At 61.5% G+C, this 56,676-nt stretch carries 51 protein-coding genes and 2 pseudogenes (2 of these 53 only partly in view); 23 read left to right on the plus strand and 30 right to left on the minus strand.

Annotation, left to right across the window (positions count from 1 at the left end; genetic code table 11):
* Positions 1-73 carry the 5' end (the start) of an ATP-dependent DNA helicase RecG gene (recG, locus tag HJB84_RS11420; protein WP_221115964.1) on the minus strand. Its footprint begins 2,045 nt before the window's first position, so 73 of the gene's 2,118 nt are visible here — the first part of the coding sequence; the start codon lies at positions 71-73; its stop codon lies beyond the left edge, outside the window.
* Positions 74-165: 92 nt separating this feature from the next.
* On the opposite strand from recG, the gene HJB84_RS11425 reads away from it, so the two are divergent.
* Genes HJB84_RS11425 through HJB84_RS11435 form a run of 3 tightly spaced genes read left to right on the plus strand, consistent with a single transcriptional unit; the run spans position 166 to position 4,455 of the window.
* Positions 166-471, plus strand: coding sequence for a succinate dehydrogenase assembly factor 2 (locus HJB84_RS11425; protein WP_221115965.1), 306 nt, complete (start codon positions 166-168; stop codon positions 469-471).
* Positions 468-3,971 carry a transcription-repair coupling factor gene (mfd, locus tag HJB84_RS11430; RefSeq protein ID WP_207584219.1) on the plus strand — a complete coding sequence of 1,168 codons (3,504 nt, stop codon included), beginning with the start codon at positions 468-470 and terminating at the stop codon, positions 3,969-3,971. The genes HJB84_RS11425 and mfd overlap by 4 nt, the downstream gene beginning before the upstream one ends.
* Before the next feature lie 16 nt (positions 3,972-3,987).
* Positions 3,988-4,455, plus strand: coding sequence for an OsmC family protein (locus HJB84_RS11435; RefSeq protein ID WP_221115966.1), 468 nt, complete (start codon positions 3,988-3,990; stop codon positions 4,453-4,455).
* Between the two features lie 32 nt (positions 4,456-4,487).
* On the opposite strand, the gene HJB84_RS11440 is transcribed toward HJB84_RS11435, so the two are convergent.
* Entirely contained in the window at positions 4,488-5,159 is a 672-nt protein-coding gene (locus HJB84_RS11440; protein ID WP_221115967.1) for a DsbA family oxidoreductase, read from the minus strand.
* A gap of 66 nt (positions 5,160-5,225) precedes the next feature.
* A complete protein-coding gene (locus tag HJB84_RS11445; protein ID WP_221115968.1) occupies positions 5,226-7,028 on the minus strand; it encodes an extracellular solute-binding protein in 1,803 nt (600 codons plus the stop codon).
* Between the two features lie 283 nt (positions 7,029-7,311).
* Here HJB84_RS11445 and HJB84_RS11450 point away from each other — a divergent pair, with 283 nt between their 5' ends.
* Positions 7,312-7,971, plus strand: coding sequence for an invasion associated locus B family protein (locus HJB84_RS11450; RefSeq protein ID WP_207584223.1), 660 nt, complete (start codon positions 7,312-7,314; stop codon positions 7,969-7,971).
* 109 nt (positions 7,972-8,080) lie between these two features.
* Here HJB84_RS11450 and hspQ read toward each other — a convergent pair whose 3' ends face one another.
* The 3 genes from hspQ to HJB84_RS11465 all read right to left on the minus strand — a co-directional run bounded on the left by hspQ (position 8,081) and on the right by HJB84_RS11465 (position 10,498).
* On the minus strand, positions 8,081-8,410 hold the full coding sequence (gene hspQ, locus HJB84_RS11455; RefSeq protein WP_207584224.1) for a heat shock protein HspQ: 330 nt from the start codon (positions 8,408-8,410) through the stop codon (positions 8,081-8,083).
* Between the two features lie 260 nt (positions 8,411-8,670).
* The gene (gene glnA / locus HJB84_RS11460) at positions 8,671-10,080 is read right to left on the minus strand and encodes a type I glutamate--ammonia ligase (RefSeq protein ID WP_003559365.1); all 1,410 of its coding nucleotides are present in this window, start codon (positions 10,078-10,080) and stop codon (positions 8,671-8,673) included.
* A gap of 79 nt (positions 10,081-10,159) precedes the next feature.
* Positions 10,160-10,498, minus strand: coding sequence for a P-II family nitrogen regulator (locus HJB84_RS11465; RefSeq protein WP_003579240.1), 339 nt, complete (start codon positions 10,496-10,498; stop codon positions 10,160-10,162).
* 342 nt (positions 10,499-10,840) lie between these two features.
* On the opposite strand from HJB84_RS11465, the gene HJB84_RS11470 reads away from it, so the two are divergent.
* Positions 10,841-12,313, plus strand: coding sequence for an NAD(P)H-hydrate dehydratase (locus tag HJB84_RS11470; RefSeq protein ID WP_221115969.1), 1,473 nt, complete (start codon positions 10,841-10,843; stop codon positions 12,311-12,313).
* A gap of 86 nt (positions 12,314-12,399) precedes the next feature.
* Here the strand turns inward: HJB84_RS11470 and HJB84_RS11475 are convergent, their stop codons facing one another.
* The 3 genes from HJB84_RS11475 to uvrA are packed head-to-tail and all read right to left on the minus strand — an operon-like array spanning position 12,400 to position 16,610.
* Positions 12,400-13,206, minus strand: coding sequence for a DUF72 domain-containing protein (locus tag HJB84_RS11475; protein WP_221115970.1), 807 nt, complete (start codon positions 13,204-13,206; stop codon positions 12,400-12,402).
* Between the two features lie 24 nt (positions 13,207-13,230).
* Positions 13,231-13,692, minus strand: a complete 462-nt coding sequence (locus HJB84_RS11480; protein ID WP_221115971.1) for a GNAT family N-acetyltransferase — start codon at positions 13,690-13,692, stop codon at positions 13,231-13,233.
* Positions 13,689-16,610, minus strand: coding sequence for an excinuclease ABC subunit UvrA (gene uvrA, locus HJB84_RS11485; RefSeq protein ID WP_221115972.1), 2,922 nt, complete (start codon positions 16,608-16,610; stop codon positions 13,689-13,691). The genes HJB84_RS11480 and uvrA overlap by 4 nt, the downstream gene beginning before the upstream one ends.
* A 282-nt stretch (positions 16,611-16,892) precedes the next feature.
* Here uvrA and HJB84_RS11490 point away from each other — a divergent pair, with 282 nt between their 5' ends.
* Positions 16,893-17,405 carry a single-stranded DNA-binding protein gene (locus HJB84_RS11490; protein WP_207584229.1) on the plus strand — a complete coding sequence of 171 codons (513 nt, stop codon included), beginning with the start codon at positions 16,893-16,895 and terminating at the stop codon, positions 17,403-17,405.
* Between the two features lie 91 nt (positions 17,406-17,496).
* Here HJB84_RS11490 and HJB84_RS11495 read toward each other — a convergent pair whose 3' ends face one another.
* On the minus strand, positions 17,497-18,144 hold the full coding sequence (locus HJB84_RS11495) for a MarC family protein (protein WP_207584230.1): 648 nt from the start codon (positions 18,142-18,144) through the stop codon (positions 17,497-17,499).
* 248 nt (positions 18,145-18,392) lie between these two features.
* Between HJB84_RS11495 and gyrA the strand changes: the two genes are divergently transcribed.
* Entirely contained in the window at positions 18,393-21,212 is a 2,820-nt protein-coding gene (gene gyrA / locus HJB84_RS11500) for a DNA gyrase subunit A (protein ID WP_207584231.1), read from the plus strand.
* A gap of 339 nt (positions 21,213-21,551) precedes the next feature.
* Here the strand turns inward: gyrA and HJB84_RS11505 are convergent, their stop codons facing one another.
* Both HJB84_RS11505 and HJB84_RS11510 read right to left on the minus strand, forming a co-directional pair.
* Positions 21,552-21,707: a hypothetical protein gene (locus HJB84_RS11505; protein ID WP_003586478.1), complete on the minus strand. Its 156-nt coding sequence runs from the start codon at positions 21,705-21,707 to the stop codon at positions 21,552-21,554.
* 130 nt (positions 21,708-21,837) lie between these two features.
* A pseudogene (locus tag HJB84_RS11510) lies at positions 21,838-22,126 on the minus strand (hypothetical protein).
* Between the two features lie 90 nt (positions 22,127-22,216).
* On the opposite strand from HJB84_RS11510, the gene coaD reads away from it, so the two are divergent.
* The 5 genes from coaD to tgt all read left to right on the plus strand — a co-directional run bounded on the left by coaD (position 22,217) and on the right by tgt (position 26,198).
* Positions 22,217-22,711 carry a pantetheine-phosphate adenylyltransferase gene (coaD, locus tag HJB84_RS11515; RefSeq protein ID WP_221115973.1) on the plus strand — a complete coding sequence of 165 codons (495 nt, stop codon included), beginning with the start codon at positions 22,217-22,219 and terminating at the stop codon, positions 22,709-22,711.
* Positions 22,712-22,785: 74 nt separating this feature from the next.
* Positions 22,786-23,358 (plus strand): peptidylprolyl isomerase, encoded by a 573-nt coding sequence (locus HJB84_RS11520; RefSeq protein WP_207580474.1) that lies wholly within the window; start codon positions 22,786-22,788, stop codon positions 23,356-23,358.
* A gap of 28 nt (positions 23,359-23,386) precedes the next feature.
* Positions 23,387-23,896, plus strand: coding sequence for a peptidylprolyl isomerase (locus tag HJB84_RS11525; protein ID WP_007628975.1), 510 nt, complete (start codon positions 23,387-23,389; stop codon positions 23,894-23,896).
* Positions 23,897-23,967: 71 nt separating this feature from the next.
* Positions 23,968-25,071: a tRNA preQ1(34) S-adenosylmethionine ribosyltransferase-isomerase QueA gene (gene queA, locus HJB84_RS11530; RefSeq protein ID WP_207580475.1), complete on the plus strand. Its 1,104-nt coding sequence runs from the start codon at positions 23,968-23,970 to the stop codon at positions 25,069-25,071.
* Positions 25,068-26,198 (plus strand): tRNA guanosine(34) transglycosylase Tgt, encoded by a 1,131-nt coding sequence (gene tgt, locus HJB84_RS11535; protein ID WP_221115974.1) that lies wholly within the window; start codon positions 25,068-25,070, stop codon positions 26,196-26,198. Before queA ends, tgt begins: the two co-directional genes overlap by 4 nt.
* 31 nt (positions 26,199-26,229) lie before the next feature.
* Here tgt and HJB84_RS11540 read toward each other — a convergent pair whose 3' ends face one another.
* The 6 genes from HJB84_RS11540 to HJB84_RS11565 form a co-directional block, all read right to left on the minus strand.
* The gene (locus tag HJB84_RS11540) at positions 26,230-26,613 is read right to left on the minus strand and encodes a hypothetical protein (protein ID WP_221115975.1); all 384 of its coding nucleotides are present in this window, start codon (positions 26,611-26,613) and stop codon (positions 26,230-26,232) included.
* A 194-nt stretch (positions 26,614-26,807) separates the two neighbouring features.
* Positions 26,808-27,236, minus strand: a complete 429-nt coding sequence (locus tag HJB84_RS11545) for a DUF4864 domain-containing protein (protein ID WP_207580478.1) — start codon at positions 27,234-27,236, stop codon at positions 26,808-26,810.
* Positions 27,237-27,315: 79 nt separating this feature from the next.
* A complete protein-coding gene (fabF, locus tag HJB84_RS11550) occupies positions 27,316-28,581 on the minus strand; it encodes a beta-ketoacyl-ACP synthase II (RefSeq protein ID WP_221115976.1) in 1,266 nt (421 codons plus the stop codon).
* Between the two features lie 13 nt (positions 28,582-28,594).
* Positions 28,595-29,101 (minus strand): helix-turn-helix domain-containing protein, encoded by a 507-nt coding sequence (locus tag HJB84_RS11555; RefSeq protein ID WP_207580480.1) that lies wholly within the window; start codon positions 29,099-29,101, stop codon positions 28,595-28,597.
* A 46-nt stretch (positions 29,102-29,147) separates the two neighbouring features.
* The gene (locus HJB84_RS11560) at positions 29,148-29,447 is read right to left on the minus strand and encodes a hypothetical protein (RefSeq protein WP_207580481.1); all 300 of its coding nucleotides are present in this window, start codon (positions 29,445-29,447) and stop codon (positions 29,148-29,150) included.
* A 125-nt stretch (positions 29,448-29,572) separates the two neighbouring features.
* A complete protein-coding gene (locus tag HJB84_RS11565) occupies positions 29,573-31,699 on the minus strand; it encodes a calcium-binding protein (protein WP_221115977.1) in 2,127 nt (708 codons plus the stop codon).
* Between the two features lie 259 nt (positions 31,700-31,958).
* Between HJB84_RS11565 and HJB84_RS11570 the strand changes: the two genes are divergently transcribed.
* Complete coding sequence (locus HJB84_RS11570; RefSeq protein ID WP_221115978.1) at positions 31,959-34,331, plus strand: alpha-amylase family glycosyl hydrolase; 2,373 nt, start codon at positions 31,959-31,961, stop codon at positions 34,329-34,331.
* A gap of 43 nt (positions 34,332-34,374) precedes the next feature.
* Here HJB84_RS11570 and HJB84_RS11575 read toward each other — a convergent pair whose 3' ends face one another.
* Together HJB84_RS11575 and HJB84_RS11580 are read right to left on the minus strand one after the other, a co-directional pair.
* Positions 34,375-34,563 carry a hypothetical protein gene (locus HJB84_RS11575; RefSeq protein ID WP_221115979.1) on the minus strand — a complete coding sequence of 63 codons (189 nt, stop codon included), beginning with the start codon at positions 34,561-34,563 and terminating at the stop codon, positions 34,375-34,377.
* Between the two features lie 138 nt (positions 34,564-34,701).
* Complete coding sequence (locus HJB84_RS11580; protein ID WP_207584312.1) at positions 34,702-35,004, minus strand: hypothetical protein; 303 nt, start codon at positions 35,002-35,004, stop codon at positions 34,702-34,704.
* Positions 35,005-35,159: 155 nt separating this feature from the next.
* On the opposite strand from HJB84_RS11580, the gene HJB84_RS11585 reads away from it, so the two are divergent.
* The 6 genes from HJB84_RS11585 (at position 35,160) to HJB84_RS11610 (ending at position 40,826) form a co-directional block, all read left to right on the plus strand.
* Positions 35,160-35,555 carry a hypothetical protein gene (locus HJB84_RS11585; protein ID WP_221115980.1) on the plus strand — a complete coding sequence of 132 codons (396 nt, stop codon included), beginning with the start codon at positions 35,160-35,162 and terminating at the stop codon, positions 35,553-35,555.
* 196 nt (positions 35,556-35,751) lie between these two features.
* On the plus strand, positions 35,752-36,582 hold the full coding sequence (locus HJB84_RS11590) for a metallophosphoesterase (protein WP_221115981.1): 831 nt from the start codon (positions 35,752-35,754) through the stop codon (positions 36,580-36,582).
* Positions 36,579-37,784 carry an ABC transporter ATP-binding protein gene (locus HJB84_RS11595; RefSeq protein WP_221115982.1) on the plus strand — a complete coding sequence of 402 codons (1,206 nt, stop codon included), beginning with the start codon at positions 36,579-36,581 and terminating at the stop codon, positions 37,782-37,784. The genes HJB84_RS11590 and HJB84_RS11595 overlap by 4 nt, the downstream gene beginning before the upstream one ends.
* Positions 37,777-38,700, plus strand: coding sequence for a carbohydrate ABC transporter permease (locus HJB84_RS11600; protein ID WP_221115983.1), 924 nt, complete (start codon positions 37,777-37,779; stop codon positions 38,698-38,700). The genes HJB84_RS11595 and HJB84_RS11600 overlap by 8 nt, the downstream gene beginning before the upstream one ends.
* Positions 38,697-39,533, plus strand: a complete 837-nt coding sequence (locus HJB84_RS11605; RefSeq protein ID WP_221115984.1) for a carbohydrate ABC transporter permease — start codon at positions 38,697-38,699, stop codon at positions 39,531-39,533. Before HJB84_RS11600 ends, HJB84_RS11605 begins: the two co-directional genes overlap by 4 nt.
* Before the next feature lie 27 nt (positions 39,534-39,560).
* A complete protein-coding gene (locus HJB84_RS11610) occupies positions 39,561-40,826 on the plus strand; it encodes an ABC transporter substrate-binding protein (protein ID WP_221115985.1) in 1,266 nt (421 codons plus the stop codon).
* 69 nt (positions 40,827-40,895) lie between these two features.
* Here the strand turns inward: HJB84_RS11610 and HJB84_RS11615 are convergent, their stop codons facing one another.
* Entirely contained in the window at positions 40,896-41,876 is a 981-nt protein-coding gene (locus tag HJB84_RS11615) for a substrate-binding domain-containing protein (RefSeq protein ID WP_221115986.1), read from the minus strand.
* A 191-nt stretch (positions 41,877-42,067) separates the two neighbouring features.
* Between HJB84_RS11615 and HJB84_RS11620 the strand changes: the two genes are divergently transcribed.
* The gene (locus tag HJB84_RS11620) at positions 42,068-44,911 is read left to right on the plus strand and encodes a pitrilysin family protein (RefSeq protein ID WP_207580488.1); all 2,844 of its coding nucleotides are present in this window, start codon (positions 42,068-42,070) and stop codon (positions 44,909-44,911) included.
* 106 nt (positions 44,912-45,017) lie between these two features.
* Here the strand turns inward: HJB84_RS11620 and HJB84_RS11625 are convergent, their stop codons facing one another.
* The 3 genes from HJB84_RS11625 to HJB84_RS11635 all read right to left on the minus strand — a co-directional run bounded on the left by HJB84_RS11625 (position 45,018) and on the right by HJB84_RS11635 (position 47,570).
* Positions 45,018-45,698 (minus strand): GNAT family N-acetyltransferase, encoded by a 681-nt coding sequence (locus HJB84_RS11625; protein ID WP_221115987.1) that lies wholly within the window; start codon positions 45,696-45,698, stop codon positions 45,018-45,020.
* Positions 45,695-46,186 (minus strand): MarR family winged helix-turn-helix transcriptional regulator, encoded by a 492-nt coding sequence (locus HJB84_RS11630; RefSeq protein ID WP_221115988.1) that lies wholly within the window; start codon positions 46,184-46,186, stop codon positions 45,695-45,697. Before HJB84_RS11630 ends, HJB84_RS11625 begins: the two co-directional genes overlap by 4 nt.
* Before the next feature lie 175 nt (positions 46,187-46,361).
* A complete protein-coding gene (locus HJB84_RS11635) occupies positions 46,362-47,570 on the minus strand; it encodes an MFS transporter (protein WP_221115989.1) in 1,209 nt (402 codons plus the stop codon).
* Positions 47,571-47,753: 183 nt separating this feature from the next.
* Between HJB84_RS11635 and HJB84_RS11640 the strand changes: the two genes are divergently transcribed.
* A complete protein-coding gene (locus HJB84_RS11640; protein WP_259671076.1) occupies positions 47,754-47,963 on the plus strand; it encodes a hypothetical protein in 210 nt (69 codons plus the stop codon).
* 37 nt (positions 47,964-48,000) lie between these two features.
* Here HJB84_RS11640 and HJB84_RS11645 read toward each other — a convergent pair whose 3' ends face one another.
* The 6 genes and pseudogenes from HJB84_RS11645 to HJB84_RS11670 form a co-directional block, all read right to left on the minus strand.
* Entirely contained in the window at positions 48,001-48,681 is a 681-nt protein-coding gene (locus HJB84_RS11645) for a peroxiredoxin-like family protein (RefSeq protein ID WP_207580492.1), read from the minus strand.
* A gap of 72 nt (positions 48,682-48,753) precedes the next feature.
* Positions 48,754-51,999 (minus strand): adenylate/guanylate cyclase domain-containing protein, encoded by a 3,246-nt coding sequence (locus HJB84_RS11650; protein ID WP_207584313.1) that lies wholly within the window; start codon positions 51,997-51,999, stop codon positions 48,754-48,756.
* A 180-nt stretch (positions 52,000-52,179) separates the two neighbouring features.
* Positions 52,180-52,978: pseudogene (locus tag HJB84_RS11655) on the minus strand (ABC transporter ATP-binding protein).
* Positions 52,979-52,990: 12 nt separating this feature from the next.
* A complete protein-coding gene (locus HJB84_RS11660) occupies positions 52,991-53,689 on the minus strand; it encodes an ABC transporter permease (protein WP_207580494.1) in 699 nt (232 codons plus the stop codon).
* Positions 53,689-54,414 carry an ABC transporter permease gene (locus tag HJB84_RS11665; RefSeq protein ID WP_207580495.1) on the minus strand — a complete coding sequence of 242 codons (726 nt, stop codon included), beginning with the start codon at positions 54,412-54,414 and terminating at the stop codon, positions 53,689-53,691. Before HJB84_RS11665 ends, HJB84_RS11660 begins: the two co-directional genes overlap by 1 nt.
* Positions 54,415-54,447: 33 nt before the next feature.
* On the minus strand, positions 54,448-55,173 hold the full coding sequence (locus HJB84_RS11670) for a GntR family transcriptional regulator (protein ID WP_221115990.1): 726 nt from the start codon (positions 55,171-55,173) through the stop codon (positions 54,448-54,450).
* A gap of 150 nt (positions 55,174-55,323) precedes the next feature.
* Here HJB84_RS11670 and speB point away from each other — a divergent pair, with 150 nt between their 5' ends.
* Both speB and HJB84_RS11680 read left to right on the plus strand, forming a co-directional pair.
* On the plus strand, positions 55,324-56,370 hold the full coding sequence (gene speB / locus HJB84_RS11675) for an agmatinase (RefSeq protein WP_221115991.1): 1,047 nt from the start codon (positions 55,324-55,326) through the stop codon (positions 56,368-56,370).
* A gap of 76 nt (positions 56,371-56,446) precedes the next feature.
* Positions 56,447-56,676, plus strand: partial view of a transporter substrate-binding domain-containing protein gene (locus HJB84_RS11680; protein WP_207584314.1) — the 5' portion only. It continues 613 nt past the right edge of the window; only the first 230 of its 843 coding nucleotides appear in the window; it begins with the start codon at positions 56,447-56,449; its stop codon lies off the right edge, out of view.

Below are 56,676 nucleotides of genomic sequence, written 5' to 3' on the forward strand. Positions count from 1 at the left end.
CGGCGATCTTCGGCCCGACGCCCGGAAGGCCCGAAATTGGGGAAAACAGAGGATCGAGAATGGCGGGGCGCATGCGGCCAAAATGCGATGAACAATGCGGCCTTGGCAAGGCTGACAAGCCGCTTTCCAGGGTCTATAGAGGCGCATCAACAGGAAGGTAATGCCATGACAGGTGTCACGCTCACCAGTGCCGGTCTCGACCCGCGCCGCCGCCGGATCCTTTTCCGCTGCTGGCACCGCGGCATCCGCGAGATGGACCTGGTCTTCGGCCAGTTCGCCGAAGCCGAGATCGCGACGCTTTCGGAAGCCGAGCTTGACGAGTTCGAGACGATCATGGCGGAAGAGGACAATGACCTTGTTCGCTGGATCATGGGAACATGGCCGGTGCCCGAGCGTTTCAAGACACCGATGTTTACCCGCCTTGCCGCCTACACACCCGATTTCGACAAGCCCCTCAGGACGCCGGAATGATCCCTGGTTTCGATGCGAAGAAGCTTGCGGCCATTGCCGAGCCGCTGACGATCGGCAATGTGCCGTCAGGTCTGGAACCGCTGCTGCTGGCCGAACTCGCCCGAGCGGGAGAGCCGGTCGCTTATGTCATGTCCGACGGCCACCGCATGGCCGATCTCGAGCAGATGCTGGGCTTTGTCGCCCCCGACATTCCTGTTCTCACCCTGCCGGCCTGGGACTGCCTGCCTTATGACCGCGTTTCGCCGAGTGCCGATACCTCGGCCCGCCGGCTTGCAGCACTCGGCGGCCTCATCGCCCACCGCAAGAAGCCGCATGCCGCCATCGTGCTCGTCACCGCCAATGCCATGCTGCAGAAGGTGGCGCCGCAGGATGTCATCGAAAGCCTGACTTTTTCAGCCCGTCCCGGCAACCAGCTGCGCATGGACGATCTTGCCGGCCGCCTGGAGCGCAACGGCTTCGAGCGTGTCGCAACCGTGCGCGAGGTCGGCGAATATGCCGTGCGCGGCGGCATTCTCGACGTCTTCGTGCCGGGTTCGGAAGAGCCGGTCCGCCTCGATTTCTTCGGCGACACGCTGGAATCGATCCGCTGCTTCGATCCGGGAAGCCAGCGCACGACGGGCCAGGTGCGCTCCCTCGATCTCAACCCGATGAGCGAGGTGACACTGACCCCGGATACGATCAGCCGCTTCCGCAAGAATTACCTCTCGGCTTTCGGCGCCACCACGCGCGACGACGCGCTCTATCTCGCCGTCTCCGAGGGTCGGCGTTATCCGGGCATGGAGCATTGGCTGCCGCTCTTCTACGAGAAGCTCGATACCGTCTTCGATTATCTCAGCGGCTTCCGTGTTGTCACCGACCATACGGTGCGTGAGGCAGCCGAGGAGCGCTCCAAGCTGGTCTTCGATTATTACGACGCCCGGCTGAATTCCGGCCAGCCGGCCAAGGGCCAGATGGCGCAGGGCACGCCCTACAAGCCGGTGACGCCGGGCCAGCTCTATCTCGACAGCAAGCTTTTCGCAAAGACCCTCGACGCGCTCGGGGCGATCCGCATCAGCCCCTTCAACGAGCATGAGGGCGAGGCGCGCCGCGTCGTCAATATCGACGCCCGCCAGGGCCAGCGCTGGGCTCGCGCGAATGCCGAAGGCGGCGGCGATGCAGAACGCATCAACATCTTCGACGTCGTCGTCAAACATATCGCCGACCGCCGCGCCGGCGGCGCGAAAGTGCTCGTCACCGCCTGGACCGAAGGTTCGCTGGAGCGCCTGCTGCAGGTGCTGAACGAACACGGCCTGGAAAAGGTCAAGCCGGTCGAGGCGCTGAAGGATCTCGGCTCGTTGGCGAGAGGCGAGGCGGCCGCCGCCGTACTCAGTCTCGAAGCCGGCTTCGAGGCCGGCGACCTCGTCGTCATCGGCGAGCAGGATATCCTCGGCGACCGCATGGTGCGCCGCTCCAAGCGCCGCAAGCGCGCCGCCGATTTCATCTCGGAGGTCGCGGGCCTCGACGAAGGCTCGATCGTCGTTCACGCCGAACATGGCATCGGCCGCTTCATCGGGCTGAGGACCATCGAGGCCGCAGGCGCCCCGCATGCCTGCCTCGAACTGCAATATGCCGACGAGGCCAAGCTTTTCCTGCCGGTCGAAAACATCGATCTTCTCTCGCGCTACGGCGGCGAGGGCACCGAGGCCCAGCTCGACAAGCTCGGCGGCGGCGCCTGGCAGATGCGCAAGGCCAAGCTGAAGAAGCGCCTGCTCGACATGGCCGATGCGCTGATCCGCATCGCCGCCGAGCGCCTGACGCGCCATGCGCCGATGCTGACGACGCCGGAAGGTCTCTACGACGAATTCGCCGCCCGCTTCCCCTATGACGAGACCGAGGACCAGGATGCCGCCATCGAGGCCGTGCGCTCCGATCTCGGCGCCGGCCGGCCGATGGACCGTCTCGTCTGCGGCGACGTCGGCTTCGGCAAGACCGAAGTGGCGCTGCGTGCCGCCTTCGTCGCGGCGATGAACGGCGCCCAAGTCGCCATCGTCGTGCCGACGACATTGCTCTCCCGCCAGCATTTCAAGACCTTTTCCGAGCGGTTCCGCGGCCTGCCGGTGCGCATCCAGCAGGCCTCGCGCCTGGTCGGGGCCAAGGAGCTGGCGCTGACCAAGAAGGAAGTGGCCGAAGGCAAGACCGATATCGTCGTCGGCACCCATGCGCTGCTTGGCGCCGGCATCAAATTCGCCAATCTCGGCCTGCTCGTCATCGATGAGGAGCAGCATTTCGGCGTCAAGCACAAGGAACGGCTGAAGGAGCTGAAGAGCGACGTGCATGTGCTGACGCTGTCGGCGACGCCGATCCCGCGCACGCTGCAGCTTGCGATGACCGGCGTGCGCGAACTGTCGCTGATCACCACGCCGCCGGTCGACCGCATGGCGGTGCGCACCTTCATCTCGCCCTTCGACAGTCTGATCATCCGCGAGACGCTGATGCGCGAGCATTATCGCGGCGGCCAGAGCTTCTATGTCTGCCCTAGGCTTGCCGACCTCGAGGACATACATGCCTTCCTGCAGTCGGATTTGCCGGAGCTGAAGGTCGCCGTCGCCCATGGCCAGATGCCGGCCGGCGAACTCGAAGACATCATGAATGCCTTTTATGAGGGCCGTTACGATGTGCTGCTGTCGACCACCATCGTCGAATCCGGCCTCGATGTACCCACAGCCAACACGCTAATCGTCCACCGCGCCGACATGTTCGGCCTTGCCCAGCTCTATCAGCTGCGCGGCCGCGTCGGCCGCTCGAAGGTGCGCGCCTTCGCGCTCTTCACCCTGCCTGTGAATAAGGTGCTGACGGCCACCGCCGAACGCCGGCTCAAGGTGCTGCAGTCGCTGGATACGCTCGGCGCGGGCTTCCAGCTGGCCAGCCACGATCTCGATATCCGCGGCGCCGGCAACCTGCTCGGCGAAGAGCAGTCCGGCCACATCAAGGAGGTCGGCTTCGAGCTCTATCAGCAGATGCTGGAAGAGGCGGTCGCCGAGGTCAAGGGTATCGACGAGATCCACGACACCGGCTGGTCGCCGCAAATATCGGTCGGCACGACGGTGATGATCCCGGAGGGCTACGTGCCCGACCTGCATCTGCGCATGGCGCTCTACCGCCGTCTCGGCGAAATCACCGAACTCAAGGAGATCGACGGCTTCGGCGCCGAGATGATTGACCGTTTCGGGCCGATGCCGATCGAGGTCCAGCATCTCCTGAAGATCGTCTACATCAAGTCGCTCTGCCGCACCGCCAATGTCGAAAAGCTCGATGCCGGCCCGAAGGGTGTCGTCGTGCAGTTCCGCAACAAGGAATTCCCCAACCCGGCAAACCTCGTCGGCTACATCGGCAAGCAGGGCGCGATGGCGAAAATCCGCCCCGACCACAGCGTTTTCCTGACCCGCGACCTGCCGACGCCGGAAAAGCGCCTGCAGGGCGCTGCCGTTATCATGACGCAACTGGCCGAGATGGCGAAATAAACGGAAGGACTTGAGGATGGCGACATACGGCGCAAGGATCGCTTGGGACCGGAACGGCGAGACATTCACCGACAACCGCTACAGCCGTGCCCACCGCTGGAGCTTCGACGGCGGCATCGAGGTCAGGGCGTCCTCCTCGGCGCATGTCGTTCCGCTGCCCTATTCGGTCGAAGACGCCGTCGATCCGGAAGAGGCTTTCGTCGCCTCGCTCTCCAACTGCCACATGCTCTGGTTCCTGTCGATTGCCGCCAAACAGCGGTTCTGCGTCGACAGCTACACCGATGCCGCCGAGGGCATCATGGAGAAGAACGCCGAAGGCCGCCTCGCCATGACCGTCGTGACGCTCCGTCCGCATGTCGTCTTCAGGGGCGACAAACAGCCTTCCCTGAGTGAGCTCGAAAGCCTGCACCATCGCGCCCATGACGACTGCTTCATCGCCAATTCGGTGAAGACCGAGGTGCGCTGCGTTCCAGTTCTGGGCTGACGCTGAAATCGTTGCCGGCCCTTTGCCGTCTGCTAGTTGAGCCCGGATCGCGCCTCGGCCTTCGCTTTGGCGATATCGCGCAACGCGTTTACTAGCACGTCGGGCGTCTGGGCGCCGCTGACGGCATATTGCTGGTCGAAGATGAAGAACGGCACGCCGTTGACGCCCATCTCCTGGGCCGCCGTGATCTCGGCAACGATCAGATCGCGATCGGCATCGGAGGCGAGCAGCGAGGCGGTGGCCGGGCGGTCGAGGCCGGCCTTCTCGGCGATATCGAGCAGCACCGCATGGTCGCCGACATTGCGGCCCTCCTCGAAATTCGCCTTGAACAGCGCGGCAACCACTTTGTCCTGCTTCTCGCGGCCTTCGATCATCGCCCAGTGGATCAGCCGATGCGCGTCGAGCGTATTCGGGCCGATCTTGATCGCCTCGAAATTGAAGGCGAGGCCGACCTCGCGGCCCAGATCGTTGAGCATCTTGTGGGCCTGCGCCACGCGCTCCTCGCCGCCGAGCTTCTCAGCCAGTGCCTTCTTCTGGTCGACGCCCTCCTTGGGATAATCGGGGTTGAGCCGGTACGGCCGCCAGTTGATGTCGACGCCGATTTCGTCCTGCACCTCGGCGATGGCGAGTTCCAGCCGCGCCTTGCCGAGATAGCACCAAGGGCAGACGACATCCGAGACGACGTCGATGGTGATACGCTCCATGATGATCTTCCTTATGTCCATGCGTCTCCCAAGGGAGACATAAAGGCCGGGCGGTTCGGCCGATTCCTACTGCACGCTCGTATCCCACCATACCGGTAGTTGATAGCCATTGAGCGGCACGCTGTCGGGACCGCCGATGCGTTTGCTGTGGGCCACCCATTGCTGGTCAATATGATAGAGCGGCAGCACGTAATGGCCGGAAAGCAGCAGCCGATCGTAGGAGCGCACCGCCGCGGTGAAATCCTCAGCCGAGCGTGCCCGCAGCAGGTGGTCGATCAGCGTGTCGATATCGGGATCATTGGCGCCGGCAAAACTGTCCTTACCCTGCTGCGTGCGCGCGGCCGAAGACCAGCGGCCAAGCTGCTCGGTTCCGGGTGACAGCGATGAGGTATAGGATTTGATGATCATGTCGTAATCGAAGCTGTTCGTCCGGCTCTGATACTGCGAGTCGTCGACGGTGCGGATCGAAGCGGCGATGCCGATCGTCTGCAGCGAACGCTGGTAGGCGATGGCGAGCTTCTCCTGGTCGGCATTCTGCGTCATGATCTCGAAGGCGAGCTGGCGGCCGGACGCATCCAGCATCTTGCCGCCCTGAATCGTATAGCCGCCCTGCTTCAACAGCTCGACCGCCTGCTTCAGCACATTGCGGTCGCGGCCGGAGCCGTCGGTGACCGGCAGCTTATAGGTGCCGTCGAGAATCGCGGGCGCGATTTTGTCCTTGATCGGCCCGAGCAGCGCAAGCTCCGCCGCATTGGCGGGAACGCCGAAGCTCGAAAGCTCGGAATTCTGCCAGAAGCTCTGCGTGCGCTTATAGGCGCCGGAATAGAGGTTCTTGTTCGCCCATTCGAAATCGAACACCAGCGACAGGCCTTCCCGCACCTTGAGATCGGCAAAGATCGACCGGCGCGTGTTGAACACGAAGCCGAGCATGCCGCTCGGCAGTTTCGGCGTGAACGTGTCCTTGAGGACAGAGCCCGAGGTGGCCGCGGGGAAATCATAGGCATTGGTCCAATGGCCGGGATTGCCGTCGGGATAGACGTCGACATCGCCCTTCTTGAAGGCCTCGAATAGCGTCGTATCCTGCAGGAAATACTGGACGGTGATCGTGTCGTAATTGTCGGTGCCGACCTTGGCGGGAATGTCCTTGCCCCAGTAATTCGGATCACGCTCATAGGTGATGCTCTCGCCGGGCTTCACCGTTTTCACTTTGTAAGGACCGGAACCGACCGGCGGCGCCAGCGATGTGCGGTCGAAGGTCTCCGGATCGACCGCATGTTTCGGCAGGACCGGGAAAAGGCCGAAAATCAGAGGCGTCTCCCGGTCGGCCTTTTCGTTGAAAGTGAAACGCACGCTATGTTCGCCGACCTTCTCCATCTTTGCGACGACTTTCAGGCGTTCGGAGTACGGTGGGCGGCCCTTGTCGCGCATCAGTTCGAAGGTGAACATCACGTCCTCAGGCGTCACCGGTTGGCCATCGGCCCATTTCGCCTTCGGATTGAGGTTGAATTGGATGAAGCTCCGGGCGTCGTCCCATTCGACCGTTTCGGCCAGCAGGCCATAGAGCGTGAACGGCTCGTCCCTGGAGCGCTGCATCAGCGATTCGTAGACGAGATTGCCGTATTCCGGATCCCACATGCCGCGCGCCGTCGTCCGATTGCTCTTCAGGATAAACGGGTTGAGGCTGTCGAAGGTGCCGACGACGCCGTAGGTGATCTTGCCGCCCTTTTTCACATCAGGATTAACGTAAGGGAAGTGTTTGTAATCCGCCGGCAAAGCCGGCTCGCCGTGCATCGCGATGCCATGCAGCGGCTCGGCGGCGACAGCGCCGCACAGCAGCGACAGGACGAGGGGGACGACGATCCGGAGCATTCGGCAATCCTTGAGACCACGAAAACGGGCATGATTCACCGCGGAGATTATCATGAGGTCGAGCGATTCCAACACGGAGCGCCGATTTCTTTGGCATCGCGACGAAATGCTCCTCAAATTGCCAAAGAAATGCTGGATATCTTGAACGCTGCGATGTAACAGGTGAACCCGAAGTTTCGGGGTCATGCATTTGCCTTATTTTTTTAAGAGGTGAGTGCCGAACGACCCGAGGTTGGGGCGGCAAGTCGCTGTCCTGAACGGATATCAGGAGACGGAATTCGTTATGATGTTCAAGTCTGAAAAGAAAATGCGGGCAGCGCTGTCCGTTCTGGCAGTGATGTTCGGCGCCGCTTCGGCTCCGGTCTCCTCCTTCGCCCAGGAAGCCGCGGCTCCTGCCGATGGCCAGGCGCAGGCCGCCGGCGCGCCGAAGCTCGGCTGGTACAAGACCTGCAGCAAGCAGGAAGACAACGACATCTGTGTTGTCCAGAACCTGATTCTCGCCAATGGCGGCCAACTCGTCACGGCCGTCGGCCTGATCTCGGTTTCCGGCAAGATCAACCGCAAGCTCCTGCAGGTCTCGGTTCCCACGGCACGCCTGATCCCCCCGGGCGTCATCATGCAGATCGACGGCGGCAAGGGCCAGAAGCTCGACTACGCCGTCTGCCTGCCGGACAAGTGCACGGCCGAAGTTCCGCTGACCGACGCGATGATCGCCAGCCTGAAGAAGGGCAGCGACGTGATCTTCACCTCGATCAACTTCCGTCGCGCCCCGAACCCGATCAAGATCTCGCTCGAAGGCTTCACCGGCGCTTATGACGGCGAACCGGTTTCCGAAAACAAGCTCGCCGCAAGTCAGCGCAGTTTGCAGGAAGGCATGCAGAAGAAGGCCGAAGAAGCCCGCAAGAAGCTGGAAGACGCCCAGAAGGCAGCCAAGGCGCAGTAATCCTGCCGCCATACTGAATAGAAACCCGGCTTCAAGCCGGGTTTTTTGTGCGCAAGGAAAAGGCCTCGTCGGGAACGAGGCCTTGAATGATGCTGCGGTCAGACCGAGTTTAGTGGGCGAAGCTCATCTTGGGTTTGAACTGCCCTGACGGGGCCTGATCGAAAATCTGGTAGATCTGCGGGTTGCGAAGCGGCGTGCCGCTTTCATCGTTCATCAGATTCTGCTCGGAGACATAAGCGACATATTCGCTTTCTTCATTTTCCGCGAGCAGGTGATAGAAGGGCTGGTCCCTGCTTGGGCGCACCTCGGCCGGAATGGAATTCCACCATTCCTCCGTATTCGCGAACTCCGGATCAACGTCGAAGATGACGCCGCGAAACGGGAAAACCTTGTGCCGGACCACTTCGCCGATACTGAACTTTGCTACTCTTTCTTTCATGGTACGACTTCCTTTCATCACCAAATTTGGTGATTGGTGCCGCGCAAATCAAGATTTTTGCGCAAGCTCGTCACATGAACGTCATATCCTCCTCCTGCATAATTCCTTAGATCGGCATCGATTTAAGGATGAAATTATGCAGCATTTCAAAGTGTTACAGCGTCTTTGTGCGTCTGAAAAGACGCGCGGCGCTGTGATGGCGTCCATGACCCTGGGAGGTGAAAGCCCCGGCGAACCGGGACTTTCCGTGTTCAGGCCAATCAGGCCGAATAGTACATGTCGTATTCGACAGGATGCGGCGTCATTTCGAAACGCATCACCTCAGCCATCTTCAGCTCGATGAAGGCATCGATCTGGTCGTCGTCGAACACGCCGCCGGCCGTCAGGAACTTGCGGTCCTTGTCGAGGCTTTCGAGTGCTTCGCGCAACGAGCCGCAGACGGTCGGGATCTTCTTCAATTCCTTCGGCGGCAGGTCGTAGAGATCCTTGTCCATGGCCTTGCCGGGATGGATCTTGTTCTTGATGCCGTCGAGGCCGGCCATCAGCATGGCGGCAAAGGCGAGATAGGGGTTGGCGGTCGGATCCGGGAAACGGACTTCGACGCGCTTTGCTTTCGGGTTGGTGCCGAACGGAATGCGGCAGGACGCCGAGCGGTTGCGAGCGGAGTATGCCAGCAGAACCGGTGCTTCGTAGCCCGGGACGAGACGCTTGTAGGAGTTCGTTGACGGATTGGTGAAGGCGTTGATCGCCTTGGCATGCTTGATGATGCCGCCGATGTAGTAGAGGCAGCTCTCGGAAAGACCGGCATATTCATCGCCTGCAAAGGTCGGCTTGCCGCCCTTCCAGATCGACTGGTGCACGTGCATGCCCGAGCCGTTGTCGCCGAAGATCGGCTTCGGCATGAAGGTTGCCGTCTTGCCATAGGCATTCGCCACCTGATGCACGACGTATTTGTAGATCTGCATCTTGTCGGCGTTGCGCACCAGCGTATCGAACTTGATGCCGAGTTCGTGCTGGGCGGCGGCGACTTCATGGTGATGCTTTTCGACGACGACGCCCATCTCGGAGAGAACCGTCAGCATTTCCGAACGCATGTCCTGGGCGCTGTCGACCGGCGGAACCGGGAAATAGCCGCCCTTGACGCGCGGGCGATGGCCAAGGTTGCCGGTTTCGTAGTCGGTGTCGTCGTTCGACGGCAGTTCGGTCGAATCGAGCTTGAAGCCGGTGTTGTAAGGATCGGCCTTGTACTTGACGTCGTCGAAGACGAAGAATTCCGCTTCCGGGCCGACGAAGATCGTGTCGCCGATGCCGGATGCCTTGAGATAGGCTTCGGCCTTCTTGGCAGTGCCGCGCGGATCGCGGTTATAGGCCTCGCCGGAAACCGGATCGAGAATATCGCAGACGATGACCATGGTCGACTGTGCGAAGAACGGGTCCATATGCACCGTCTCGGTATCGGGCATCAGCACCATGTCGGACTCGTTGATGGCCTTCCAGCCGCCGATCGAGGAGCCATCGAACATCACGCCGTCAGCGAACATGTCCTCGTCGACGCAGACAACGTCCATCGTCACATGCTGCAGCTTGCCCTTCGGGTCGGTGAAGCGCAGATCGACGAACTTCACGTCGTTCTCCTTGATCTGCTTCAGAATTTCGCTTGCGGTCGCCATTAAATACCTTCCTCCGATTTGCGATGACAATACATGGCTGCGCTGACCGTATCTAACTTTGCGCGCCAGGCAAAGTGGGTCAGATGGCGTCGATGCCGGTCTCGCCGGTGCGAATGCGGATGACCTCTTCGATGTTGGAGACGAAGATTTTTCCGTCGCCGATGCGGCCGGTCTGCGCCGCCTTGCGGATCGCGTCGATGACCGCCTCCGCGTTCTCGTCGGCCAGCACGACCTCGACTTTTACCTTCGGCAGAAAATCGACGACGTATTCGGCTCCGCGGTAAAGTTCCGTGTGACCCTTCTGACGGCCGAAACCCTTGGCTTCTGTGACCGTGATACCTTGCAGGCCGACTTCCTGAAGGGCTTCCTTCACTTCGTCCAGCTTGAAAGGCTTAATGATCGCTTCGATCTTTTTCATGAGAAAATGTCTCTCCGCTTCTCCCGTTATGGCAGGAATTTTCCCGCTCGCCGGATATGATGCAGATATCGTGCCAGTTTGAAATCCATCTTCTTAAAAAAATACGAGGATTTTGCCGAAACCGCCGCATTTGTGGGGATTTTGATGACGGTTTGGCGGCAAACCAGGGGAAAACTCGGTCCTTCGATCAAAATCATATCGAAAATCGAAAAAGACATGAGTTTAAGGAGTCGCGCAACTATGTCTTAGTGGGGTGAAAATATAGGCAATTGCACAAAATAGGCTCTTTTCTTTGGTGTTTCAGGCGGTTGTTTTTTAGGCGTTTTTTGATTGAATAGGCCGATGAGCCATGAACTGTCCGATCTTCTTCTCACGCCTGCCGAGATGGCCGCGGTTGACGCTGCCGCTGCCGCATCCGGCATCGATTCCTTCGCTTTGATGGAAAGGGCAGGGGCGGCGGTCGCGGCGGCTGCCTTGCGCCTTCATCCCGGAGCTTTGCGCTTCGTCGTGCTTTGCGGGCCCGGTAACAATGGCGGCGACGCCTACGTCGCGGCAAGACATCTGCGGGAGAGCGGGGCGACGGTGGCGCTCTTCCATCTCAGCGACCCCGCCAGGCTAAAGGGCGATGCGGCTCGCGCGAGAGCCGGATGCGCGATCCAGGGGGAACAGCTCCACCTCTATAATCCCGAAACCGGCGACGTCGTCATCGATGGCCTGTTCGGTGCAGGGCTCGGCCGTGAAGTGCCGGCCGATGTCCGCACGGTCATAGAGTGCGTCGCCGAGGCAGGTCTTCCCGTGCTTGCCATCGATCTGCCCTCCGGACTGGATGGCCGCACCGGCAGGGTGTTGGGGGCCGCCTTCCGGGCCTGCAACACCATCACCTTCATGACGCGCAAACCCGGCCATCTCCTGATGCCGGGCAGGGAGCTTTGCGGCGAGTTGGAGGTTTTCGATATCGGCATTCCCGCCCGCATCGTCAGGGCTGCGGCGGGCGGCGTCATCGCCGAGAACAGGCCGGATGCCTGGAAGGGTGTGCTGCCGGCCGAGCAGTTGGAAACCCACAAATACAAGCGCGGTCATCTGGTCGTCTTCTCAGGCGAGGCCGACAAGACGGGGGCCGCGCGCATGTCGGCGATCTCCGGCCTGAAGGCCGGCGCTGGCCTGGTGACGATCGCAGCCCCGCGCGCGGCGATGGCCGCCAATGCTGCGCATCTCACCGCCGTCATGCTGCACGCAATCGACGACGCGGCCGACCTCGACGATTGGCTCGCCGACAAGCGGTTGCAAAGCTTCGTTCTAGGCCCCGGCTTCGGCATCGGCGTCAGAGCGCGCGGCTTTGTCTCGGCCCTTGCCGAGCGCCATCTCGTGCTCGACGCCGACGGCATCTCCTCGTTCAAGGAAGACCCACAGCAGCTGTTTGATCTTTTCCGGGGCGAGCCGCGTCTGGTGCTGACGCCGCACGAGGGCGAGTTCGCCCGGCTCTTTCCCGATATTGCCGGCGACGATGGGCTCGGGAAGGTTGATAAATCAGTGGCCGCTGCCCGCCTCGCCAATGCCGCGATCGTCTACAAGGGCGCCGATACCGTCATTGCCGCGCCGGACGGACGTGCGCTCATCAATACCAACGCGCCGGTCTGGCTTGCCACCGCCGGTTCCGGCGACGTGCTCGCCGGCATCATCGGCGGATTGCTCGCCCAGGGCCTGCCGGCCTTCGAGGCCGCGGCCGCCGGCGTCTGGCTGCACGGAGAGGCCGGCCAACGCGCCGGCAAGGGCCTGACGGCGGAGGAGCTCGCGACCCACGTCTCGCCGCTTTAACCCGCTCGATGCTTCAGCTTCGAGCCGCCGATGCTTCAGCTTCGAGCCGCCGATGCTTATGTCTTTAGCGCAAATCTCAGCCCGGCCTATTTTGCCAGCGCCTGCTGCAGGGCGATTGCCCCATGCGGCGCATTGACCTTGCCCTCGTGGATCATGAAGGCGAAGACGTCGCGTGGCTCGGCCTTCACCTTGCGATCCCCATCGATCAGCGGCAGATCGTCCGGGACCTTGCCCTCCGCCCAGGTCTCCAGTCGGCTTGCCCAGGCCTTCAGGTCCTTATCAGGATAGCAGGTCGGGATATCGTCCGATCCCTTTTGCAGCCTGGCATAGACGAAGTCGGCCGTGACATCGGCGATCATCGGATATTCGAAATGTTCGGCGCAGACCGGCGCCACGCCGTATTTCGCCAGCAGCGCCACGAATTCCGGCACTTTGAAGGAATCGTGCCGCACCTCGACCACGTGGCGCAGCGCCAGCCCGTCCTGCTTTGCCGGCAGCAGCTTCAGGAAGGCCTCGAAATCTTCCGGATCGAACTTCTTCGTCGGTGCGAACTGCCAGAGCAGCGGCCCGAGATGATCGCCGAGTTCGCTAATTCCAGATGACAGGAAGCGTTCCATCGATTCACCGGCTTCGGCAAGCACCCGCCGGTTGGTGACGAAACGCGTCGCCTTTAGCGAGAAGATGAAACCGTCGGGTACGTCGGCCGCCCATTTGGCGAAAACCGCCGGCTTCTGCGTGCTGTAATAGGTACCGTTAACCTCGATAACCTTCAGCTGGCGGCTGGCATAATTCAGCTCGTCCTTCTGTTTCAGGTCATCGGGAAAGAAATGCCCGCGCCAGGGCTCGAAGGTCCAGCCGCCGATGCCGGTGCGGATAGTGCCGGATTTGGTCATGTCGTCCTCCCTGTTTGCAGCCGTTCAGGCCGCGTCGATCTGTTTCGCCATGTCGACGAGCGTCCATCCTGGCCGATATGGGTTCGGCCGGCGACCCGTTTCGTGAAATCCGACGGCGCGATAAAGGGCGATGTTCCGCTCCATCAGCGCATTGGTGTAGAGCCGGATTTCCGGCTTTGCCCACTCGCGCGCCTTGCCCTCCAGCCACTTGAGCATCGCCAGACCATGTCCGGCCCCCTGAAAGGCCGGCGAGACCGCGATGCTGAACAGCATGAGGTGATCGGAATGCCGCTCGACAACCATTAGCCCCGCGGTTTCGCCGCCGACCTCGCGGAGCCAGACCTCGCCGCGTTCGATGCGAGGCGCGTAATCCTCCGCCATCGGGATCGGCGGAGCGCCGAACAGTTCGGTATAGGGCCGATAGGCTGCTGCTGTCAGCGTCGTGATCCTTTCCAGATCTTCGGGCGACGCCGGCCGCATCGTCATTCCGCCGCAGCCGCCCTCTTCGCCGGCCGCCGTTCCAGCAATTCCTTGAGGAAGTGCCCGGTATAGGAGCGCTTCTCCTTGACGATCGCCTCGGGCGTGCCGAAAGCCACAATCTCGCCGCCGCCATCACCGCCTTCGGGACCGAAATCGAGCACCCAGTCGGCCGTCTTGATGACTTCGAGATTGTGCTCGATCACCACCACGGAATTGCCCTGGTTGACCAGTTCGTGCAGCATTTCAAGCAGCTTGGCGACGTCGTGGAAATGCAGGCCGGTCGTCGGTTCGTCGAGAATGTAGAGCGTGCGCCCCGTCGAGCGTTTCGACAGCTCCTTGGCCAGCTTGACGCGCTGCGCCTCGCCGCCCGACAGCGTATTGGCCTGCTGGCCGACCTTGATATAACCGAGGCCGACATCCTTCAGCGACTGCAGCTTGTCGCGCACGGCCGGCACCGCCGCGAAGAAGTCGACGCCTTCCTCCACCGTCATGTCGAGCACGTCGGCGATCGACTTCTGCTTGAAGGTGACATCGAGTGTCTCGCGATTGTAGCGCTTGCCGTGGCAGACGTCGCAGGTGACGTAGACATCGGGCAGGAAGTGCATCTCGATCTTGATGACGCCGTCGCCCTGGCAGGCCTCGCAACGCCCGCCCTTGACGTTGAAGGAGAAACGCCCCGGCTGGTAGCCGCGCGCTTTTGCCTCCGGCAGGCCGGCGAACCAGTCGCGGATCGGCGTGAACGCGCCGGTATAGGTCGCCGGGTTCGAGCGCGGCGTGCGGCCGATCGGCGACTGGTCGATGTCGATCACCTTGTCGATATGCTCGAAGCCGTCAATGCGGTCGTGATCGGCCGGGTTTTCGCGCGCGCCCATGACGCGGCGCGCTGCCGATTTATACAGCGTCTCGATCAGGAAGGTGGATTTGCCGCCGCCGGAAACGCCGGTCACCGCCGTGAACACCCCGAGCGGGATTGCCGCCGTGACGTTCTTCAGATTGTTGCCGCGGGCGCCGACCACCTTGATCTCGCGGCCCTTCTTCTGTCTGCGGCGCTCGTTGGGAACGGGAACGCCGAGTTCGCCCGAGAGATATTTTCCGGTCAGCGACTTCGGATTGTCCATGATATCCTGCGGCGTGCCGTGGGCGATGACCTCGCCGCCATGAATGCCGGCGGCCGGGCCGATATCGACCACGTCGTCGGCCGTCATGATCGCATCCTCGTCATGTTCGACGACGATGACGGTGTTGCCGATGTCGCGCAGGTGCTTCAGCGTGTCGAGCAGCCGGGCATTGTCGCGCTGATGCAGGCCGATCGAAGGCTCGTCGAGCACATAGAGCACGCCGGTCAGCCCCGAGCCGATCTGCGATGCCAGCCGGATGCGCTGGCTTTCGCCGCCCGACAGCGTGCCGGAATTGCGCGACAGGCTGAGATATTCCAGGCCGACATCGTTGAGGAAACGCAGCCGGTCGCGGATTTCCTTGAGGATGCGCACGGCAATCTCGTTCTGCTTGGCGTTGAAGCCGGCCGGCAGCGTCTCGAACCAGTCGCGGGCGACACGGATCGACATGGCAGTCACTTCGCCGATATGCAGCGTGGCGATCTTCACCGCCAGCGCTTCCGGCTTCAGGCGGAAGCCGTTGCAGGAAGGGCAGGGTGCTGCCGACATGAAGCGTTCGATGTCCTCACGCGCCCAGGCGGAATCGGTCTCCTTCCAGCGCCGCTCGAGATTGGTGATGATGCCCTCGAAATTCTTCTGCGTCGTATAGGAGCGGGCGCCGTCGGCATAATGGAATTCGATCTTGTCGTCGGTGCCGTTGAGAATGACGTCCTTGGCCTCGTCGGAAAGATCGTTCCAGCGGGTGCCGAGCTTGAAGCCGTAATGTTTGCCGAGCGCTTCCAGCGTCTGATTGTAATAGGGCGAGGTCGACTTGGCCCAGGGCGCGATCGCCCCGTCGCGCAGCGTCCGTTCCGGCTCGGGCACGATCAGGTCGCGATCGATCTTCTGCTGGGCGCCGAGGCCGTCGCAGGTCGGGCAGGCGCCGAAGGGATTGTTGAAGGAGAACAGTCGCGGCTCGATCTCCGGAATGGTGAAGCCGGAAACCGGGCAGGCGAATTTTTCCGAAAACAGCACGCGCTCATGCGTCTCGTTGAGCGACTTGTTGGCCGAACCGCCGGCCGAGGTCTCTTCCAGCGGCAGCGGCTTGTCGGCGAATTCGGCGACCGCCAGCCCGTCGGCGAGCTTCAGGCAGGTTTCCAGGCTGTCGGCTAGGCGGGCCGAGACATCCGAGCGCACGACGATGCGGTCGACCACCACGTCGATGTCGTGCTTGTATTTCTTGTCGAGCACCGGCGCCTCGGCAATCTCGTAGAACTGGCCGTCGACCTTGACGCGCTGGAAGCCCTTCTTCATCAGCTCCGCCAGTTCCTTCTTGTATTCGCCCTTGCGCCCGCGCACGAGCGGCGCGAGAATATAAAGACGGGTGCCTTCGCCGAAATCGAGCACGCGGTCGACCATCTGGCTGACGGTCTGGCTTTCGATCGGCAGGCCGGTCGCCGGTGAATAGGGCACGCCGACGCGGGCAAAGAGCAACCGCATATAGTCGTAGATCTCGGTCACGGTGCCGACCGTCGAGCGCGGGTTGCGCGAGGTGGTTTTCTGCTCGATCGAGATCGCCGGCGACAGTCCGTCGATCTGGTCGACGTCGGGCTTCTGCATCATCTCGAGAAACTGCCGGGCATAGGCGGAGAGGCTCTCGACATAGCGCCGCTGGCCCTCGGCATAGATCGTGTCGAAGGCAAGCGAGGATTTGCCGGAGCCCGAAAGCCCGGTCATGACGATCAGCTTATTGCGCGGCAGATCGAGATCGATGCCTTTGAGATTATGCTCGCGCGCGCCGCGGATGGAGATCGTCTTCAGTTCGCTCATCGTCTCAGCTTGGTCCTTTGGGATAACAGCCCTTATTTAGTGATGCCGAACGGCGAGTCGAGGCTGAATGTCCGCAACACTGAAGGTTTTCGATTCTGTTGACAGGATCATACGGATAAACTAGAACAAAGAAAGAACAAAAATCCTGATGGATGCATGCGGTGTTCTGACGGAGAAATATGTGGATTAAGTGCCGCCCATGCGCATCGGCGGTCGTTGATGGTTTAAGGTGCGCCGATCGATTGAAACGCCGCCGGGCAGGGCGGCAGGTAGGGTGAGAGCATGGCTGGTAGCGTAAACAAGGTAATTCTGATCGGAAATGTCGGTGCGGACCCGGAAATCCGCCGCACCCAGGATGGCCGGCCGATCGCCAATCTTCGTATTGCGACCTCGGAGACCTGGCGCGACCGCAATTCCGGCGAGCGTCGTGAAAAGACCGAATGGCACACTGTCGTCGTCTTCAACGAGGGCCTGTGCAAGGTCGTCGAGCAATATGTGAAGAAGGGCGCCAAGCTCTATATCGAAGGCCAGTTGCAGACCCGTAAGTGGCAGGACCAGCAGGGACAGGACCGCTACTCGACGGAAGTGGTGCTGCAGGGCTTCGGTTCGACGCTGACCATGCTCGACGGCCGCGGTGAAGGCGGCGGTGCAAGCTCCGGTGGCGGCCGTGGCGGCAGCAGCAGCAATGATTATGGCGACGACTACGGCGCCCCGGCTCCCTCATCATCGCCAAGCCGCGGCGGTGGCGGCGGTGGCAACTTCTCGCGGGATCTCGACGACGACATCCCGTTCTGATCGGCCGTTCGTGGTTTATGATTTATCCGAGAGCATGACGTCTTTAACGGCGTCATGCTCTTTTTCTTTGATCTCGCGGCGGATGCCGTTTTCAGTGCGGCGTTGCGCTGATCAGATTGAACGCCGATTTCGCCCCGTCGACGACGAACTGTGCGGCAAGGGCCGCGAGGATAACGCCGAGAAGCCGCGTCAGAATTGCCCGGCCGGTGACGCCGAGGAAACGGTCCAGCCGTTCGGCGATCAGCAGCATTAGGAAGGTCAGCAGCAGATTGGCGGCAATGACGCCGATCAGTTGGGCTTTCCCGATGGAGGTGGCGAGCGTGCCGGCAAGCAGGATCGTCGCCGAGATGGCGCCCGGGCCGGCAATCAGCGGCAAGGCTAGCGGGAAGACGGCGATATTCTCGATGTGATCCTTGGTGATGGCCGCTTCGGTGGCCTTCTCCTTGCGTTCCTGGCGTCTTTCGAAGACCATCTCGAAGGCGATCCAGAACAGCAGCAGACCGCCGGCGATGCGGAAGGCGCCGATCGAAATCCCGAGCACGCCGAGTACGCCGGCCCCAAACAGCGCGAAGACGGCGAGGATGATGAAGGCGATAACCGAGCCGCGCAGCGCCACCTGCGTGCGCTGGGCGCGGCTCATGCCCATCGTCAGCCCCAGGAAGATCGGTGCGAGCCCCGGCGGATCGATGGTGACCAGCAGCGTCGTGAAGGCGTTGATCAATTGGTCGGCGCTTGCCATCGTCTCTCCGGAACCCCATATAGTCGGGTGGTTTTTATGCGTGGTTTTATGATTGTGAAGCGGCGATTCCGATTTGGCAAATATCCCGCGGCGGCCCGCGGCGGATTTGTCCGGTTCGGCCGCGCAACTTGCATGTTTTACCCTCTTTAAGCCGCAAAAGCCTGTTCAAAACGCCCGGTGAAATTGGCGCTGCAACGGGCTTTCCGCTATAAATCTTCAAGTGATTCTAGAAGAGATCGTGATCTGTTTTGACTGAGCAAACACCCCCCGGCGGCGGGAAGCTCCCGCCAGGCATCGAGCCCATCTCCATCATGGAGGAAATGCAGCGGTCGTATCTCGATTACGCCATGAGCGTCATCGTTAGCCGCGCGCTGCCCGACGTGCGCGACGGCCTGAAGCCCGTGCACCGGCGCATCCTCTACGGCATGTCCGAGCTTGGCATCGACTGGAACAAGAAATACGTCAAATGCGCCCGCGTCACCGGTGACGTGATGGGTAAATTCCATCCGCACGGCAATTCCGCGATCTATGATGCGCTCGCCCGTATGGCGCAGCCCTGGTCGCTGCGTCTGCCGCTGATCGACGGCCAAGGCAATTTCGGCTCGGTTGATGGTGACCCGCCGGCGGCCGAACGGTACACCGAATGCCGCCTCGAAAAGGCTGCCCATTCGCTGCTCGACGATCTCGACAAGGAAACCGTCGATTTCCGCGACAACTATGACGGTACGCTCTCCGAGCCGGTTGTGGTGCCGGCCAAATTCCCGAACCTGCTCGTCAATGGCGCAGGCGGCATCGCCGTCGGCATGGCGACCAACATCCCGCCGCATAATCTCTCCGAAGTCATCGACGGCTGCATCGCGCTGATCGACGATCCGGCAATCGAGCTGCAGGATCTGATCCAGATCATTCCCGGCCCCGATTTCCCGACGGGTGCGAAGATCCTCGGCCGTGCCGGCATTCGCTCCGCCTATGAGACTGGCCGCGGCTCGGTCATCATGCGCGGCGTCGCCGCCATCGAGCCAATGCGCGGTGACCGCGAGCAGATCATCATCACCGAGATTCCCTACCAGGTGAACAAGGCGACGATGATCGAAAAGATGGCCGAGCTGGTGCGCGACAAGCGCATCGAAGGCATCTCCGACCTGCGCGACGAATCCGACCGCCAGGGTTATCGCGTCGTCGTCGAATTGAAGCGCGACGCCAATGCCGAGGTCATCCTCAATCAGCTTTATCGCTATACGCCGCTGCAGACGTCCTTCGGCTGCAACATGGTGGCGCTGAACGGCGGCAAGCCGGAACAGCTGACCCTTCTCGACATGCTGCGCGCCTTCGTCTCCTTCCGCGAAGAAGTTGTTAGCCGGAGAACAAAATTCCTGCTGCGCAAAGCGCGCGACCGCGCCCATGTGTTGGTCGGTCTCGCGATTGCCGTCGCCAATATCGACGAAGTCATTCGCGTCATCCGCCAGGCGCCCGATCCGCAGTCGGCCCGCGAAGAATTGATGACCCGCCGCTGGCCGGCCGAAGATGTCGAAAGCCTGATCCGTCTGATCGACGATCCGCGCCATCGCATCAACGAGGACCTGACCTACAATCTCTCCGAAGAGCAGGCCCGCGCCATCCTCGAACTGCGCCTTGCCCGCCTGACGGCCCTTGGCCGCGACGAAATCGGCGACGAACTCAACAAAATCGGTGAGGAGATCAAGGATTACCTCGATATTCTCTCCTCGCGCGTCCGCATCCAGACCATCGTCAAGGACGAACTCCTCGCTGTCCGCAATGAATTCGGCACGCCGCGCCGCACCGAGATCATCGATGGCGGCCTCGAAATGGACGACGAGGATCTGATTGCTCGTGAAGACATGGTCGTCACCGTCTCGCATCTGGGCTATATCAAGCGCGTGCCGCTGACCACCTATCGTGCCCAGCGCCGCGGCGGCAAGGGCCGCTCCGGCATGACCACCCGCGACCAGGATTTCGTTAGCCGGCTATTTGTAGTCAATACGCATACGCCGGTTCTGTTCTTCTCCTCGCGCGGCATCGTCTATAAGGAGAAGGTCTGGCGCCTGCCGATCGGCACGCCGACCTCGCGCGGCAAGGCGCTGATCAATATGCTGCCGCTTGCACCCGGCGAGCGCATCACTACCATCCTGCCCTTGCCCGAGGACGAGGAGAGCTGGGACAATCTCGACGTGATGTTCTCGACGACGCGCGGCACGGTTCGCCGCAACAAGCTGTCGGACTTCGTCCAGGTCAACCGCAATGGCAAGATTGCCATGAAGCTCGAGGAGGAGGGCGACGAAATCCTCTCCGTCGAGACCTGCACCGAGAATGACGACGTGCTGCTGACGACGGCGCTCGGCCAGTGCATCCGCTTCTCCGTCGACGACGTCCGCGTTTTCGCCGGCCGGAACTCGATCGGCGTGCGCGGCATCAGCCTTGCCGGCGGCGACCGCATCATCTCGATGACCATCGTCCGCCATGTCAATGCCGAGCCGTGGGAGCGCGCCGCCTACCTGAAGCGCGCCGCCAACGACCGGCGTCTGACGACGGGTGAGGCCGAGGAGATCGCGCTGGTCGGCGAGGAAGTCACCGAGGAGGGACAACTGAGCGACGAGCGTTACGAAGAGCTGAAACAGCTTGAGCAGTACGTTCTCACCGTCTCCGAAAAGGGCTTCGGCAAGCGTTCGTCGTCCTACGATTTCCGCATCTCCGGCCGCGGCGGCAAGGGCATTCGCGCCACCGATACGTCGAAAACCGGCGAGATCGGCGAACTGGTCGCGGCATTCCCCATCGAGGACGGCGACCAGATCATGCTGGTTTCCGATGGCGGCCAGCTGATCCGCGTGCCGGTCGGCGGCATCCGCATCGCCAGCCGCGCCACCAAGGGCGTCACCATCTTCTCGACGGCCAAGGACGAGAAGGTCGTTTCGGTCGAGCGCATCAGCGAGCCGGAGGAGGACGAGACGGAGGAGGCCGTCGAGGTCGCCGACGGCGCCGCTATTACCGACGAAGATGCTGCGGGCGAAGCGCCGATTGCCGATGGCGATCCGGGGCCCGCCGAGGAATGATCAGATGAACGGGGCGGCTTCAAGCCGCCCTTTTCTTTTCAGTCCGGGGAATGGTTTAAAGCCACGCCCAAAGAAAAAGCCGGACGCTGGGTGCATCCGGCTTTGAATGGCCTTAGGCGACGGAAGGGTGCCGCTCAAGGTGGGGAAGAGGGAAGTAAAAAAGGAAAGTCAGAACGCTCTATGTTTTTCGTTCAGCGCCTTTACCTCTTCGCCTTCGCGCCGGAGCGCTGATATCGTCGAGGTTACTGACACGATGAACATGACGCTGATAAGGGCCGTGAGCACTGTCAAGATCGTGAACATAGGCATTCCTTTCCTGGGGAGTTGCGTTCCCGCCCCTCAGTACTGGCCCAGTACGGCCGTCCGGGCCGAAGCATAGGGACCATAAACCTTGGACGTATCAATCTTCTGATCATAGAGAGCGACAGTTGCAGTCAGCATGCCCGTGACCATTACCATCCAGAGCACGTTAATCATCGTAATCTTGCCGGGCATCTTTAGTCCTTCCTGCCGCGATAATCGCATCTATGTGTCGGTTGAATGAACGCATCCGTTTTAAAATGGTTCCGCCGGATGTTGACGGGTGTTTACCAACGCCGATCTGAAGCCTCCTTGAATGTCTCGTTCATCTGGCGTTCAGATTCGAACGTCGTTTTTCGCGCAGCCGGCCTTGAGCGCGCACGATCGCCGCATGCTCGGCAAGCGCCGGCCGCACCCAGCTCACCTCGTAGCGATCGGCGAAATAGCCATAGGCCAGCTCGGCGGCGAGGGAGGAAACGACGGCAAGTGCAACGAGCACGATCAGCATGGACTTGGTCTTTCGAGGGGGCGCCGGATGCCGGAATGGCATCGGCCGTCTTGATGATTTGAGTTAAGCAGATCCCGTCTGAAACCGCCTTGAACGGGCCATTCATCCGCCGTTCAACCGTCCGGGACGATTGGCCAAATCACTTGCGGCAAGGCGGCATCCGTGACAAAAGGCGTCAAACCAACGGTCGGGCCAGATGACGACAGCTTTTTATCCGGGGTCCTTCGACCCGATCACCAATGGGCATGTGGATGTTCTGGTCCAGGCGCTGAACGTCGCCGAAAAGGTGATCGTCGCGATCGGCATCCATCCCGGCAAGGCGCCGCTCTTTTCCTTCGAGGAGAGAGCCGAACTGATCCGCCGTTCCCTGGCGCAAGCGCTGCCCGGCAAGACCGGCGACATCGACGTCGTCGCCTTCGACAATCTGGTTGTCGATGCCGCCCGCACCCATGGCGCCACGCTTCTGATCCGCGGTCTTCGCGACGGCACCGATCTTGATTACGAAATGCAGATGGCCGGCATGAACAGGACGATGGCGCCCGATATCCAGACCATCTTTTTGCCGGCGGGCACGGCCTCGCGGCCCATTACCGCCACATTGGTCCGCCAGATCGCCGCCATGGGCGGCGATGTCAGCGCTTTCGTGCCGGCCGCCGTCTTGCAAGCCCTCACATCCAAGCGCCCAGAATAGCAAGCGCCAAAACCAACAAACGCAAAGACTAGCAAGCGCAAAGACCAGGCGGAACCCGCCGCAACGGAGCCCATATGAAACTGTTTTATCTCGCATTTGCCGGCGTGCTGTATCTCGCCTCCTTCGCGGGGGATGCGTTCGCCCAGTCGGCTGATCATTATCTCACCATCCAGCTGAAGAACGGCCCTGTCGTCATCCAGCTGATGCCTGAGGTTGCGCCGAAGCATGTCGCTCAGATCGAGGCGCTGGCCAAGAAGGGCGAATACGACAACGTCGCCTTCCATCGCGTCATCGACGGCTTCATGGCCCAGACCGGCGACGTCAAATACGGCAACATGGAAAAGGGTTTCGATGCGAGCCTCGCCGGCACCGGCTCCTCCGATATGCCTGATATTCCGGCCGAGTTCTCCAAGACCCCGTTCGTGCGCGGCACCGTCGGCATGGCTCGTTCGCAGGATCCGAATTCCGCCAATTCGCAGTTCTTCATCATGTTCGCCGAAGGCTCCTTCCTCAACGGCCAGTACACCGTCGTCGGCAAGGTCGTTTCCGGCATGGAGAATGTCGACAAGATCAAGCGCGGCGAAGGCCAGAACGGCGAAGTCAAAAGCCCCGACCGGATGGTCAAGGTTACCCTGGGCAAGAAGTAAGTTACCAGAGAAACAAGAGGAGAAGACAATGGCCGAGATCAAGGATCCCGAAAACACCGTCATTCTGGAAACCACCAAGGGCAAGATCGTCATCCAGCTTTTGCCGCAGGTCGCCCCGGAGCATGTCGCCCGCATCAAGGAACTCGCCCGCGAGAAGGCCTATGACGGCGTCGTCTTCCACCGCGTCATCCAGGATTTCATGGCCCAGACGGGCGACGTCGAATTTGGCAAGAAGGGTTCGGAAACCTTCAATCCCGGCCGCGCCGGCATGGGCGGCTCCTCCAAGCCGGATCTGAAGGCTGAATTCTCCGCGACGACCCATACGCGCGGCACCTGCTCGATGGCCCGTTCGCAGAACCCGAACTCGGCCAATTCGCAGTTCTTCATCTGCTTCACCGATGCACCCTGGCTGAACAAGCAGTATTCCGTCTGGGGCCAGGTCATCGAAGGCATGGACAACGTCGACAAGATCAAGCGCGGCGAGCCGGTTTCCGATCCGGATTCGATCGTCTCGATGCGGGTTGCCGCCGACGTCTGATTGTGATTTCTGCTGAAACCCGCTCTTGCGCCTAACCGCGTGGGGGCGGGTTTCGCTTTGAAAGTACCGTTATGCGCGTAGACCTTTTCGATTTCGATCTGCCCGATGAACGCATCGCATTGCGGCCCGCCGAACCGCGCGACAGCGCGCGCCTGCTCGTCGTCAATCCCCACGCGGAAAGCGTGCCTGATGCTGAACGCGTGCTTTCTGATCACCGCGTCGGCGATCTGCCGTCCTTCCTGCGGGCGGGCGATGCGCTGGTCTTCAACGACACCAAGGTCATTCCGGCCCAGCTCGAGGGCATCCGCCATCGGGACGGCGCCGGCGGCCAGCAGGTGTCGGCAACACTGCACATGCGCGTCGGCCCGAGCCGTTGGAAGGCCTTTGCCAAGCCCGGCAAGCGCATCAAGGAGGGCGACCGCATCGCCTTCGGCCATAGCGGCGAAAGCTGCTTGCTCGGCTCGCTCGACGCCACCGTCGAGGAAAAGGGCGAGGCCGGCGAGGTGACGCTCGCATTTGATCTTTCCGGCCCGGCGCTCGACGAGGCGATTGCCGCCGTCGGTCACATTCCGTTGCCGCCCTATATCGCCGCCAAGCGGCCCGAGGACGAGCGCGACCGCGCGGATTACCAGACGATCTATGCCCGCGAGGAGGGCGCCGTCGCTGCGCCCACCGCCGGCCTGCATTTCACGCCCGGCCTGTTCGAGACGCTCGACAAAGCTGGCATTGAACGCCATTTCGTTACGCTGCATGTCGGCGCCGGCACCTTTCTGCCTGTCAAGGCCGACGATACCGACGATCACCGGATGCATCTGGAAAGCGGCACCGTCAGCGCTGAGACCGCCGCCCGGCTGAACGCCGTCAAGGCAAAAGGCGGGCGTATCGTCTGCGTCGGCACCACCTCGCTGCGGCTGATCGAGAGTGCTGCGGAAGAGAGCGGCGAGATCCGCGCCTGGAGCGGCGCCACTGGCATTTTCATCACGCCCGGCTACCGTTTCAAATCGGTCGACATGCTGATGACCAATTTTCACCTGCCGCGCTCGACGCTGTTCATGCTGGTCTCGGCCTTTGCCGGCTTTAAGACCATGCATGCGGCCTACAACCACGCCATTGCGACGGGCTACCGCTTCTACTCTTACGGCGACGCGAGCCTTCTTTTCCGGAAAGACAAATGACAGAAAACTTCCAATTCACACTTGACAAGACCGATGCCGGCGCGCGCCTCGGCGAGATTTCCATGCCGCGCGGCACGATCCGGACGCCCGCCTTCATGCCTGTGGGAACCGTCGGCACCGTCAAGGCGATGTATCTCGACCAGGTGAGCGAAACCGGCGCCGACATCATCCTCGGCAATACCTATCACCTGATGCTGCGCCCCAGCGCCGAGCGCGTCGCCCGCCTCGGCGGCCTGCACAAGCTGATCCGCTGGGAGCACCCGATCCTGACGGATTCCGGCGGCTTCCAGGTCATGTCGCTGTCCGGCCTGCGTAAGCTTGATGAGCAGGGCGTCACCTTCAAATCGCATGTCGACGGCAGCCTGCATCATATGTCGCCGGAACGCTCGATTGAAATCCAGGGGTTGCTCGGCTCCGATATCCAGATGCAACTCGACGAATGTGTGGCGCTGCCGGCCGAGCCGAAGGAGATCGAGCGCGCCATGGAAATGTCGCTGCGCTGGGCCGAGCGCTGCCAGGTCGCCTTCGGCGAACAGCCTGGAAAGGCAATGTTCGGCATCGTCCAGGGCGGCGATATTCCGGCGCTGCGCATCCGTTCGGCTGAGGCGCTGAGCCAGCTCGATCTCAAGGGCTATGCCATCGGCGGCCTTGCCGTCGGCGAGCCGCAGGACGTCATGCTGCAGATGCTGGAAACGACGCTGCCCGTGCTTCCTCTGGAGAAGCCGCGTTACCTCATGGGCGTCGGCACGCCGGACGATATGCTGAAATCTGTCGCTCGCGGCATCGACATGTTCGATTGTGTCATGCCGACCCGTTCCGGCCGCCATGGCCTGGCCTTTACCCGCCGCGGCAAGGTCAATATCCGCAATGCCCGTCATGCCGAGGATATGCGCCCGCTCGACGAACAGTCGAATTGCCCGGCCTCGCGCGACTATTCGCGCGCCTACCTGCACCATCTCGTCCGCGCCAACGAGGCGCTCGGCGGCATGGTCCTCTCCTGGCACAATCTCGCCTATTACCAGGAATTGATGCAGGGTATCCGCAAGGCGATCGCCGAAGGCCGCTTCGCCGATTTCATGGCGGAGACGCAGGAAGAATGGGCAAGAGGCGATCTTCAACCCGTTTGATCTATCTCTCGCTCTATGCGACGCCCTTTAATCAGGGAGCTGGTGTGCAGCTCCCGACATCTGCCGGCTTGACGCGGCCGGCCTGAAGATCGCTCCATTGCGGTATGGACGGATCAGGGCCACCGATCGATGCCTCAAACGCGGCGCGGTTCAGCTTGATGAGCCGTCCGCTTGCAAGGATGCTCACCATCTCTTTCTTGTTGACATAAGCGAGGCTGACATCCAGCCGGCAGAAGAACCGCTTGCTGCCGTTCGAGACGACCCAGCCGTAGCCGCCGGACTTCCCCTTGGTGAGTTTTCCGATGGCGTAATCCCGCCGTGCAAGCTTTGAAAAGGATTCCACCTGCGCAACACCCGGCATGACGGCAAAGCCGATCGCCGCGGCGGTGACCAACCACTTGAATGAAATGAGCATTGAGTTTTCAACCCCTGGGACAGAACCACATGAGCCCGTACGTTCCAGCAGCGCCGGACACAACTTTAATCTGCAGGGATGCTTAATCCGCTAAACCGCGTCGCGATCTTTCAGGTGCGGCTGTCGCGCTCCAGCTCTTTATTTTCTCGCATGTCGTTATCGCAAAACCGCTGCCCGCTTTTGCGCGACATGCTTTAGATGCCCTTGCTGTCGGCATCCGGCATGATCTGCACGCCGTTGATCCTGTAGCTGCCGTCGGGCTGTCGAGTCATCTGGTAGATCGCCGTCCAGTCCTTGCCGTCGCGGCCTGAAATCAGCACCTCGTGGTAGATCAGCGCGCCGTTGTCGATCGAGCGGCTGCGGCCGAAGGCGTAGTTGCCGGGATGATAGACCGGCTCGTAGCTCTTTTTCACCATGGCGAAGAACAGGTTCTTGTCGGGATACATCGCCCTGATGCCGGGAGCGGCGAAGGAATAGGCGGCTTCGGCATCGTCCTTTAGGAAAGCTGTGATCTGTTCCTCGATCATCGTTCGCGTCGTGTCGATCGGATCTTCGGCAAGGGCCGAGACAGCGGGGAGGATGAACGCGGCACACAGAATAAGAACTGCGAAGAAGGCGCGCATGGGAGATCTCCGGCTCTATCGGGGGAAAGACCCGATAGAGCAGAAGTGTAGGCCATTTCTGGCGCAAGAAAAGTGGACTTTATGACCAGCGCCGGAAGAGGGCGCTGGCATTCACGCCGCCGAAGCCGAAACCGTTGGTGATGGCATAGTCCATTGCCAGCGGCCGCGCCGTCTTGCCGACGATATCGATGCCGTCGGCATCAGGGTCGGCCTCATCAAGGTTGCGGGTCGGCGGCGCGATTTGGTCGCGCAGCGCCAGGATGGTGAAGATCGCTTCCAGCCCGCCGGCGGCCCCGAGCAGATGGCCGGTGGCCGATTTTGTCGCACTGACGGCAATGTCGCCATTGCGGCCGAAGACCGTGGCGATCGCCGCGATCTCGCCCCGGTCACCGACCGGTGTCGAGGTCGCATGCGCGTTGAGGTGCTTGACCTCCGAAGCCGGGATCTTCGCCTGCTTGAGCGCTGCCTCCATCGCCCGGCGCGCGCCGTCGCCGTCTTCGGGGCCTGAGGTCATGTGGTAGGCGTCCGCCGCCGTGCCGTAACCGACGAGTTCGGCGAGCGGTGTGGCGCCGCGGGCAAGCGCGTGTTCGAGTGTTTCGATGACCAGGATGCCGGCGCCTTCGCCCATGACGAAACCGTCACGCGCCGTGTCGAAGGGCCGCGACGCCAGCTCCGGGGTGTCGTTGAAACCGGTGGAAAGCGCGCGAGCGGCGGCAAAGCCTCCGAGGCTTACCTTGTCGATACAGGCCTCGGCACCGCCGCAGATTGCCACATCCGCTTCGCCGGAGCGGATCAGCCGCGCAGCATCGCCGATCGCCTGGACGCTGGCCGCACATGCCGTCACCGGAGCGCCGAGCGGCCCCTTGAAGCGGTAGCGGATGCTGACTTGGCCGGCAGCGAGGTTTACGAGGAAGGAGGGCACGGTGAAGGGGGACAGCCGCCGCACGCCGCGCGTCTCGCCGATCCGCACCGCTTCGGCGATCGCCGGGAAGCCGCCGACGCCCGAGGCGATGATCGTTGCGGTGCGTTCGCGTTTCGCTTCGTCGGTCGGCATCCAGCCGGCCTGCTTCACCGCTTCCTCCGTCGCCGCCATGGCGAACTGGATGAAGCGGTCCATCTTCTTCTGGTCCTTGGGGGTGATGTAAGGGTCGGGATCGAAACCGCTCTCTGCATCCTCGGCGCTGCCGGGAACGATGCCGCCGACCTTGGCCGGGAGTTCGCCGACGACACCGTCCGAAAGCACCCTCAGCCCCGAACCGCCGTCAAGAAGCCGCTTCCAGGCGAGCTCGACGCCGGTGCCGAGTGGTGACACAAGTCCCATGCCGGTGACAACGATGCGATCCATGATATTTTCCTCTTTATGCGTCGATGCCGAGATACCAGGCGCGCATGCGGGCGATCCGCTTGTGCACCTCGTCATCGGCTGCGGGGCCTGCAAGCAGGCTGGTGTTTTCGGGTGTCACTTGTTCGCCGGTCCGTGTGTCGACCAGCAGCGTCTCGCGCGCTTTGCCGGAGGCGGCATCGCCAAGCAGATAGGCAAGGTCTTCCTCTGGGATGTGCCGGCTTCCCCAGGAAAATAGGGACATCAGCACCGGAAAGAAATCGCGGCCCTTGTCCGTCAGCCGGTATTCGTAGCGGGCAGGGCGCTGATGGTAGAGCCGCCGTTCGAACAGTCCCTGATCCGTTAGGTGTTTCAGCCGCCGCGTCAGGATGTTCGGCGCCACACCGAGGCTCTTCTGGAAATCGTCGAAGCGCGACAGCCCCTGAAAGGCGTCGCGCAGGATGAGGATGCTCCACCAGTCGCCGACGCTGTCGAGCGCGCGCGCCGCCGGGCATTTGAATTGGCTGAAGCTCGTCCGCTGCATGGATCACGTCACTACAGTAGTAACTATCATCATGCAAGTTACTACATCAGCTGTCGCCGTCGAAAATCCGGGCGAGCAGGAGGCCGGTGACAAGCATGCCGGCCGCGAGGAAGATCGTATCGCCCGGCGTGCCGATATAGAGTGGCCCGATATTGGCAAACAGCAGGAAGGCAATGAGAAAATTCGCCCAGCCCCAGACGACATTCGTCGTCGGCGAACTGAACTGCGCCCGCGGTCCGAACGGAATGCGGAAACGCCGGCCGCTGACGCCGTTGACGAAATGCGGGATGCCGTTTGTCAGAAATGCCGCGGCGATGAAATGGGCGATATAGGCGATCCAGGGCAAAGGCTTCTCCGGTGCTGCGAGTTGCGTCAACGGAGGAATGTGGCCGGGAATATCACGCCGGCAAGGGGTGCCCGGAAACGCGCATGTGCGCTCGCACGCCGTCAGAAGACGACTGGCCGGCCGCATCAGACAAGCCCGAAATCTTTGAAGTGAAGCGCCGCAGAATTGTCGAGATCCGCAACATGGACTGCCGCACCCGCCGCACTTCCATCCGCGTCATAGAAGAGTCTGCCGCTGGCCTGATCGTAGATCAGCTTGTCATCCGCCTCGAGCGCTCTCGTTCCCTGCACGAAATTCTCATCCGAAAATCGAGATAGGCTGAGCGCGGCGAAAATCGAATGGTCGAGCAGCAGCTTGTCGCCCGCCGCGGAGGAGAAATCCGTAATCTTGTCAACGCTGACATTATCGGGCTTCACATCGAAGACGAAGCTATCGCCTCCACCGCCGCCGGTCAGCGTGTCTGCGCCGGCTTTGCCGATCAGCTTGTCGTTACCGAGCCCGCCGGTAAGCTGGTCGGCGCCTTTGCCGCCATTGATCGTGTTGCTGCCGTCGTTGCCGGTGAGAACGTTGGCGGTGTTGTTGCCTGTCGCGCTGAGATTGGCCGTTCCGGTCAAGGCGAGATTCTCGATCGTACCGGCCGCGTGCTTCACATCGGCCAGGCTAAAGGAGGTCGAAGCCTTGACGGTGTCCTTGCCGGATGCCCCTGTTTCATCGACAAAATCGCCCGCATTGTCGACCACATAAGTATCGTTGCCGGCATGGCCCGACATATGGTCGGCGCCAGTGCTGCCATCAAGGATATTGTTGCCGGAATTGCCGACGAGAGCGTTTGCCAGGCCATTGCCGGTGCCGTTCAGATTGGCGGTGCCGGTCAGCGTCAGGTTCTCGACGTTGCCGATCGTATGCGTCGTATCCTTGAGGCTGAAGCTGATCGACGACATGACCGTATCGGTTCCGCCGCCTCGGCTTTCGTCGACGATTTGAGTGGGGCTGCTCACGGTGAATATGTCGTTGCCCCTGCCGCCATAGATATGGCTGGCGGCCGTTGGCGGCGTGCTGGCGCTGCCGCCGCCGATGTCGATGATAACCGGATGGTCGACGACATCCACTGTCAGCGACGACACATTGCTGAGGCTTTTGATCGCCGTCGTCCCGCTCACCGGGTCGAAAACCTTCACGGAGCCGAACGAGGCCCCGAGATTGACCTTGACGCCCGTCGTCGCGGCCTGAATGGCCGTGTCGGTGGACTGGTTCCAGATGTCGGGCTCGTTCCAGATAATGATCTGGTAGCTGCCGTCCGATTTTTCGGTGAGCAAGCTGTGGGCCGAAGACGGCATGCCGTCGATCGAATAATTGAGGGCCCCTGCGCTGAAGCTCGCCTTTGCCGCGCCGTCGTCCGCCAGTATTTCAGTGAGATTGTGGATCGCCGTTGCCGCCGGCTTGGCTGAATAGTCGAGATGAAAAAGCCCGAAATGCTTCTCCTGGTTGGCGCCCTGCGGATCGGAATAGGCGTCCAGCAGCTCGTAGATGAATGTCTGCTTCGATCCGAGTGCTGCGCCGTCCATCAGCGTGTTGAGCACCAGCTTTGCCTGCGTCGCTTCACTGACGCCTTCCCAGCCGCCATTGGTGTCGGCGGTGAGGGAGGTGTGGTAACCGGTCTCGGTGATTGCCAGCGGCTTGCCCGGATCGGCAGCGCGCTGAACGCCGGCTTCGCGGGAAAGCCACGAGAATGGCTGGTCGCCATCCTTCGCATAGGTATGGATCGTCGTGTAGTCGGAGGCGGATGCGACCGTATATCCGGTAAAGCCGAGAACCGGGATGTTTTTCAGCAAGGGATCGGCGTTGACGGCGGCAGACAGGTCCTTTTGATAGGCGACCGCGGCTGCCTGGCCGCTAAGACCGTGATAGCTGACCGGCCAGTTATTGACTTCGTTCGGCCCCTCGATGCCGACGACCGACCCCGGATGGGCCTGCACGAAAGTATGCAGCCGCTGGGCGAGCGTGGTGGGGTCCACTTCCCGCTGGGCGCTGAAGACGAACTGCACGCCGGCTTCGGCAGCATCGCCGAGATGGGTTTGACCGTTAGGATCGGAAGCGGAGTTGGGGGCGTGATCGCGGACCGCATCAAGGCCAAGATAGTCTAAAGCTTTGACAACTTCTCCGACATTGGAATATTTTCCGTCGGTGTAGTCGATATGCGTATCAATTCCAAAGGATTGAATAATATCGTTTATTCTAACGGCTTGAGCCATAAGTTTTTCTCCCAGTTTTAGAGGGAATCGGCGATGGGAATATATCCCCATTTCTGCTGCCGATTCGATTTAATACACGAGGAGGGGCCGTGCAGTATTGCCCGTTAACCATGATATATTGTCTTGAATGTGGCTCGTGCTGGATCGCCTTGAATGCCGAATCGGTGCTTGCATTTTGCATTCAGCCTGCCGATCACTGCTCAAGTGAGACAGCCGCATAAGCGGAGTCCGGCGAAATCCGATACCTCTGGAGGATCCGATGACCGTCAATGTGCAATTCCGGTTTCGCAGCGGCCTGCCGTCGATGGCGTTTGACAATGTCCGTCTCCGCGGCAGTTGGGACGAGCATGGCCGCCCCGCGAATGATTGGACATCGGTTCCTATGCAGGGCTCGCGTGACGAGGATGGATATGATGTCTTTGTCGCCGGGATTTCCTTTCCCGATGCCGAGATCGGCACGAATTTTCGATGGGGCATCGAGCTCGATCGGCCGGGCATGCCGGATCTATGGGCAATCACCGCCGAATTGGACGACGAGGCCTCGTCGGGTCGCGAACGTTCCTTCGATCTCCACCAGGAGATGGCGCCGCAGACCTATCACCTGACATGGATCGGCCGTCTGGGGGCGAACCGGGTTGAGAGGCGTGACGGTGTCGCCGGCATTCGCTTCTCGGTCTGGGCGCCGAACGCTCGGGAGGTCTCGCTCGTCCTCGCTGATCCCGCCATCGGCTACGTCGCCGACGACGGCACCGGAGCGCTCGGGACCATCGGCATGCGAAGGACCGGTGAGGGGATCTGGTCGGTTGAAACCGGCGACGATGGCCGCCTTACCGATTTCGACGGCATGGTCGGCACGCCGTATATGTATCGCGTCACCAAGGATGATGGATCGCTCGCCTACCGGACCGACATCTGGTCGCTGATGCAGATCGGTGCGGGAGATTTCGATCCGGATGGCGCGGCCTATCACGGATCGCCGGCTGGTTTGGACGGACCGCAGAGCTGCTCGGTCGTCTGCGACCCGAAGCGGGTGACGCTGCCGTCCGGGCAGGAGCTTGCCGCCGAGACGTTCTGGGCTGACGAATTCGTGGCCGGCCGCAAACTTCCTGAGCGGCTCGAGGATCTGGTGATCTATGAATTGCATGTCGGCGCGCTCGGTTTCGGCAAGCCAGCGCCGGGAACGCTGGATGATGCGATCGCCTTCGTCGCGCATCTTTCCGCGCTCGGCGTCAACGCCGTGGAACTGCTGCCGATCGCCGAATTCGAGACGCGGGCCAACTGGGGTTACGGCACGTCGCATTTCTTTGCCGCCGATCAAGGGGCCGGCGGCACCGACCGGCTGAAGTTATTCGTCAAGGCCTGCCACCAGCAGGGCATCGCCGTCATTCTGGACGTTTGTTACAACCACTTCGATCCGGATGGCGAGCGGGCGCAATGGGCCTATGATTCCAACGACCCCACCCGCAATATCTACTATTGGTACGAGGGACGCCCCGGCGATTACGCCGATCCGACGGGCGGCTATATCGACAACATCTCGACGGGATGGGCGCCTGCCTTCGATGAGGAGGCCGTGCGCCAGCTTTTCATCTCCAGCGCGGCATTTCTCGTCTCCGTCTGCCATATCGATGGTTTCCGGCTCGATCAGACCAGTTCGATCCATCAATATCCGGTGCTGCATGCCGACGGCCGGCGCGCCGATCGGGCCGCTGCGTCAGGCGCGAAATTCCTGAAGCAGTGGAGCCGCACGATGCGGCTGATCAAGCCCGAGGTTTTCCTGACGGCCGAGGATTATTCGGACTGGTCGGCGATGACGGAGCCGAGCCTGACCGGCGACGGGCTCGGCTTCGACGCGACCTGGTACGGCGATTTTCATCACAACCTCGTCGAATATCACGGCGGCGCTCAGGCGCAGCTTTTGAAGAATGCCGGTTTTGGCGACAAGCGGGCGCTGACCATGTCGTCCCTTGCCGGCGCCTTGCAGGCGAGCGCGCGATCCAAGGTGGTCTACAACCAATCGCACGACGATTGCGGCAATCGCGAGGGGTCGGCAAGAACCGCAGTCATCGCGGTCAATTTCGCACCGATCGTCGGCGAGACCAGGGCTTGGGCGGAGGCGAGATCCAGGTTCGCGGCGGCGATGACGCTGCTATCGGCCGGCACGCCGATGTTTTTCATGGGCGAGGAAATCGGCGCCCAGAAGCCCTATCGTTACAGTGATTTCCTGGAGAACCGCGAGAATATCCTCGGCGAGGCTTCGGGCAACGGGGCGGGGATGATCAGCTGTTATCGCGATCTGATCGCGCTCAGCATCCACCAAGATGCCATTCGTTCTCGCAACATCGCCGTTCCCTATGTCCATGACGAGGATCGGGTGATCGCATTTCATCGATGGAACGACGGCCAGGATTTCCTCGTGGTGGGATCGCTGAACGACGCTCCCTTCGAACGTGGCTATCGGCTGCGCAGCGAGCGTTTAGGAGATGACCTCTGGGAAGAGGTCTTCAACACCGATGCCCAGACATATGGCGGCTGGAATGTCGGCAACGGCGGCAGAAAGATCAGAGCCACGGCGGGAACGCTCGATGCCGTGCTGCCTGCGTCAGGTGTCCTGGTGTTTCGCAGGCTGTAACGCGTCACGCTTTTCCAAGGCAGAAGGTAATGGCGGGCGGCCCTCAGGCAAACCCGACCGGCAGGTTGTCCAGTTTTCTGCCGGCACCATAGTCGCGCTCATGCTGCGACCGGCGGCGGCCGTTGTGGCGAGCGGACAGATCGATCCGGTTTTCAGCAAAGATGCCATCGGCATAAGTGCCGGTGTCATGGCAATCGGTGTCGATTTTGGGGGCAAGGATTTTCAGGATCATCGAGGTTCCTCTACGGCGCACCACCAACACTCGGAAAGGCCGCTTCGTTCCCTTTATAAACTCTGAATTATTAATAAATTAACCATAAGGGCCGGGGTCGGTGCTGCCTTTAGTCAGGTCGTTCTCGCTGGATGACGTTCAATGGGCGACTGATGACGAGGACCTCGGCAGCAGCATGTCCTCGCCCGTCCGGATCAGCCGCGCCGTGCGCGCCATCACCTCGAGCCCCGCCTCGGTCTCGGCAATCTCGGGTGCCATTTTGTCCAGCCCATCGGCCACCTGAAACAGCATCGGCAGCATATCACCCCGTCCGACCGCTTCGGCCGATCTGGCGAGCTTGCGCAACGCCTGCGAATATCGCGATATCAAGGCGAGCTTCTGGTCTGCGGGAATGTTGGAGAACGAATGTTTTTCTTGCGGCGACAGTGTTGACTTCGACATGGACGCGGACCTTTTGGACGTCAATGAACGCGCATCCGCCATTCTTTGTTCCAGCGCGGAATGCTGTGCGAGGATCGGTCGCTGCCTTGTCTCGAAGTGGCGTGGAACTCACCGACCGTGATTGCCGTTGATATCGATGAACACAGGAGGTTTCCATGCAGTTGATCGATACGCGAGTGACACAGGCCGGTGACGTCTTCACCGTCGAATTCTTGGGCGAAGGAGGAGAATCGATCTCCGTCAAGATCGACAACTCTCATGGCGAGCTCGACCACTCCACAGCCGTCGACCACGCCAAGGTGATGATGGTCCAGCTGACCAGCTTTGCGGCCGGGGAGGCGGACGGCAGCATCAACCGTTACGATGCCTTGAGCAATGGCAATTTCGACGAAGGCAGCAAGGGCCTGATCGGCCAGCCGAGCGCACGTTCGACCCATGACAGTAAGGTGCTGGAGGAAGAACTCAATGAAGGTCTTGAGGATAGCTTTCCGGCAAGCGACCCTGTTTCGGCCACGGTGTCGTCCATTCCCGCCAACGCGCGACGGCACTGAACTCATGCGTTTCTCATTCCAAATGTAGGCGAAGGCTGCCCGCTCCACCGGGCAGCCTTCTTCTTGCATGACAGATGGATGTCAAAACTGAGAAACAGCTGAAAACCGGCGGTGTCTGATTGACATGCGAGCCTTCTAGAGAGGGCACGAGAAGGAAGCACGCATCACGCGCTTCCCAGGTCTCGGAGACGCGCCCATGAAAATCATTCAGATCACCGACACCCATTTCAGTCCCAATAAGCCGCATTTCAACGGCAACTGGGCGCCGCTTCTGACCTGGATCGAAGCGACCGGCGCCGACTTGATCGTTCATACCGGCGATCTCACGGTCGACGGTGCCGACAAGGACGAGGACATCACCTTCTCGATGGATCTGATGCGCCAGGTGTCGATCCCGATGCTGATCGTCCCCGGCAATCACGATGTCGGCCACCTCAAGGGATCCGACCAGCCGGTCGATGCCGAGCGGCTGTCGCGCTGGCGCAGCCTTGCCGGTCCCGACCGCTGGCTGGAGGATGCGGCCGGCTGGCGTTTCATCGGATTGAATTCGCTGCTTCTCGGTCATGAGGATGACGAGGAGGAAGCCCAGTTCGAATGGCTCGACCAGGCGCTTTCCGACAGCGCGGGGCGGCGTGTGGCGCTTTTCGCCCACAAGCCGCTGTTCGTCGATGCGCCTGACGAAGGCGATACCGGATATTGGAGCGTTCACCCCGCTCAGCGCCGGCGGCTCTACGATATGATCTCAGCCCATGACGTGGCCCTGTTTGCCAGCGGCCACCTTCACTGGGCCTGGCAGGGCCGCTTCGACAATACCCAACTGACCTGGGGTCCGTCGGCCGCCTTCATCATCGGCAAGATGGAGCGGGAGATGCCGGGCGAGCGTCTGATCGGCGCCGTCGTCCACGAATTCGATGCCGATGTCGAAAGCACTATCGTCGCCGTTCCCGGCATGATCGCTCATGTACTCGACGAGGTCGTGCACGAGGTCTATCCGCAGGCGGTCAGAGAGCGGGAACCCGTCGAATGAGCGCGCTCTCGATTCGCGGCATCACCAAGGCTTTCGGCGACAACCAGATCCTCGATGGCGTCAGCCTCGACGTCGAGGCCGGCGAATTCATCGCGCTGGTCGGCCCCTCCGGCTGCGGCAAGAGCACGCTCTTGCGCATTCTTGCCGGCCTGGACCATGCCGACCGCGGTGAGATCCTGATCCGCGGACGGGACATGTCCGGTGTGGCGGCCGCCGACCGCAACATCGCCATGGTCTTTCAGTCCTACGCGCTCTATCCGCACCTGACGGCCTCGCAAAACATTGCGGTGCCGCTGGCAATGCGCCGGTTGTCGAGAGTAGAGCGGCTGCCTTTCGTGGGATCGCTGATTCCAGGTCAGCGCGCTACCCGCGCGGCGATCGCCCGCGACGTCAGGGAGATGGCGACATCGCTGAAGATCGACCATCTGCTCGATCGCAAGCCCGGCCAGATGTCGGGCGGCCAGCGTCAGCGCGTGGCGCTCGCTCGCGCCATGGTGCGCCAGCCAAGCATCTTCCTGATGGACGAGCCGCTGTCCAACCTCGACGCCAACCTGCGCGTCCATGCCCGCGGCGAGATCGTCGACCTGCATCGGCGCGCCGGCGTGCCGACCCTCTATGTCACCCATGACCAGGCAGAAGCGCTGTCGATGGCAGACCGCGTCGCCGTGATGATGGGCGGCAAATTGCTGCAGATCGCCAGCCCTGAGGTCATCTACGACGATCCCGCCCATATCGAGGTCGCCCGCTTCATCGGCCAGCCGCGCATCAATCTGCTTCCGGCTGCGGCCGAAGGCGGCACCATTGCTTTCGGCGGCTTGCGCCTGACACTTGAAAATGCACCAGACAGGAAGGTGCCGGTCACGCTCGCCATTCGTCCCGAATTCGTCTTTCTGTCCAAGAACCGGCATGACGGCCTTGCCGCCCATGTCGAACGCGTCGAGTTCCTGGGCTCCGAGGTCATACTCCATTGCCGGCTTGATGCGGTCGGCGAGACTGTCGTTGCCAAGGTTCAACCATCCGAAGCCTCGGGCCTTACGGCAGGCGATGCGGTGGGGCTTCGATTGTCGCCGGGCCGCACGCTGATCTTTGCCGAGGACGGCAGCCGGCTGGCCGGCAGCGTTGCAACAGGTGATGCCGGGCTCGGCAACGCCGATGCCGGGCTCGCGATGGGCGATGCCCCGCGGGAGAGGGCGCATGGCTAGCGTTGTTTCCATGGCCGCTCCGCACGATTCTGCTGTTGCGCATCGGCGTAGCGAGGCCCGCATCGCCTGGATGCTGGTGCTGCCGGCAATGATCCTGCTTTTTCTCTTCGTGCTTTTGCCGGTTGCTTCAGTCATCATGCTCGGCTTTACCGATTTCGAACTCGGCTACGGCAAGTTCCGTTTCGTCGGCTTCGAGAATTATGCCCATCTGATCACCGACCGGACGTTTCGCAAATCGCTATGGAATACGACGGTCTATACGGCGATTGTCGCACCGGCCTCGATCTTTCTCGGTCTCGGCATCGCCATGCTGATCGAGAGCGAAACCGCGGCCCGCAGCTTTTTCCGCACTGCCTATTTCCTGCCCGTCGCCTCGCTGATCGTCGCCATGGCGACCGTCTGGCAATATATGTTCCATCCGACGATCGGCCCACTGAACGCGCTGCTGGCGCTTGTCGGGCTTCCCGGCCCGAACTGGCTGGGCAGCTCCGGCACGGTACTTTACAGCCTCTCGATCATCGGCGTCTGGCAATCGGCTGGCTTCAACATGGTGCTGTTCCTGGCCGGGCTGACGGCGATCCCGCGCGAGCTTTACGCGGCCGCCGAAGTGGACGGCGCCAAATCTTCGCTCGACCGCTTCCTGCTGGTCACCTGGCCGATGCTCGGTCCGACGACGCTCTTCGTCATCACCATCAGCATCACCAATGCGGTCAAGGTCTTCGAGACGGTGAAGACGCTGACCGAGGGCGGTCCGAACAAGACGTCTGAAGTGCTGCTCTTCACGATCTACCAGGAGGGCTTCGTCTATCTGCGCGTCGGTTATGCCTCGGCGATGACGGTGGTGTTTCTGCTGATCCTGGTGGTGCTGATGTTCCTGCAGTACCGCCTTCTCGATCGCCGGGTACATTACACATGATGACCAGCGCTTTTTCCCTAGGCAGGATCATCCGCCTGAGCCTGCTTTCCCTAGGGGCGATCATCTTCCTGTCGCCTTACATCTTCATGATCTCCGCGGCCGGCAAGACGCAGAGCGATATCTTCACCTCATCGCTGTCGCTGATCCCGGCGCATCTCGCCTATGTCGAGAATTTCGCCAAGGCTTTGAGCCGGGTGCCGATGGGGCGGCTCCTGTGGAACGGCGTCGTCGTCTGCGGGCTGATCTTCTTCTTTCAGGTGCTGGTGGCGATCCCCTGCGCCTACGCCATGGCCAAACTTCGCTTCGGCGCCGCCCGCGCCATGATGGTGCTGGTCATGCTCGGCCTTCTCGTGCCGATCCATGCGACCGCGCTGCCGCTCTATGTCGCCTTCGACCGTGCCTCGCTGCTCAACAGCTATGCCGCTCTGGTCGCGCCCTTCACCATTTCGGTCTTCGCGATCTTCATGTTCCTGCAGTTCTTTCGCGCCATGCCGGACGATCTCATCCATGCCGCCCGTCTCGACGGCATGTCGGAGGTCGGCATCGTCGCCCGCGTCATCGTGCCGAATGCCTGGCCGGCGGTCACCGCCTTTGCCATCTTCTCGGTCGTCGCCCATTGGAACGACCTTTACTGGCCGCTGATCGTCATCAGCAAGCAGGACTATGCCACGCCGCCGCTCGGCCTGATGTATTTCCGCGCCGCCGAGGCCGGCGACGACTACGGCGCGCTGATGGCGGCGACCCTCATCATTACCCTTCCCCTCGTTGTCGCCTTCCTGCTCGCGCAGAAGCGGTTCGTCGAGGGCATCACCATGACCGGTCTCAAAGGCTGACCGGTTTCAACGTAAGGAGAACGAGCGATGAAACATATCACCCAGCTGCTCGCCGCAGCGGCCGTCTCGATGGCAATCGCGCTTCCCGCGCAGGCCGAGACGACGCTGACGGTCCATTACCCGATGCCGGGTTTCTTCAAGGACGTGATGGACACGATCTCGAAGAAGTTCATGGCTGAGAACCCCGATATCAAGATCCAGTTCGCCAGCCCCTCGGCAACCTATGAAGAAGGCATCCAGACGATCCTTCGCCAGGTCGGCACCAGCGAAATGCCCGACATTACCTTCATCGGCCTGAACCGCCTGCGCATGCTCGACGAACGCGACGTCGCCGTCGACCTCGGCCCGCTCGTCCGGAAGGACGGCAACATGGCCGAACAGGGCTTTTCCGACACGATCCTCAAGCTCGCCCAGGTCAAGGGCAAGCAAGTGGGCCTTGCTTTCGCGACCTCCAATCCGATCATGTATTACAACGCCGATCTCGTGAAGGCGGCTGGCGGCGATCCCGAAAATCCGCCGAAGACCTGGGATGAGGTCATCGCCCTTGGCGGCAAGATCAAGGCGCTCGGCAATGGCGTCGACGGCATCGATTTCCGCTGGCAGGGTGACGACTGGATGTTTTCGGCGCTGCTCTTCGGCGCCGGCGGCAGGATGCTGAGCGACGACGAAGGCAAGGTTGCCTTCAACGGTGCCGAAGGTCAGAAGGCCGTCGAGGTCCTGCATCGCCTGGTCACCGAAGGCGGCATGCCCGTTTTCACCAAACCCGCCGGCGAGCAGGCTTTCGCAGCCGGCAAGGTCGGTTTCGAATTCCAGACGACCGGCGCTCTGCGCAACACGATCAAGAATGTCGGCAGCAAGTTCGATCTGCGCACGGCCAAGATTCCGCTGATCGACCCGGTGAACGGCCATCTGCCGACGGGCGGCAACGCCGTTGTCATCTTGACGCATGATGCTGCCAAGCAGGATGCCGCCTGGAAATTCGCCAAATTCGCCGCCGGCCCTTATGGCGCCTCCGTCGTCGTGCCCGGCACCGGTTACGTTCCGAACAACGAGCTTGCCGCCAAGTCGCCCGAATACCTCGGCGACTTCTACAAGCAGAACCCGCTGTTCCAGGCAGGCCTCAGCCAGATGCCGGTGATGATCCCCTGGTATGCCTTCCCCGGTTCGAACGGCGTCAAGGTCACGCAGACGATCGTCGACAACCTCTCGCGCATCGTCGACCAGTCGGCCGAGCCGAAGGCAGCGCTTGACGACGCAGCCGCCGATGTCGAAGGCATGCTGCCGCGCAGCTGATTGGTTCCTTAGAAGCAATAAAGCAGGCCGCCACGCCGAGCGCTTGGCGGCCTTCGTGTTTCGCACGCTTCAGATGGCGCGCACCGTGCCGCCGCGGCGAAGGGTATAGGCGATATCGAGATGGCGGGCAGGGGCGGCATTCTCCGCCATGTCGAGAAGCAGCGAGGCGGCCGTTGCTCCCATGCTGGCATCCGGCATTTCAATCGTCGTCAGCGGCGGATCGATCAGCCGGCCGATGGCGATGCCGTCGAAGCCGGCGACCGAAACATCCCCGGGCACCGAGAGCCCCTCACGCTTCAGCGCGCCGATGACGCCGAGCGCCAGAAGGTCGTTGGAGGCGATGATCGCCGTCGGAGAAGGCGAGGCCATCGCGACACCGAGATCGAGCTGGTCATAGCCGCCGACGAAGGGGATCTGCATGGCATCGCGCGGTGTCAGCCCATTCTCGGCCATGGCGTCGAGATAACCCTGGTAGCGAAGGCGCGCGCGGTCGGAGGCGGCGAAATTGCCGGAGAGAAACAGAATGCGGCGATGGCCCATGCCGATCAGGAAGGTCGCGATCTCGCGGCCCGCGCCGCGATTGTCGGCGGTGACGGCCGCCGGAAACTGCGCCGTCGGCAGGTTGTTGAGCAGCACGGTCGGCGGCAGCCTGGCAAGCAGCGCCTCGCTGGTCGACGGATCGCAGACGGTGAGGATCAGCCCGGTCGGCCGGTCGTTCAGCAGTGCTGCGACGGCATCGGCCTCGCGCGCCGGGTCGTAATTCGACTGGGCGATCAACACGCCATGGCCGGCAACCAGCATGCGGTTCTGGATGCTCGACAGCGACGAGGCAAAGACCGGATTGGTGATGCTCGGAATCAGCACGCCGACCACCGGCCTGCGCCCAATCCGCCCGACGGACAGGCCGGCCGGGCGGTAGCCGAGTTCCGCCGCGGCGCGGCGCACCTTGCGCACCATCAGGTCGCTGGCCGGTCCGTTGCGGTTGAGTACCCGGCTTGCCGTCGCCAGCGAGCATCCCGCCCTGAACGCGACCTGCTCCAATGTCGCCATCGAAAACGCCTCCTGGTGACAGATAAGGCGCAATCCCTTAGGAGACTTCGATGACATTGGTCTGACACAGGCGGCTAATTCGAGTTTTCACTTCTTATCCAATCACACACATGGAAGTTGAAGCGAAATGCAACCTGTGGAATAGTCAGATCAACGCTTCCCATCTCTTAATGCTTATCTCCTGGACAAGAATGTCTCACAAAATGGAATGCGCCGCCGCCTGGCGGTTTCTCGCGACCGTCTCCCTTGTCGCAAACTTCGCCTCGCCGGCCTATGCGGACACCCTGTCCGCGTCCTGGCCACAGACGCAAAGCGATCTCCAGGCCGATTCCGACGTCCATTTCGGCACGCTCGCCAACGGTATGCGGTTTGCGATCATGCGCAATGCCACACCGCCCGGACAGGCCGCAATCCGCTTTCGCATTGGCGCCGGCTCGCTTGAGGAAAACGACAACCAGCAGGGCCTTGCGCATGTTCTGGAGCACATGGCTTTCAAGGGTTCGACGCATGTCGCCGAAGGGGAGATCATCCGTATCCTGCAGCGCAAGGGCTTGGCCTTTGGACCGGACACCAACGCCCATACCTCTTATGATGAGACTGTCTATGCGCTCGATCTTCCCGAGGTCGATGCCGACACGGTTTCGACGGGCCTGATGCTGATGCGAGAGACGGCAAGCGAGCTGACCCTCGATGCCGGCGCCTTTGATCGCGAGCGCGGCGTCATCCTGTCGGAGGAACGGCTGCGCGATACGCCGCAGTATCGCGCCGGGCTCGGAATCATGAATTCCTTGCTCGCTGGCCAGCGCGCGACCATGCGCGCGCCGATCGGCAAAGCCGACATTATCAGCAATGCGCCGGTGGACCTCGTTCGCGATTATTACCGGGCCAACTACCGGCCGGATCGGGCAACGCTGATGGTGGTGGGCGATATCGACCCCGCCGCCATGGAAATCGAAATCCGGCAGCGCTTCGGCGACTGGAAGGGCGTGGGTCCGACGCCTGCTAAACCGGATCTCGGCACACTGGAGACGAAAGGCGAAAGCACCGGCGTCCTCGTCGTTCCCGGCGGCATGACTAGCGTACAGATCGCCTGGACGCGTCCTTACGACGCCACGGCGGACACCTTCGCCAAGCGCCGCACCGAGCTTGTCGAAGATCTCGGCCTGATGGTGCTCAAACGTCGGGTGAGCACCATCGCCAGCAAGGCGGATGCCCCTTTCATCAGCGCGGGCGTCGGCTCCCAGGATCTCCTCGATTCCGCGCATGTCGTGCTGATCTCGGCAAATTCCGAGCCGGACAAATGGCAGGCAGCCCTCACGGCCATTGACCAGGAACAGCGTCGCATCGAAGAGTTCGGCGTTGCGCAGGCTGAGATCGATCGCGAAATCCTCGAATATCGCTCGGCCCTCCAGGCTGCCGTGGCCGGAGCCGAGACGCGCACGACCACCGACATTGCTTCCACACTGGCCAGCAGCGTCGATGATAATCAGGTCTTCACGTCGCCTGCCCAGGATCTCTCACTGTTCGAAACGATGACGAACGGCGTCACGGCGGCCGAGGTCAATCAGGCCCTGCAACTTGCTTTCACAGGCAACGGTCCGCAGGTCGTGCTGCAGACAGCCCAATCACCGCAGGCCGGCGCCGATGCGGTACGCCAAGCCTATGACGCTTCAAAGGCTATTGCCGTCTCGGCGCCAGCCAGTGTCGCTGACGTCGCCTGGCCCTACACCCATTTCGGCGAACCCGGGGCTGTGGTCGAACGCCGCGCCGTCGATGATCTCGGCTTGACCATGGTGCGCTTTTCCAATGGCGTACGGCTTACCGTCAAGCCGACCAAGCTGCGCGCCAACGAAGTGCTGGTGCGCGAAGATATCGGCCGCGGCCGACTGGATCTACCGCACGACCGTCCCGCCCCGATCTGGGCATCCCCGGCCGTCGCGCTGTCCGGCGTGAGGGCCATGGATTACCAGGATGTACAGAAAGCGCTGACGGCCAACATCGTCGGCATCGACTTCTCGGTCGGCGACAGCTCCTTCCAGTTCGACGGTCGTACACGGACTGAAGATCTTGTGACGCAATTGCAGCTGATGACGGCATATACCTCTGATCCCGCGTACCGCCCCGAGGCGTTCAAGCGTGTGCAGCAGGCCTATTTGAGCGGCCTCGATCAGTATCAGGCGACCCCCGGCGGCGTCGTCAGCCGTGATTTCGCAGGTCTCGTGCATTCCGGCGATCCGCGCTGGACCTTCCCCGATCGCGCTGAGTTGTCCGCCGCCAAGCCAGGCGATTTCGAGGCGGTGTTCCGGCCTATGGTTTCCAGCGGCCCGATCGATATCACCATCGTCGGCGACGTTACGGTGGACGACGCAATCCGGCTGACAGCTGAAACCTTCGGAGCTTTGCCGCCGCGCCCGGAGGCGGGGCCGAGCAATGCTCGGGGCGACGTGCGGTTTCCGGCGGCGAACGAGAAACCCGTTTTGCTGACCCATAGCGGCAGGGCAGACAACGCCGCCGCCGCCGTAGGGGCTCCGATCGGCGATTTGCTCTCCGATCTGCCGCGGTCCTTCACCGCCAATATTGCCACCCAGATTTTCCAAAACAGGCTGATCGACCGGTTTCGTATTACAGAAGGCGCAAGCTACGCCGTGGAGGGCGACGCTAATCTGTCAAGGGAAGTCCCCGGCTATGGCTACGCATTTTTCTATGTCGAGACGGCCCCGGCAAAGATTGCGCGCTTCTATGCTCTTGTCGACGAGATCGCCAACGACCTGCGGGCGCATGATGTCTCTCCGGACGAGTTCGCGCGTGCACGGGAACCCATTATCGAGACACTGAAGCATCAGCGGCAGAGCAACGAATATTGGATCGAATATCTGCGCGGCGCTCAGACGGATGCGCGTCGTTTAGATCGGATACGCGACAATCTCAGCGGCTACGACAAGGTCACCGCCGGCGATATCCGCGAATTTGCCAAGACCTATTTCAGCCCGGAAAAATTCTGGAAATTCGAAGTGCTGCCGGCTGCGGTCCGATAGGCGCTTCGAAGCCCCGCCGGCGCATCTCGTCTCGGATGGGACCGGATCCCGGCGCGAGACATCGTCCCGCGCAGCCGTGCGGAAAAGAGGTGCGTCGTGCACTCGCTCATGAGCGGCGTTTGACCACGCGCATATTCATCTCCGCGCGAAGCGTAAAGCCGAGCGCGAGATAGAGGGAAATGGCGGATGTGTTTGCCGCATAGGTATGCAGATAGGCGGTATCGCCGTTGGATGCGATTTCGCCGGCAACGAAGCGGAAGAGCAGGGTGCCGAGACCGCGCCCCTGGAAATCGGGATGGGTGCAGAGCCCGCTGAGCTCGATGAAACCGGTCTGCCGCATCCGCTGCCCAGCCATCGCCACCAGCTGCCCGTCGCTTCTGATGCCCCAGAAGCTCCCCACGCACTGGGCGCGCAGAGTGAATGGCCCGGGTTTGGTCAGTGTCGCCAAAGCCAGCATGTCGGCGGCGTCGGCCTCCGTCAGCATCTCGATGCGGGAATCCGAAATTTTCGCATTCGGCTGCTCGGCAATCATCTGGACCAACGGTGCCTCCGTGGCGATGGCAAGGCCCGCTGGAATGGCGATCGGCCCGGCTTCGACGAGGATCATGCTCTCCTCCTGCGAAGGCAGGTTCTCGAGGGCGTCGAGGCTTTCGGGCCTATCGTCAGCGGAGGCGGCGAAGGAGACGATCGATGGTGGGTATCGCCGCGCGTTTTCGTTCCCCTCCGCAAGGCCGGCATGCGCCGTCTTAAGCGCGGTCCAGATCGGCCGGTCGAGGATATGGGTCATGCTTCTTCCTCCTTGCCGGGCTTGCGGCGCGCAAGCGGCACCGCCGCAAGCCCGTCCTCGATGGCTGCGAGCTGTTGGAGAATAGGCCCTTCGAGATCGCCGCAAAGATCCGCAACGGCGGCCGCGATGCGCGGCCAGATGACCGTCTTCGAATGATCGACGAGGTCCTGTCCCCTGGCGGTCAGCGAGACCAGTCGGCGGCGCTGATCGTCCGCGGCCGGCTGCATATCGACAAAGTCGAGTTCGAGAAGCTGGCCGATGGTACGCGTTGCACCGGGCTGGGTAATTCCTACTGCCTGGGCAAGCTCGCCGATCGTCAGCGGTCCGGCCCTGTCGATTGCCGCAAGAAAGGGATACTGACCCGCCTGGATGCCGAGACCGGCCTCGTCGATGACCTGCTGCGTATCGGCCTGCAGCCTCTCTCCAATACGCCGCAACCGGCTGCCCATGCACAGAAAGCCGAGCGTTCGGACCACATCCTCGACCATGCCGCCTCTCCATTTACAGTACAGGTTATATAACAGGTTATATAATTGATCAAATCGGAAATTTGGGGGCATGTGAGGCTAACTGCGAGAGCAGCAGAAGGAAAACGCCCTGGCGTGACCCGCCGCATATCGACTTCAGGCGCCACGGTCACCGCACGGCTTGAGGATCGCCGGCCTATATCGCGATGGGCCGCGCCGCCCGCCAGACCAGGGGAACCAGCACCAGGGCGGCGGCCGGAAGCACGATCCAGTTGATCGTCTCCCAGCCGGAACTGTGGAGAAGCGATCCGGCCGAGAAGGACGCGCAGGCGACTGTACCAAAGACAAGGAAGTCGTTTGCACCCTGCACCTTGCTGCGTTCCGCCGGCGTATGGCAGTCGGCCACCATGGCGGTTGCGCCGATGAAGCCGAAGTTCCAGCCGATCCCGAGCAGAACCAGCGAGAGCCAGAAGTGGGCGATGTCGAAGCCGGAGAGCGCGACGGCCGCCGAGCAGCCGATGAGGAGGAGACCGACGGCTGCGATCCGTTCCTTGCCGAAGCGCACTATCAGGCGGCCGGTAACGAAACTCGGGGCATACATGGCGAGAATGTGCCATTGGATCCCCAGTGCCGCCTGGTCGATCGAGTGACCATGCCCGACCATCGCGATCGGTGACGCGGTCATCACGAAGGTCATCAAGCCATACGAAACGACACCGGTTGCGATGGCGAGGAGATAGCGCGGCGAGGTCAAAATCTGGACAAGCGGCCGTTCCGGGGCGCTTTCCGGTGCATGAGCCGCCCGCGGCGTCGATGTGCGAAGAAAGAGCAGCACCGGAAACGCCAAGGCGGCAAGGGCGGCCTGGCTGAGGAAGCTCCCGGCAAAGGGTGTTCCCGGAAGGGCGTCGCGCGTCCAGATGACGAGCTGCGGCCCGATGATCGCGGAGACCAGGCCGCCGACCATGACCCGGGCGATCGCTTTATGGCTCTGCGACCCGGTGGCGTTGTCGGTCGCGGCGAACCGGTAGCTCTGAACATAGGAGGAGTAGAAACCTGCAAGACAGGTGCCGAGACAGAAGACCAGGAAGCTGGAGAGCACGATCCCCAGTGCAGCGATCAGACCGGAGATCATGCCGATCGCCGAGCCCAGCAGATAGCCGGGCTTGCGTCCGAAGCGACGCATCACCCAGGCGGCGGGGAGCGTCCCGAGTGCCAGCCCAAGGCTGAGAAGACTGACGGGAAGGGTAACGAGATCGGGATCCGCTGACAAATGCTGTCCGACCAGACCGCCGAGCGAGACGATGATCGGGGCATTGGCGCCACCGAAGGCCTGCGCAATGGTAAGGACCCAGGAGTTGCGCTTCGCGACTGCCGGGTCGGCCGAGGCTTGATGTATGATGTTCATCTGGAATCCATCTTCGACAGAATGTCGGCGACTGCTCGACCCGCAGCGGTAACTGCGCCGGCAAGGTAACCAGGTTCGGAGGGGCTTGTCTCGCTCTCTGCCAGGATGAGGTGGTCCTTCCACAGGCCAGACACCCATTGCGGCTTCCGGGAAGCGGATGCCCGCCGCCGGCGCACAGCGGCGGTGATCCAGGCCGCAGTCGCGGCGAGGAGCGTCGCCCTCGTGCGCAAGGCGCTCGTGGCGCAGGAACTCGACAGCGGCAGGCTGGTCCATCTGTTGCCGGATATCCGCTGGCCGGTGAAGTGGGCGTATTACATCGTCGCCTCGCCAAAGGCGTTGCGTCGATACCAGGTTGCAGCGTTTCACGACTGGCTAGCCTCACGCCCGATGTAACGCCGAGGAGTAATCCCCGAACGCAAGACTGATCGCTTCAAACAGCCATATTCGAGGCTGCCGACATCACTTCCCGAGGGGCGGGACCGCCGAACATATGGCGACCACCCTCTTCGACTTCCGTGAAACACCAGCGCACGACGCCATCCCGATCGAGCAGGAATTCGCCGACAAGCTGGCCATAGCCGGTAGCGATCATCTGCGTGTCATCCTCAGTGAATTCGTAACCATCCGCCTTGTCGAGATAGTCCACCGCCGCCATCACGTCCATGGGCTCCGGGAGCTCGCCCGGCATGTCGATACGCATCGAGGTCACCGTGCTCATGCTGAGCTTGTGCGGCCAGTCATTCTCGGCTTCGGTGAACTGGACATTTGGCAGGCCGAACGCCCTGTGCGACATCCGCTCAGGGTCGGAGGCCGCCAGCAGGTTGGGAAGCGGGTGGTAGCGGAAATAGAGGCGGGCACGGTCGATCGGCGTATTCACCACAGTCAGGCTGTCGATACCTTTTTCCTGCAATGCACCGGTGAGTTCGGCCATGGCGGCGATCTGCCGGCGGCAGAAGGGGCAATGCAGTCCGCGGAACAGCCCGACAAGCACCGGCTTTTGACCGCGAAAATCGTCGATGGCGATCTTGCCCTGGCGGGTGATCGCATCCAGCACCACGTTCGGCGCGCGATCTCCAGGCTGCAATGGTCTTTCCGAGTGGTTCTCCTGCATGTTTAATTCCTCCCTTTATCTGTCTGAATCAGTTCGACTAACCGATCTCCAGTCGTGGTACGAAGAGGAGGATCAGTCGAGGAACGGCAAGACGACAAGTGTGCCTGGATCGAGGTTGTGGCGAATGCACACATCCTGTGCCAGCGTGAAATACCGCTCCGCCTCGTCCATGTCGTCATGCTCGAGGCTCAGTGTCGCCAAGCCATCATAGCACGGAAAGAGCAGTTGCGGCTCGTCAATTTCCTTCGCAACCTCAAGGGCTTCCTCGTAATACTTACGAGCTAGCTTCGGCTCCCCGTGGCACTGATGAATCTGCCCGAGGACGATCAGCGGCACGGAGAGATGATCGCGCTGATCGAGAGCCCGGTCGATTTCGACGGCCTTCTCCGCCGACGGAACACCCTCGGCGGCGCAGCGATCGGTAAAGGTACAGCAGGAAACGGCGAGATTGGCGAGAAGCCGCGCCTGGAAGCCGAGATCGCCGATACGGGTGGCGACCTCCAGTCCGCGCCGGCAGATCCTGATGGCGTTGGCCGGGTCGACGATAGTGTAGAGAACGCCGAGATTGGAATAGGCGCGGCACGCTGCACTTTGCAAATCGGCCTTTTCGGCGACCGCAAGGCTGCGCTCCACTTCCTGCACGGCATCGCGGCGGCGTCCAAGGCGCGCCAGAGCCACACCCTTGGTGTTCAGCGCCTCCGCCATCGCGCGCGCCGCCTCCCGCCCGGCCTCGGTCGTTCCGTCGACCGGCAGCGTCTGCAGGCATTGCAGCGCCTGCGTCGCCCACTCGGCGGCGGCAGCTTGATCGCCCATGCGGAAGGCGAGATGGCCGCGCTCCTGCAGCAGATGCGCGTGCTCGACCGGCGCATCGATCGTCGCGATCATCGCTTCGGCCGCGGCGCAATGGGTCTCCGCCTGGTCGCGGCGCCCCGCATCAAGATGCAGACGGCCAATCTTTCGCAATATCCTCGCTGCAGCTATCCGGTCGTCTTTGGCGCGGTGGATCGCCAGCGCGCTATGATAATGGTTCAAGGCATCGTCGCGCCGGCCCGCAGGACCACAAAGATCGGCAAGACGCTCCAGCAGCGCCAATTGCTCCGGCGTCACCTCCGGCTCGTTGGCAAAGGCCGCAAGCGCCTGACGGTAAAGGCGCATCGCATCGTCATTGGCATAGGTTTTGCGCGCCAGATCGCCCGCCGCCATCAGATACCCGGCTCCCTTGGCCTTTTCGGTCGTCAGGCTGAAGTGATGGCCGAGCTGCGCCAGATGCTCCGGCCGATCGGGCGCCGCGCCATATTGGTGTTCCAGAACCCGGCCGATCCGAAGATGAAGCTCCATGCGCCGTTGCAACAGGAGATTATGGTAGATGACGTCGTGCATCAGCGTCTGGCTGAAACGATAGCCCGGCAACCCGCCGGCATCGGGACCGCGCAATTCTTCGATGATATTGGCATCGCAGAGAAAATCCAACGCGGCATCGATCGCGCCGGGGTCGGTCGCCACGGTGCGGAGGAGGGCGGTATCGAACTTCGGGCCGACCACCGCCGCCTCCTGCGCCAACCGTCTTATCTCTTGCGGCAGACGATCGACGCGAGCAAGCAACAGCGCTTGCAGATTGACGGGTATATCGACATCCGTATCGTCGGCCGCGAAATGCCAGCGCTGACCGTCATTGTGCAACGTGCCCATGTCGATCAGCACCCTAAGGATTTCTTCGATGAAAAGCGGATTGCCGCCGGCGCGGTCAAGGATCCGCTTTCGCATCGTCACCGGCAACTTGCCATGACCCTCGCCGAAAAAGGCAGCAAGCAGCTTCTGCCCCTCGGCTGCAAAGAGCGGTTCAAGACGCTGCACGGTGACGTTGACGCGATTGGAGTTCAGCGGATCGGTCTGCGATGTCGGCCGGTAGATCGCAAGCAGCATCAGCCGGCTGCGCTCCAGCCGATCCATCATGAAGCGGAGCACTTCCAGCGAGGCAACGTCCGCCCAGTGCAGATCCTCGATGACAAGCAGCAAGGGACCTTGCGCCAACCGCCGCTCGAAGACGGTGCGCACCGCATAGAAGATCTGTCGTCGCAACTGTTCCGGCTCGATGTGCCGTAACGCCCCGTCGGGATCGCCGAGACCGAGGACATGCAGAAAGAGCGGCAAAAGTCCCTCGACGTCCTCCTGCGTGAGATCGAGCGCGCGGAAACCTGTCGTCAGCAGTTGCCGTGTCCTGTCGAGATCATCCCGCTCGCCGATGCCATAAGCGCTGCGCACAACCGCGGCGAGGGTGCCATAGGATTGCTCGCCGAGGGGAGAGCAGGTGGCTCTGCGTATGGCAAGGCCCTGGAATCGGGCCGCATTGGCGGCGGTCCCGACGAACTCGTCGACCAGCCGCGACTTGCCGATACCGGCCTCGCCGATCAAGCGGACGAGCTGCGCCGCACCGCCGCAGGCAAGATCGAGGCATGTCAGCAACCGCGACAACTCCGTATCCCGTCCGATCATCGGCGCCTGAAGGCCGAAACTTTCGAGCCCGCGCGCCGTATGCGGCGCTTCCAGCAGCCCGGTCAGCCGATGGACGAGGACGTTTCCGCTTTTGCCGCGCAGGGTCTGTGCGCCCAGACTGTCGAAGGCAAAGGCATGGCGGGTGAGCCGATAGGTCAATGGCCCGACCAGGATATCGTTTTCGCCGGCCATCGATTGCAGGCGCTGGGCGGTGTTCACCGTGTCGCCGGTTACGGAATAGGATTTTGTGCTGACTGCGCCGAAGCCGCCGGTGACAACAGGTCCGCTATTGATGCCGATATGCAGACGCAGCGGCACGCCGGCGCGTGAGCGCCAGCGCGCGCCGACTGCAGTCGCCCGACCGATCATATCGAGTGCGGCCCCGAGCGCCCGAACCGGATCGTCCTCATGTGCGACCGGCGCGCCGAACAGCGCCAGCAGCGCATCGCCGACGAACTTGTCGACGAAGCCGCCATAGGCCTCGACCGCCTGGGTCATCTCTTCGAACAATTCGTTCTGCAGCAGCCGCATGATTTCAGGATCGATCTGCTCGCTCAGCGTCGTGAAACCGCAGAGATCGGCAAAGAGCACGGTCACCGGCCGCCGGTCGGCGTCGCCATCGGATTTGGACGGCACCACCTCGATGCTTGGCTTCGGCGCAGGCTGGGCTTTGCCTGAGATCGACGCGCCACATTTGGGGCAAAAGGCAAAATCGGGCTGACAGGGATTGCCGCAAGCGGCGCAGGAAAGAGGCTGCCTTGCGCCGCATCGCGGACAGAAGGCAAAACCGCTTTGAACATCGAAACCGCAGCCGGCGCACTCCATCGCAGGCATCTCACGAAAACCGATATGTGACGGCTAGGTCAGCCGCAACCACGGGCCCTTAAAACAGAGGATCAGCATGAACCTGCTGCCCCGTGCCGGCAAGCACTAAACAGCCGGGGGAACGCCGATTGCCGTTGAATACATGGCGCTCTTGAGATCCGCGCCGAATGTCGGATGACGTCATCTCGTCCCTGCAAGAAACTGCCGAAATCTTTCGGATTTCGGATTGGTAAAAAGTTCGTCAGGTTCGCCCGCTTCTTCGACGACACCCTTGTGAAGAAATACCACTTTACTGGAAACGTCTCGCGCGAACCCCATCTCATGCGTTACAACCAGCATGGTCCGACCTTCCTCAGCAAGAGAGCGCATCACCTTGAGCACTTCTCCGTTCGGGATCAAGCGCAGAGGTCGGCTCGTCAAACAGCATGACCCTGGGCCGCTGCGCGAGTGCGCGAGCGATCGCAGCCCGTTGCTGCTGCCCGCCAGACAAGTGCGCGGGATAGAAATTTCGCTTGTCGACGATGCCGACCCGTTCGAGCAGAGCTTCAGCCTCGGCGATGCATTCGGCGCGGTTGCGTTTCTGCACGTGCACCGGCGCTTCGATCACATTCTCCAGGATGGTCATATGAGACCAAAGGTTGAAGCTCTGAAACACCATGCCGATGTGTTCGCGCATCCGATCGACTTGCCTGCGGTCAGCGGGCTCCGTTCTATGCCCCGCTTTCTTCAGAGCATACATCTCACCGCTGATGCGAATTTCTCCGCTGTCGGGGACTTCGAGCATATTGAGGCACCTGAGCATCGTCGATTTTCCGGAGCCGGATGAACCGAGAATGGAAATCACATCTCCCTCATGTGCTTCCAGGGAGACCCCCTTCAAGACTTCCAGTGGGCCAAAGCATTTCCGAAGATCCTTGACCGAAACGGCAGCGCTTTTATCATTGTTGTCGCTTGCCAAAACTGTTCCCCTGTCAGACATGCACACTCCCGTTTAAGATTGCAGCCGCATGCGCATGTGAGGCGAAAGCCAAAATTCGACCACCATGAGCATGCGCGTAACGACGAAAATGATCGCAAGGTAGATCGCGCCTGCGACGATGAAGATCTCGAAAGCGCGGAAGCTGTCGGCGATCAATTTTCCAGCCAGGCCGGTGACTTCCATGATCGTGATGACAGACGCGAGTGCCGTTGCTTTGAGCATCAGGATGATCTCGTTGCCATAAGCTGGCAGCGCATGCCTGATGGCAATCGGCAGGATGATGCGTCTGAACAAAAGAACGCCCGACATGCCGCAAGCGCGTGCCGCCTCGATCTCCTGGATGGAGACGGCCTGCAGGCCGCCACGGAAAATTTCGCTGCAGTAGGCCGCGGTGTTCAGAGTGAGCGCTAGCACCGCACACCAGTAGGGTTCGCGAAAGAACCCCCAGACGCCAAGATCCTGTAGCTCATGCCGGAATTGGCCAAGTCCATAGTAGATCAGGAACATTTGGACGAGCAGGGGCGAACCCCTGAATATGAAGACATAAGCGCCGGTTAAGGTTCGACCCATCGCACCGCCGGTCACGGCCAGCAGCGAAATCGCAAGCGCCAAGGCGCTTCCTGCGAGGATGGATGTAATTGCAAGCTCAAGGGTTAGCGGCAAACCGCCCAGAAGCGTGAGAAACGTTTCCCACAGAAAGCCCGTATCCATCACAACGCCCCCCTTATGCCCTGGGTCGTTCGAGCTTCCATGCGTCGGAACAGGATTGAAGAGAACCAAGTGATGACGAGATAGAGGACAACCGCCATCAGGTAGAACTCGAAGGGCCGGCGGGTAGAGCCGGCCGCGATTTGCGATTGGCGCAGGAGTTCGACCAGACCTGTGACAGAGACCAATGCGGATTCCTTCAGCACGAGTTGCCACGTATTTCCGAGACCCGGAATGGCGTAACGAAGGACGAGTGGAGCAACGATGCGCCTGAATTTAGGCCATGGCCGCATACCGACGGCGCTGGCGGCTTCGATTTCACCGCGTGCAACCGATCTGTAGGCTCCGCGAAAAACCTCAGCCTGATAGGCGGCCGAAACCACGCCAAGCGCCAGGGTTCCGGTTAGAAATGCCGGCATTCCGATGAATCCTTGATAGCCGAACAGACCCCCCACGGATCCGAGGAATGCACTGCCGCCAAAATAGAAGAGATAGATGACCAGAAGGTCCGGCACACCGCGCAGAATGGTCGTGTAACCGTCGGCGAGCCATCGGATGGCCATGTGACGGGATAGCTGCATGAAGGTGATAATCGTGCCGATTACCGTTCCAGCGAGAAAACCGCAGACGGATACACCGATTGTCATGGCGGCTGCGGTCAGAAGGAGCCAACCCCAACCCGTTTGCCCGAAGCCAACCAGAGCCAGGTAACTGTCGATAGGTGCCATGCGTGGACCTCTCGGTGAAGGATCGGGTTTCAGTCAGTCGGCCGCTCGCCGATGCGCCCAGATGCGCTGGAGCTTCGACATGTTTTTCAGCGAGCTTTGAACATGGGCGCGGGCTGCGTCTGCGGCGGCTTCCCTGTCGCGTGCACAGATGGCGTCTGCGATTGCCCGGTGCTCGTCGAGATCCGTGTGCTCCAGATCGACCCAAAGGACTTCGAGCCAAAGGGCCAGGCGAAGCTGCTGGTAAACTTGATCCGTCGCCCTTACGAGCGCCTCGTTGCGAGTCGATTCCACGATGACGCGATGGATGTATAGTCCAAGATCGAGGTTGCGGGCCGCGTCGGACGGCGTCTTGTTGGTCGTCTCCTTGAGTTCCACCATCTGGGCAATGACACCCCGAAGCCGATCGAGGTCTTCCTCGGTCGCCACCTCGCAGGCGAGCTGGGCGGCGCAAACATCGAGCGCTTCACGAACGACCAGCAAATTGCAGAACTTGGTGACATCAAGATCGGTCACCGTATAGCCAAAATTACGCTGCCCGACGATGAGCCCTTCCTCTTCAAGCTTCATCAGCGCTTCACGCAACGGCGTTCGGCTGACGCCGAAGCGCTTGGCCAGTGAAATTTCTGAAAGGCGCTCCGAGGGGCGGAGCTGGCCGCTCAGGATCAGGTCCTTCAATTGCGAATATGTGCTTTCACGCAATGATCCTCGCTGTTCCGTTTTGGTCGATGCCAAGCAATTCCCCTTCCATCTCTGGTCCATTCACCGGTCCGGCGAACGCCATCATAACTTTTTCCCTCTTGCTCGATCAAGAAGAATACGATTATGTATACAATGTTGACTACAACACGCAATGGTTCTAATCGGCTTTTTGAACGCGGCTTGAGATTTGGTTCAGGACATGGAGGCTCAATGCCGGAGATTCTCAATCTGGACGACCTGCGGAAGCGCTATTCCAACGCTTCAGGCGCTGAGATGTTCGATCCGGAGTTTCGAAAGGTCGCCGAATTGGTCTTTGGCGAGGGGGATAGTCGCCAGGCGCCCTATAGCGGCGTTCCGACATTGCTGAGGGCCCCGTATCGTCCAGACGCCGCACCCGATTTTGCGGGTATGGACATTGCGCTTTTCGGAATACCGATGGATCTCGGGGTGACGAACCGATCGGGTGCGCGGTTCGGGCCGAGAGCCGTCCGCAATGTCGATCGGGTTGGGCCTTATGATCATGTTTTGCGGGCCGTCCCGACGGCGCATGCACGCATTGCCGATATCGGCGATGTCCCATTCAAAAGCCGCTTTGATCTTGCTGCCTCTCATGACGATATCGAAGGATTTGTCCGCAGGTTGGTAGAGGCGGACGTTGTGCCGCTTGCAGTCGGCGGCGACCACTCGGTCGGCCTTCCCATTCTCAAGGCCGTTGGCAGGGATCGACCTGTGGGGATGATCCACATTGACGCCCATTGTGACACTGGTGGTTCATTTGAGGGGTGCAAGTTCCATCATGGCGGACCGTTCCGCCAAGCGGTACTGGATGGTGTGCTTGATCCCAGGCGGACTGTCCAGATCGGAATTCGAGGGAATTCCGAGTATCTCTGGGAATTTTCCTATGCTTCCGGCATGACCGTCATACATGCCGAAGACGTTGGCGATCTCGGCATAAAGGCCGTAATCGCAAAAGCGAGAGAGATCGTCGGATCGGGTCCAACCTACGTCAGCTTCGACGTCGACTCTCTGGATCCGGCATTTGCGCCTGGCACGGGAACGCCCGAGGTCGGTGGACTGACCTCCGCCCAGGCCCTTGGCATTTTGCGCGGTCTTATAGGGTTGGACATCGTCGGCGGCGACGTCGTCGAGATCGCTCCGCAATACGACCCAACGTCGAACACGGCGCAAATTGCCGCTCAGGTTCTATTCGAACTCCTCTGCCTTGCGGCCGAGGCAATCAAGGTTCGCGCGTCCTAGCAATCGGCTGGATGTCGCGAAGTCTGCAACCGCCTTGCTTGGGAATAGGGCAGGGCGCAAAAAGGGGAATAGAGACATGCAACTATCAAAGCTTTTGTTGACGTCCGCTCTGCTCGGCGTCATGTCGGCCGGCGCTGCCACCGCGCAGACAAAACCAACCGAGATCACAATTGCGACCGAGGGCGCGTACGAGCCCTGGAATTTTACCGGTCCTGACGGCAAGCTCGCGGGGTTCGAGATCGATCTCGCCAATGACCTTTGCGCCCGCATGAAGATCAAATGCACCATCGTGGCCCAGGACTGGGA

The sequence above is a fragment of the Rhizobium sp. NZLR1b genome, assembly GCF_019685155.1.
In the GTDB taxonomy this organism is placed as follows: domain Bacteria; phylum Pseudomonadota; class Alphaproteobacteria; order Rhizobiales; family Rhizobiaceae; genus Rhizobium.

Coding starts and splice junctions, on each gene's coding strand:
- HJB84_RS11425 (WP_221115965.1), top strand. CDS start 166: ATGACAGGTGTCACGCTCACCAGTGCCGGTCTCGACCCGCGCCGCCGC.
- mfd (WP_207584219.1), top strand. CDS start 468: ATGATCCCTGGTTTCGATGCGAAGAAGCTTGCGGCCATTGCCGAGCCG.
- HJB84_RS11435 (WP_221115966.1), top strand. CDS start 3,988: ATGGCGACATACGGCGCAAGGATCGCTTGGGACCGGAACGGCGAGACA.
- HJB84_RS11440 (WP_221115967.1), bottom strand. CDS start 5,159: ATGGAGCGTATCACCATCGACGTCGTCTCGGATGTCGTCTGCCCTTGG.
- HJB84_RS11445 (WP_221115968.1), bottom strand. CDS start 7,028: ATGCTCCGGATCGTCGTCCCCCTCGTCCTGTCGCTGCTGTGCGGCGCT.
- HJB84_RS11450 (WP_207584223.1), top strand. CDS start 7,312: ATGATGTTCAAGTCTGAAAAGAAAATGCGGGCAGCGCTGTCCGTTCTG.
- hspQ (WP_207584224.1), bottom strand. CDS start 8,410: ATGAAAGAAAGAGTAGCAAAGTTCAGTATCGGCGAAGTGGTCCGGCAC.
- glnA (WP_003559365.1), bottom strand. CDS start 10,080: ATGGCGACCGCAAGCGAAATTCTGAAGCAGATCAAGGAGAACGACGTG.
- HJB84_RS11465 (WP_003579240.1), bottom strand. CDS start 10,498: ATGAAAAAGATCGAAGCGATCATTAAGCCTTTCAAGCTGGACGAAGTG.
- HJB84_RS11470 (WP_221115969.1), top strand. CDS start 10,841: ATGAGCCATGAACTGTCCGATCTTCTTCTCACGCCTGCCGAGATGGCC.
- HJB84_RS11475 (WP_221115970.1), bottom strand. CDS start 13,206: ATGACCAAATCCGGCACTATCCGCACCGGCATCGGCGGCTGGACCTTC.
- HJB84_RS11480 (WP_221115971.1), bottom strand. CDS start 13,692: ATGACGATGCGGCCGGCGTCGCCCGAAGATCTGGAAAGGATCACGACG.
- uvrA (WP_221115972.1), bottom strand. CDS start 16,610: ATGAGCGAACTGAAGACGATCTCCATCCGCGGCGCGCGCGAGCATAAT.
- HJB84_RS11490 (WP_207584229.1), top strand. CDS start 16,893: ATGGCTGGTAGCGTAAACAAGGTAATTCTGATCGGAAATGTCGGTGCG.
- HJB84_RS11495 (WP_207584230.1), bottom strand. CDS start 18,144: ATGGCAAGCGCCGACCAATTGATCAACGCCTTCACGACGCTGCTGGTC.
- HJB84_RS11505 (WP_003586478.1), bottom strand. CDS start 21,707: ATGCCCGGCAAGATTACGATGATTAACGTGCTCTGGATGGTAATGGTC.
- coaD (WP_221115973.1), top strand. CDS start 22,217: ATGACGACAGCTTTTTATCCGGGGTCCTTCGACCCGATCACCAATGGG.
- HJB84_RS11520 (WP_207580474.1), top strand. CDS start 22,786: ATGAAACTGTTTTATCTCGCATTTGCCGGCGTGCTGTATCTCGCCTCC.
- HJB84_RS11525 (WP_007628975.1), top strand. CDS start 23,387: ATGGCCGAGATCAAGGATCCCGAAAACACCGTCATTCTGGAAACCACC.
- queA (WP_207580475.1), top strand. CDS start 23,968: ATGCGCGTAGACCTTTTCGATTTCGATCTGCCCGATGAACGCATCGCA.
- tgt (WP_221115974.1), top strand. CDS start 25,068: ATGACAGAAAACTTCCAATTCACACTTGACAAGACCGATGCCGGCGCG.
- HJB84_RS11540 (WP_221115975.1), bottom strand. CDS start 26,613: ATGCTCATTTCATTCAAGTGGTTGGTCACCGCCGCGGCGATCGGCTTT.
- HJB84_RS11545 (WP_207580478.1), bottom strand. CDS start 27,236: ATGCGCGCCTTCTTCGCAGTTCTTATTCTGTGTGCCGCGTTCATCCTC.
- fabF (WP_221115976.1), bottom strand. CDS start 28,581: ATGGATCGCATCGTTGTCACCGGCATGGGACTTGTGTCACCACTCGGC.
- HJB84_RS11555 (WP_207580480.1), bottom strand. CDS start 29,101: ATGCAGCGGACGAGCTTCAGCCAATTCAAATGCCCGGCGGCGCGCGCG.
- HJB84_RS11565 (WP_221115977.1), bottom strand. CDS start 31,699: ATGGCTCAAGCCGTTAGAATAAACGATATTATTCAATCCTTTGGAATT.
- HJB84_RS11570 (WP_221115978.1), top strand. CDS start 31,959: ATGACCGTCAATGTGCAATTCCGGTTTCGCAGCGGCCTGCCGTCGATG.
- HJB84_RS11575 (WP_221115979.1), bottom strand. CDS start 34,563: ATGATCCTGAAAATCCTTGCCCCCAAAATCGACACCGATTGCCATGAC.
- HJB84_RS11580 (WP_207584312.1), bottom strand. CDS start 35,004: ATGTCGAAGTCAACACTGTCGCCGCAAGAAAAACATTCGTTCTCCAAC.
- HJB84_RS11585 (WP_221115980.1), top strand. CDS start 35,160: ATGCAGTTGATCGATACGCGAGTGACACAGGCCGGTGACGTCTTCACC.
- HJB84_RS11590 (WP_221115981.1), top strand. CDS start 35,752: ATGAAAATCATTCAGATCACCGACACCCATTTCAGTCCCAATAAGCCG.
- HJB84_RS11595 (WP_221115982.1), top strand. CDS start 36,579: ATGAGCGCGCTCTCGATTCGCGGCATCACCAAGGCTTTCGGCGACAAC.
- HJB84_RS11600 (WP_221115983.1), top strand. CDS start 37,777: ATGGCTAGCGTTGTTTCCATGGCCGCTCCGCACGATTCTGCTGTTGCG.
- HJB84_RS11605 (WP_221115984.1), top strand. CDS start 38,697: ATGATGACCAGCGCTTTTTCCCTAGGCAGGATCATCCGCCTGAGCCTG.
- HJB84_RS11610 (WP_221115985.1), top strand. CDS start 39,561: ATGAAACATATCACCCAGCTGCTCGCCGCAGCGGCCGTCTCGATGGCA.
- HJB84_RS11615 (WP_221115986.1), bottom strand. CDS start 41,876: ATGGCGACATTGGAGCAGGTCGCGTTCAGGGCGGGATGCTCGCTGGCG.
- HJB84_RS11620 (WP_207580488.1), top strand. CDS start 42,068: ATGTCTCACAAAATGGAATGCGCCGCCGCCTGGCGGTTTCTCGCGACC.
- HJB84_RS11625 (WP_221115987.1), bottom strand. CDS start 45,698: ATGACCCATATCCTCGACCGGCCGATCTGGACCGCGCTTAAGACGGCG.
- HJB84_RS11630 (WP_221115988.1), bottom strand. CDS start 46,186: ATGGTCGAGGATGTGGTCCGAACGCTCGGCTTTCTGTGCATGGGCAGC.
- HJB84_RS11635 (WP_221115989.1), bottom strand. CDS start 47,570: ATGAACATCATACATCAAGCCTCGGCCGACCCGGCAGTCGCGAAGCGC.
- HJB84_RS11645 (WP_207580492.1), bottom strand. CDS start 48,681: ATGCAGGAGAACCACTCGGAAAGACCATTGCAGCCTGGAGATCGCGCG.
- HJB84_RS11650 (WP_207584313.1), bottom strand. CDS start 51,999: ATGGAGTGCGCCGGCTGCGGTTTCGATGTTCAAAGCGGTTTTGCCTTC.
- HJB84_RS11660 (WP_207580494.1), bottom strand. CDS start 53,689: ATGGATACGGGCTTTCTGTGGGAAACGTTTCTCACGCTTCTGGGCGGT.
- HJB84_RS11665 (WP_207580495.1), bottom strand. CDS start 54,414: ATGGCACCTATCGACAGTTACCTGGCTCTGGTTGGCTTCGGGCAAACG.
- HJB84_RS11670 (WP_221115990.1), bottom strand. CDS start 55,173: ATGGACCAGAGATGGAAGGGGAATTGCTTGGCATCGACCAAAACGGAA.
- speB (WP_221115991.1), top strand. CDS start 55,324: ATGCCGGAGATTCTCAATCTGGACGACCTGCGGAAGCGCTATTCCAAC.